Origin of the sequence: Rhodobacter sp. SY28-1, from assembly GCF_005222785.1 — a bacterium.
In the GTDB taxonomy this organism is placed as follows: domain Bacteria; phylum Pseudomonadota; class Alphaproteobacteria; order Rhodobacterales; family Rhodobacteraceae; genus Tabrizicola.
Genome location: NZ_STGH01000001.1, coordinates 834,456 through 890,336, shown reverse-complemented (window position 1 = coordinate 890,336; position 55,881 = coordinate 834,456). Strand labels below are relative to the sequence as shown.

The following is a 55,881-nucleotide window of genomic DNA, read 5'->3' as shown; positions in this document are numbered from 1 at the left end:
TCAGGGTTTCGGCCATCAGGCGGGCGTCGTTCGCAGGGCCTTTCAGGTCGGCGTCGAGAGTGAGGTAGTCGGAGACACCGACGATGACGGCACGGATCTCGGCCTGGGCCGGGGGGGCCAGGAGGGTTGTGCAAAGGACCAGGGCGAAAGGTGCGCGCATGATGCCGGCAGATTACCCTTGGCCAGACATGGGGCAAGTGGGGTGCTGCGGATGACGCAATTTGTCATGCTGCGGCCCCCTCCCCGACCCTCCCGCCAAGGGGTGAGGGGGCGCCCTTGGCGGGCGTAATCCATCCGGGTCCGGGCTTGCGCCTGTGGGCGGTCGTTCACCCTGCGCGACGGCGTCCTTCAGTTGACCGGCGTCACCCGGCGGCCTCCGGCGGCGATGCCGTCCTGGATGCGGGTCTCCACGTCGTTGCCCGACAGGGAGGCGAGGAAGCCGTTGAACTCGGGCGTGGCGCGGGTGGCGAGACGGCCGGCTTCGATCACCATGTCGACCTGATCGGTTGGCAGTTTCAGGCGGGTGGGGACGGCGTCGAGTTTGTCGCGCAGCGCGGTGGGGAGGGAGGCGAAGCTGGCCTCGCCCACGAAAAGCTTGACGTCCTTGCAGTCCCAGCCTTGCGTGCTGCCGCGCAGCTTGCGGACCTCGGCCAGCGGCAGGGCGCAGCGCCATTCGATGAGTTCGGATTCCCACAGGCGGAGTTCCCCCCGCATGGAGTCGTAGCCGGAGCGGGAGGCGGCGGACATGGCGGAGGTGGCGATGGACATGGCGAGGTTGACGCCGCCCGGGCCTTCAACCTTGCGCGTCCAGTCGTAGTCCTTGTCGACGCCTGCGTTGGCGACGAGGAAGAGCATGCGCTTCAGCTTGACGGCTTCCTCGGCGGTCAGGGGAGCATAGGGGACCTGGGCGCGGGCGCGCTCGACCGCAAGGCCGGTGGTGCCGAAGTTGTCAGTGATGCCGCCGTCGAGGAGTTTGACGAATTTCACCTCGTCCGGGTTGGTATAGCTTTCCAGGGCGCGGGCATGGGCGCGCATGGCGGCGGTGGCTTCGGGGTTGTAGCGGGCGGCGGTGAGCCAGTCGGGTTCCTTGTAGGCGCACTGTTTGTGGTGTGCCTCCAGCACGATGGGGGTGAAGACCAGCGGGAAGGCGGCGGAGGCGGCGACGGCCTCGGAGAGTTTGACCTTCGAGAGGTCGGAGCAGAGGGCGTCGAAGGTTTCCGGGCTGAACAGGAATGGCGTGTTGTTCGCCATGTCGGTGGCGTTGATCCAGGTCTTGATGCCCGACCGGCGAAGGTCGGCGAAGGTGGCGCCCTTGTACAGCGTGTCGTCGAGGTAGCGGCCAAAGGTGTCGCGGCCGTTCACGCCCCCGGCGATGCCCTTGGCGATGGTCAGGGGGTTGAAGCCCGAGGTGGTCATGTAGGCTTCGGCGTTGGTGATGAGGAATCTCTCGCGGAAGCCGGTGATCCCTTGTGGGCCGTTGAGGCCAAGCTGCGCGGCCATGACTGACCCGCCGGAGACCCCGGAGACGAGGTGGACGTTGTCCAGAAGGCCGTTCGGGGTGCCGGTCTGGGCGGCCTGGAGTTCCTGCAGCATCCCGTAGGCGAAGGCTGTGGCGCGCATCCCGCCGCCCGAGAAGGCAAGGCCGACGTAAAGCTCGCCGTCGCCTGCAGTCAGGGTATCGGTGAGGGGCGCGTTCTCTCCCGTCAGGGGCTGGTTCTGCGGCTGGTTCCAGGGCGCGCAGCCGAGGAGGAGGAGAAGGGGAAGAAGGGCGCGGCGCATCGGGACTCCGTGGGGTCAGTCCGATTGCTGCAGCCTTGGCCAGCGGATTTCAAGCGCGAAACCCTTTTCGCTGGGCGGAAGCGTGAGGCGTGCCCCGTGCCGGGCGGCGATGGCGCGGACGAGGGCGAGGCCGAGGCCATGGCCGGGGGTGGCGCGGTCGCGCTCGGCGCGGGTGAAACGGTCGAAGGCTTCGGGCTTGAGGTCCTCGGGGAGGCCGGGGCCGGTGTCGGCGATGCGCATCAGGATGCGGTCGTCTTCGGGGGTGAGGGTGAGGGTCAGGTGATCACCGTCGGCGCAGTATTTGATGGCGTTGTCGAGGAGGTTCGACAGGACCTGGGCGATCAGATTGCGGTCGCCAAGGATTTGTTGTCCGGGGGCGATGTGCGCCTCGGTTTGCAGGCCCTTGTCTTCGGCGAGGGGGTCGTAAAGGTCCCAGACTTCGGCCGCGACGGTGGAGAGATCGACGGGGACAAGGCCGCCTCCGGTGCCCTGGTCGGCCTCGGCCCGGCTGATGTCGAGCAGGCTGTCGAACATGCGGATGGCCTGGCGCATCTCGGCCTTGAGGTCGGCGGTGAGGTCGTCCTGGCCTTCGATCTTGGAGAGCTTTTGCAGCATCCGGTTGAGGGGGGTGCGCAATTCGTGCGCGATGGTGTCAGACAGGCGATGGGTGGCGCGGTTGAGGTTTTCGATCCGGTCCAGCATCGCGTGGACATGGGTTTCGAGAAGGCCGAATTCGTCGTCGGAGCGGGGGCCGGGGAGGCGGGCGTCAAGGGCTCCGTCGGCAACGCGGTCGGCCAGGGTGTTGATGCGGTTGATCCTTGCCATCACGCTGCGGGCGGCAAGCCAGCCGACGGCGCTGCCCGCGACTAGGAGGGCGCCGAGGAGGCCGAGCATCCCGCGGCGAAGGGCGCCGAGGGTGTCGTCGACGGGTTGCAGGCTGCGGGCGACGAGAAGGGGGAAGCCGCCCGGCAGGGCGCGGGCCACGGCGAGCCAGCGGGTTTCGTCTTCGGTGAACTCCACCGCGCCGTCGGTGGTGAAACCTTCCCCGGCGGGGGCGAGAGTTGCGGGCCAGTCCTTGCGGGTTCCGGCAAGGGTCTGGCCGTTCCGGTCCATCAGGAGAAGCATCTCGTCGCCGGTGGCGGCGGTGGCGCGGTAGTCGATGGCCTGCCGCAGGGCGATGATGCGGCGCTGGTCGTAGAGGGCGGCGAGGCCGTTCAGGTCGGCGGTCAGCAGGCTTTGCTGGGCGGCCATCAGGCGGGCCTCGACCAGCCGGTATTGCAGGGCCATCGCAGCGAGGGAGAGGACGGTCACCGCCAGCGCCATCAGGGCGGCGAGGCGCAGGGTGGCCCTTGCGGCAAAGGGTCTGGCGGTGGTCACGCGGGGAGGGGGGCGAAGATGTAGCCCTCGCCCCGGGCGGTCTGGATCGCGGTGGCCCCGGCATCCTCCAGCTTGCGGCGGAGGCGGCCGACGTGGACGTCGACGACGTTGGTGCCGGGGTCGAAGTGCAGGTTCCAGACGTTTTCCAGAAGCTGCATGCGGGTGACGACCTGACCGGCGTTGCGGGCGAAGTAGGTTAGGAGTTCGAACTCCTTGGGGCTGGTCGGGACGTGGGTCCGCTTGACGTGGACGGTGCGGGCCTTGAGGCGGATTTCGACGTCACCAAAGGCGAGGAGGTCGTTGTCGAGGACCTGGATCGTGCCGCGGCGCAGGAGGGCGCGCAGGCGGGCGCGAAGCTCTTCGGGCTCGAAGGGTTTCGGGAGGTAGTCGTCGGCGCCCTTCTCAAGCCCCTCGACGCGGTTGGCGGCCCGTCCCAGGGCGGAGAGGATCAGGATCAGCGCGGTAGAGCCCCCGGCGCGGATGCGGGCCATCGCGTCCACCCCGTCGCCGCCTGGTAGCATGCGGTCGAGGACGATGACGTTGTATTGGGCGCTGGTGGCGGCCTCGATGCCGGAGGGGAGGGTGTCGCGGTGGTCGGTGGCGCAACCCAGCGCCTCTGCCTCGGCGCGGATGGCGGCGGCGGTCTCGGGGTCGTCTTCGATGATGAGGATGCGGTCCATTGCGGTCATTCAAAACACCACCACGTCGGGGTCAAGGACATTTGCGCCGCCCACGGGCCGGACGCCTTCGGGAGCGTGCCAGGGGTCGAGGCGGATGTGCCGGGTCTGGCCGCCGGGGGATTGCAGGAGGAGAAGCGCGGGGGCGGTGAGTTGGTATGTGGCAAGGTCCTGCGCGGTGCCGTTGATGGCAAGGATGCGGTCGCCCTTGGCGAGGCCGGCGAGGAGCGCGGGGGAGTTGTCGGTGAGGGCGGTCACGGTACCTTTGTCGTCCAGCGTCACGCCGAGTTCGGCGAAGGTGTAGGAGGTGACTGTCGCTGGCGCACGGGGAGCCTCGCGGGTCCGCAGGCCAGTGGGTTCGGTGTCAGTCAGGGCAAGGGTGACGGTCTGTTCTTGCCCGGAGCGAAGGATGGTCAGGGTCGCTTCACCATCAGCGCTGGCGGCTTCGATGGCGAAGGCGAAGTCGCCCGGAAGGGTGAGGGTTGTGCCGGAGGCCTGGGTGATGATGTCGCCTGCCTTGAGGCCTGCGGTTTCGCCGAGGGAGCCAGGGGCGACGGCGTCAATCAGGAGTCCTTGCGCGGGGAGGTTCAGGGTTTCGGCGATCTGGCGGTCCACCGGGCGGGCGGTGAGACCGAGGGTCGGGAACGGCGGAAGGGTTTCTTCGATGAGGCCCTGGACGATGCGTTGCAGTTCGGCCGTGGGAATGGCGTAGGCGATCCCGACGAACATGCGGCTGCCGTCGGCGATCTGTGAGTTCATGCCGATCAGGTGGCCTTCAGCGTCGACCAAGGGCCCGCCAGAGGAGCCTGGGTTCACGGCGGCGTCGTGCTGCAGCATCAGCATCGGGACAGCGATGTCGGTCTGGCGCGCGAGCGTGGAGATGCGGCCCTCGGTCAGTGTGAACTCGATGCCGAGGGGGGCGCCGAGGGCGAATACTTCGTCGCCGAGTGCGGGGGCGTTTTCTGCGAGTTGGAGGCCTTCGGTCGTGGTGGGGAGGGAGATCACAGCCACATCACGGACGGGATCACGGGCGATGACGAGGGCGGTGAGATCGGTTCCGTGGCGGTCGATCAGGCGGACCTCCTCGGCGGTGCCCACGACATGGGCGTTGGTCACGGCGACGGTGCCATCCGCCCAGACGAAGGCCGAACCGAGGAAACGGTCCTCGCTGTCGTTCGACCGCACGGTGAAGACCTTGTCCATCGCGGCGTCGAGCGGCGAGGCGCTGGCCGGGCTGAGCACGGCGACCAGCGCCAGGACCAGAAGGGCGGCGAGCGCCTCGATGAATTTGAGCGGTCTGTGCCGCTTTGCCGTCTTCTGCATGTCGGAAACCCTTGATCTGCCTCGATGCCGTCTTGCTAGCGGGGCATAGACGACGGGTCCCGTGACAAAACCTGTCATCTGGAATTCCGGCATTTACAGGGGCGGGGCGGGGCCGCATGTTCGGGGCAACAAAAGCCGGAAGAGTGTTCCCATGCGCCACTTGATTGCTGTCTGTGTGATGTCGCTGGCCCTGCCCGCCTGGGCGGAAGGCCCGTCGCCGGTGAAGGTGGCCGAACTGTCCGCGCGGGCCTATGCGGCGGGGATGGCGGCGGGCGATCCGCTGCTGGTGCTGTCGGCAGCGAAGCTGCGCAAGTCACTGGCACTGGTAGCGTCTGACCGGGCGGCGGTGGATGGGTTGGCCGGAGAGGGAGCGCCGCTGGGGTGGGAGGAGATGCTGGCCTCGGCCGCCGAGTTGGCGGACGGGGATGAGGTCGTGCTGGGGCTGATCGAAGACGCGAGGGTCGAGACGACGAAGGGCGTGGCCTCGGGGCCGGTCTACAACATCGGCTCGCTTGGCAACGGCAAGGGCGACACCTACCCACCGATCGAGTTCCGGGGTGGCGAATATGCCGAGGTCTATGTCGAGGCGAAGGCGGCGACGAACCTGAACCTGGGCGTCTATGACGACAAGGGGCGGCTCGTGTGTTCGGACACCGACATCAGCCACATCGCCTATTGCGGCTGGACCCCTGCCAGCGCCGGGACCTTCACGCTGAAGGTGGAAAACAAGGGCCCGACGGGGGCCGACTATGCGTTGATGACAAACTGATGAAAGCACTTTTCACCATTGCCCTTTGCCTTGCCGCCACCCCTGCGCTGGCGCGGGAGAATTATGCGCTGTTGATCGGCGCGAACCAGTATCCGGCGCTGGAGGAGCGGTGGTGGCTGCGGGGCCCCGCGAATGACGTGCAGCTGGTGGCTCAGTATCTGACGACAGAGGCTCCGGTGGCTTTTGCCGAGGATCATGTGACGGTGCTGTCGGATGGGGTTGCAGGGGCAGAGGCGCCGACGCTAGCGGCGATCCGGGCGGCCTTTGCGGAACTGACGGCGGAGGTACAGCCGGGGGATTTCGTCTACTTGCATTTCTCGGGGCATGGCACGCAGGCCCCGGCGCTGGACCCGGCGACGGAACTCGACGGGCTGGATGAGCTGTTCCTGCCGGTGGACATCGGGCCCTGGTCGGATCAGGTGGGCGCGGTCGAGAACGCGCTGGTCGATGACGAGATCGGGGCGCTGATTGACGGGCTGCGCGCGAAGGGCGCGAATGTCTGGGCGGTGTTCGACTCGTGTCATTCGGGGACGGCGACGCGGGCGGTGGAGGCGGGCGAAGAGGTGCGGGTGCGACAGTTGCCGCCCGACGCGCTGGGGATCGACGTCGATGCGGTGGAGGTCTCGCGGTCCGTCGGCGATCCTCGTCAGGTGGAGGCCCCGTTCGACGGCGGCTCCGGCGAGGGCAGCTTTGTCGCCTTCTTCGCGGCGCAGACGAACGAGGTGACGCCAGAAAAGAACCTGCCGAAGGGCAAGCCGGGCCGCAAGCCGCAAGGGGTGTTCACCTGGACGCTGATGGAGGTGCTGGCGGAGTACCCGAACGCGACCTACGGGCAGGTGGGGCAAGAGGTGCTGCGGCGCTATGCGGTGAAGAACCTGGCGAAGTCGACGCCCCTGTTCGAGGGCGATCTGGATCAGGTGGTGTTCGGTGGCGCGGCGGGCACAAGGGTTTCGCAGTGGCAGGCGGAGGTTTCCGAGGCGGGGTTCACGATCCCGGCGGGGAGCTTGCATGGGTTGACCGAAGGCGCGGTGCTGGCAGTTATGGGGTCGGCGGCGGCGGCGGATGACGCGGCACTGGGATATGTGGAACTGACCTCGGTCGAGACGTTTTCGTCGCTAGGTCAGGCTTTGGAGCGGGACGGGAAGGCCCTTCCGGCGGAGTTGCCGAAGGGCGTCACACTGCGCAAGCTGGATGAGGCGCTGGACTTCACCTTGACGGTGGCCTTGCCTGCGGCGGGAACGGGTCCGGCGGATGCCTTGCTGGCGGCGTTGGGCGGCTTGCAGGAGGCGACGGGGCCTCGGCTGGTGTTCGTCGCTGCGGATCAGGAGGCGGATTTGCGGCTGGCGGTGCTGCCGGACAGCCCGCGGTCGGATGCGATCTGGGTGCTGCCCTCGACCGGGCTGGCGGAAGATCTTGAGGCGACGCCCTCGGTGTCTACGGGCGACAAGGACGGCGCAGAGCTGGCGGCGGTGCTGGCGGATACGCTGGTCACTATGGCGCGGGCGCAGAACTTGCTGAAGCTGGCAGGTGCGGTGGGGGCATCAAACCCGGATGTGGAGGTCGAGCTGCTGACCCGCACGCCTGAGGACCGGACGCTGCGGCCCCTGCCCTTCGCCCCGGTCCCGACGCTGCTGCCGGATGACGAAGTGCATGTGCTGGCGAAGAACAATGGTGAGGGGCCGGTGGACGTGAATGTCCTCTATATCGGGGCGGACTGGTCGATCAGCCATTGGTTCTCGGGACGGTTGCAGCCGGGGGATGAGCTGAAGAAGGGGCTGTTCAAGATTTCGGCGGACGTGCTGGGGCAGGAGCGGATGCTGGTCGTGGTGACCCCGGCCCGCCCGCAAAGCCCGGTGGAGGACCTGAGCTATCTGGCGCAGGATGCGCTGGACCGGACTCGGGCAGTGGGCGGGACGGCGTTTGGCGACGCACTGGCAGAGGCGGGGTTCGGCGAGACCACCCGGGGGGCGATGGCCTTGACCGACGAGACCGAGACGGATGGGCCGGGGCCTGCGATCCTGTCGCTGGAGCTGCGGACGATGGCCGCGGAATAGCGCCCTCAAGCCTTTGATTCCGCTTTATTGCTGCGCAGCATGGGCCGCAGCATTTCTGCACCGATGCTGCGCAGAAACTAGCGGCGGTCGGCGAGCCAGAGGGCGGTGGCACCGATCAGCGACGCGGCGACCCCAAGCAACGCGACCGTGCCGTATCCGGCCAGTGCAGTGCCAAGGCCGAAGCAGGTGGCAGCGATCACGTCGCCGGCCAAACGTTGCAGCGCCATGAGCGAGGCCCCTGCCCCGGGCCGGTCGGCCAGAAGGTCCTGCAGGTAGGCGATGGGCACGGTCAGCGTCACGGCGCCGCCGATGGCGGCAGGCAGGACGAGAAGCCAGACGAAGGGTGATCCGGCGAGGACCGGCAGGAGTGCGACGTGGACGCAATAGAGCGCGGTCCCGGCGAAGATCAGGCGGGTGCGCGGGATGCCGCGGGTCAGGCTGGGGATCATCAGCATGAAGGGCACTTCGAGGCCTGCAACAAGACCGACGTAGATCGCCACGTCCTGCGTCCCGCGACCGACCTCGGGCACCATGACCAGGGAGACGATGGCCATGTAGACGGTCGATGCGCTGAAGACCGCGCCCAGCGCGATAACGCGGGCGGCGATGCGGGGATGACCGATCTCGGTCAGGGCAGCGCGGAAGGACAGGCCGGAGGGTCGGTCCTCCCAGAGCGTGGTGCCGTCGGGGGGCCAGAGACGGAGGACGGCAATCAGCATGAGGGCAGAGAGGAGGAGGCCCATCGGGAAGATCAGGGTGATGGGCGCCCCGGCGGCAAAGGCGATGGACCAGAGGGGGAGGACGAGGATGAAGGGCAGCGCGAACAGGGCGCGGATCACGGCCATGATGCCGTCGCGATCCTCGGCCGGGTGGCGAGTGGCGGCGAGGCGGGCAAGCGCGAAGACCTGGGAAAAGGTAATGCTGCTGATCGGGATCAGGACGGCGGCGGTGAGCGCAAAGACCCAAGGGCCGGGGGTCACCGTCATCAGGAAGGTGCCAAGGATCAGCGCCGCGACCGAAGTCAGGGTGACCTTGCGGCGGTTCGCGGTCTGGTCGGCGCGGATGCCGCCGATGACCGAGGCCGAGACGGAGATGATAGAGGCCAAGGCGAGGAGGATGGCATAACCGCGGTCGCCGAAGCCAAAGCTGTTCACGGCGAGGGTGGAGAAGTAGGGGCCGAAGGAACAGGCGACCGCGCCCTGCAGGGCAAGGATCAGCCCGGCGGCGCGCAAGGCCGGGTCGGTGAGGCAGAGGCGGATGGCGGACATTGCGCTTGGGTATCGCGGGGGCGCGGGGGCCGCAAGGTCGAGCGAGGGGCCCAAGAATTTTCGTCGAAAATTCTTGTGTTCAGGAGGGGATGACCTTGCCGGGGTTCATCAGGCCCTGCGGATCGAGCGCCTGTTTCAGCGTGCGCATCACGTCCAGCGCCACCGGGTCCTTGCGCCTTCGCATCGAGGGGAGCTTCGACAGGCCCACCCCATGTTCGGCCGAGAAGCTGCCGCCCAGATCGGCCACCACGTCCTCGATGGCCTCCAGCACCTCGTCCTTCAAGGCCTTGTCGTCGCGGGTCGGGTAGGCGGTGAAGTGAAGGTTGCCGTCCCCAAGATGCGCGACGGTGATGGTGCGCGCGCCGGGGTCGAGGGCCTCAAGGCGCTGGATGGCTGTCGTCAGGAAGCTGTCGACCTTGTCGAGGGGGAGGCAGATGTCGGTGTCGACCTCGGGGTGAAGGCCGACGCCGATTTCCGCGGCAGCCTCACGCCGCGCCCACATCGCGCGGCGCTGCTGTTCGCTGCGGGCGAGGATGGCGTCGGTGATGAGGCCTGCCTCCATCATCTCGGCCAGGATGGTTTCCAGCGTGGTTACGAGCGGGATGTCGCCGCTTGCGTCGGGAGTGGCCTCATACGGGACGGTCGTGGCGGCCTCGATCAGGATGGTGACCTCGGGGATGTGGTCGAAGGGCAGGCCAAGGTCGGGGCGGGCTTCCTTCAGGCGCTCGGAGTATGTGCGGGGCATGAACTCGAAGGCTTCGACCCGTCCGCCGGTAGCCTCTTGCATGCGGTTGAGAAGGGTCAACGCGTCGGGCAACGAGCGCGCGGCGAGGGTCGCGGTGGCGTGGGCCTTGGGGGCCGGAACCAGCTTCATCACGGCGGCGGTGATGATGCCGAGGGTGCCTTCCGAGCCGATGAAAAGGTTTTTCAGATCGTAGCCGGAATTGTCCTTGTGCAATTCCGACATCAGGTTCAGGACGCGGCCATCAGGGAGCACGACCTCCAGCCCAAGACACAGGCCACGGGTGGAGCCGTAGCGGAGGACATTGGAGCCACCGGCGTTGGTTGAAAGGACGCCGCCCAGCATGGCGGACCCCCGTGCGCCGAACCAGAGGGGGAAGTAAAGCCCTTCCTTTTCAGCGGCTTCATGGAGACGGGTGAGGATCACGCCCGCTTCGGCAATGACCAGTTTCGCCTCTCGCTTGACCTGACGGATCCGGTTCATCCGTTCAAGGGTGAGAAGGAGGCCGCCCTTGGTCATGGTCCCGCCGACTAGGCCAGTGTTGCCAGAGATGGGCACGACGGGCACGCCATGCTGCGCAGCAATCTTCACGCAGGCGGCGACCTCGGCGGTCGATCCGGGGCGGGCGACGGCGACCGGCTGTCCGTCGTAACGGCCCATCCAGTCGCGGGCGTAGCGCGTCATGTCGGAGCCGGTCAGAACGTTCGCGGCCCCAATGGCAGCGGCCAGGTCTGCGGTCAGCATGTCAGCCCTGCGGATAAGCGATGACCGAGAGATACCGCGCCGGAAGCTTGACCAGAGTCTCGGGCCCATGGGGCGAGTCGGCGTCGAAGAACAGGCTGTCGCCGGGTTTCAGCGGATAGACCGTGTCGCCGTGGCGATAGTCGACCTCGCCTTCCAGCATGTAGAGGAGTTCGAGGCCCTCGTGCTGGAAGGCCGGGAACGTGTCGGATTCGGTGGTGAGCGTGATGATGTACGGTTCGACCACCACGCCCGAATTGTTCGAGCCGATATGGCCCAGAAGGTTGTACTGGTGCCCGGCGCGGGTGCCGCGGCGTTCGATTTCGACGTGCTCTCCAGCGCGCACATGCTGGGCCTCGCGGCGTTCCTCATAGCTTTTGAAGAACGCGGTGACGGGAACAGAGAAGGCGTGGCTGAGGACCTGAAGCGTGGTCAGCGAGGGCGAGGTGTTGCCGTTCTCGATCTTGGACAGCATCCCGATAGACAGGCCGGTGACGTTGGCGAGGTCGGCGACGGTCATGCCCTGCTGGCGGCGAAAGTTGCGGACCTCACGCCCGATGGCGGCTTCAAGGTTGCGCTCGGTGATCTCGCGGACGCGGTGCGGGTCCTGATCGAAGGCAGGTTTGCCGCGCGGAAGGGCTGAGTTGGCTGAGCCGTCGGACATGTGTGACCCTGCAGTGAAACCAATACACATGATTTCACTACCGGGAAACATGGCTTGTATCAAGCCTGACGCTACCAGACCGAATGAGCAGCCGTCTCGATGGCGTGCAAGAGGCTTTCGGCACTGGAGCGGGGGCCGTATAGGCGGGCTGCGCCGGGGCCGTGCTTGATGAGGTAGACGCCCAGATGCTCCATCACCGTGCGGGTGGCGTAACCTGTTGGGCGTGCAGCGAAATCGACGTTGCAGAGCCGCTCCAGAAGCCGGGTCAGGTCGTGGGCCGAAAGGTCGAAGGCAACCCAGGCGTCGGTCTGTTCGGTGATGCTGGCGGTGTCGGCGAGGGCGGACTTGAGGAGATCAACGATCAGTTCGTGGCTGGCGTAGGGGGCCTCGACGAACCACATCTCGGGAGCGGTCCAGAAGGCGGAGTACGGGGTGCCCTGCTGGTGGCTGGCCGGGCCGGGGAGCGGCACGTCCGCCTTTTGTGCGGCTTTGGCCAGGTCGGCGGCGCGGCCGTTGCGGGCGGCGACCGAGGCGAGGGCGACGTCGGTGCGTTCGCTGATGGTGAGGGGCCCGTGGGTGACGGTGGTCGCCTCGCGGCGGCCGAGGGCGGTGAGGGGCTGCAGGCTAGCCACGGAGACGCTCTCCTTCCGGGTCGAACATGTGGGGCGAGATGATCTCGACCTCGGTATCCAGGCCCGCGAGCAGGTTCACGATCCGCATGCGCTGGCCGATCTTCTTGTCGCCGCCCTTGAGGTAGCCCAGCGCGATGTCGTGGCCCAGATGCGGCGAGTAAACCTTGGAGGTCAGCCAGCCGCCATCGTTCGCCGCCACCGGGGCCGCGCCCTTCTCCAGGAAGTGGCTGCCTGCGGTCAGTTTGGCCTGGGGGTCGACGGGTTTCACGCCGACAAGGCGGTAGCCGTTTTCGTCCGTCAGGCCCTCGCGCTGCGACAGGACCATGCCGATGGAGTCCTTCTTCTTCGACACCATCTTGCCAAGGCCCATGTTCAACGCCGTGGACTGGCCGTTCAGTTCCCCGCCCGCGACATGGCCCTTCTCGATCCGCATGACTCCAAGGGCCTCGGTGCCATAGACGATCGGGTCGAATTCCGCCCCGCGCGCCAGCATCTCGCGCAGAAGCGCGTCGCCGTAGCGGGTGGGGACGGCGATCTCATAGGCCAACTCGCCCGAGAAGCTGATCCGGAACAGCCGCGCGCGCAGGCCGCCGACGGTGATGTTGGCAGCACCCATGTAGGGGAAGGCGGCGTCGGAGATGTCCTGGTCGACGACTTTCTCCAGCAGTTTCCGCGCATTGGGACCCGCGACCGAGAACTGCGCCCAGGCTTCTGTGGTAGAGATGAGCTGGACGTCCATCTCGGGCCAAAGGACCTGGCGGCAGAATTCCAGGTGCCGGAAGACGGCCACGGCGTTGGCCGTCGTGGTGGTCATGACGTATTCGTTTTCGCCCATCCGGGCGGTGGTGCCGTCGTCGAAGACGATCCCGTCCTCGCGCAGCATCAGGCCATAGCGGCACTTGCCGACAGCGAGGGTGGAGAAGGTGTTGGCGTAGACTCTGTCCAGGAATGCGCCCGCGTCGGTGCCCTGGATGTCAATCTTGCCCAGAGTGGTGACGTCGCAGATGCCGACGGATTTGCGGGTCGCCAGAACCTCACGGTCGACGGACTGCCGCCACTCGGTTTCACCGGGCTTGGGGACCCATTGGGTGCGGAGCCAGTTGCCGACCTCGACGAAGATCGCGCCCTGTTCCTTGGCCCAGTGGTGCGAAGGGGTGAGGCGGAAGGGCTTGAATTCCCTGCCCCGCGATCGCCCCGCCAGTGTGCCCATCGCGACGGGCGTGTAGGGCGGGCGGTAGATCGTGGTGCCGGTTTCAGGGATCGAACGGCCGGTGAGTTCGGCCATGATGGCAAGGCCGATCACGTTGCCGGTCTTGCCCTGATCGGTCGCCATGCCGAGGGTGGTGTAGCGCTTCAGGTGCTCGACCGAGGTAAAGTTCTCCTGCTTCGCTAGCTTTACGTCCTTGACGGTGACGTCGTTCTGCAGGTCGATCCAGGCGCGACCCTTGCCGTGAGCGACGTGCCAGAGCGGGGTGATACCGACCGGCGCGTCCTCGGCCTGGGGCAGCTCGGGGGCGGTGGTGAGGTCTAGGGCGGCGATGGCGGCGTCGCGACCAGTTTTCAGAGCGGCGTGCGTGGACATCTGGCCCGCGGCGGCACCCGCGACGAGGAGGCCGGGCGGGCCGTCTTTTCCGGGGACGAATGCTGCAATTGCGGGATCGTAGACAGGGCGAGAACGGTGATGTGAGTGGATGTTCACATTCGGGTTCCAGCCACCGGAAACACCGAGGGCGTCGACTGCGATCGTTTCCGAACGACCGTTCAATTGACGGACGGTGATGGAGGTCAGGCCGAGCTTGCCGGAGGTGTCGATGACCTCGGCACCCCTTAGGTGGCGGATGCCGGGGAGAAGGTCCCCACCTTCCCGGCTGTCGATCACCGCGACGACGTCGACACCCCTGGACTGGAGGTCCTTGGCCGTGCGCAGGCCGTCGTCGTTGTTGGTGAAGACCGCGACCCGCTCACCGACCTTGACGCCCCAGCGGTTGGCGTAGGCACGCAAAGCACCCGCCAGCATGATGCCGGGGCGGTCGTTGTTCTCGAACGCGATGGGTCGTTCGGTTGCACCGCCAGCCAGGATCGCGCGCCCGGTGTAGATGCGCCAGAGGATCTGGCGGGGCTTGCCTTTGGCAGGGGTGAGGAGGTGGTCCGAGACCCTCTCGACGGCGCTATAGATGCCATGGTCGAACGCGCCGACGACCGTGGTGCGGGTCATCAGGCGGACATTGGGCATCGAGGAGAGTTCGGCCACGGTGGCCGCCGCCCAGTCTGCACCTTGAGCGTCACCAACCGCATAGGTCTCGGCGTTCAGGCGGCCGCCCATGCGGAAATCCTCATCGGCGAGGATCACGCGCTTGCCCGCGCGACCGGCAGTCAGGCCGGCCATCAGGCCCGTCGGACCGGCCCCGATTATAAGGAGATCGCAGTGCAGGAATCCCTTGTCGTAACCGTCCGGGTCCTCCTCGCGCGTGACCGACCCAAGGCCCGCTGCGCGGCGGATGATCGGCTCATAAAGCTTTTCCCAGAAGGACTTGGGCCACATGAAGGTCTTGTAGTAGAAGCCCGCCGCGAAGAAGGTGGATAGCTTGTCGTTGACCCCCATCGCGTCGAATCGGAGGCTGGGCCAGCGGTTCTGGCTGTTCGCAGTCAGACCCTCGTACAGCTCGGCCACCGTAGCGCGGGTGTTCGGTTCCTGCCGCCCGCCGGTACGAAGCTCGACCAGCGCGTTCGGCTCTTCGGAGCCCGAGGAGATCGGCCCGCGCGGGCGGTGATACTTGAAGCTGCGGCCCATCAGGCGGACGCCATTGGCGAGAAGCGCGGAGGCCAGCGTGTCTCCCGGGTGGCCCTGGTAGGGGATGCCGTCGAAGGTGAAGCGGAGCGTCTTCGTGCGGTCGATCTGGCCGCCTTCAATGCGATGCGACTGGGTCATTTCGTGCGCCTCCGTGCTCGGGCGACATCGCGGGCGAGTTCGACCCTGGTGATCTCGTGCGTCACGGTGTTGCGGGTGACGACCAGCCAGGAGCGGTCGCCCTGTTCGTGGTACCAAAGCTCTTGATGTTCGCCCGCCGGGTTGGTGCGATTGTAGAGGTAGTCGTGGAAGACTTCGACTCCAGCCACCATTCCATCGGGCCGGTCGATGAGGTTGGCGTCGCCGAGATAGACGAATTCCTGCGCGTCGCGGGGGCCGAGGATCGGATGATGAATGATCATTCGCGAATTTCCGTCAATGTAGGTTCGGCTGGGCGCCCTGGCCCTTTTCGTCGATCATCAGCCCTTTGAGGAACCGGTCGAAGCGATAGGCTTTGGCGGTGATATGTGACTCATCCTTCGCCAACAGATGCGCGAAGGCCCAGCCCGAGGCTGGGGTGGCCTTGAACCCGCCGTAGCACCAGCCGCCGTTGAAATAGAGGCCCTCAATCCCGGTCTTGTCGATGATCGGCGAGCCGTCCATCGACATGTCCATGATCCCGCCCCAGGTGCGCAACAGCCGCACGCGCCCGATGGCGGGCATCAAGGCCATGCCGCCTTCGGCCACGTCCTCGATCACCGGCAGGTTGCCGCGTTGGGCGTAGGAGTTGTAGCCGTCGATGTCGCCGCCGAAGACGAGGCCGCCCTTGTCGGACTGGCTGACGTAGAAGTGGCCCGCGCCGAAGGTCATCACGCCGTCGATCAGGGGTTTCAGACCCTCGGAGACAAAGGCTTGCAACACGTGGGATTCGATGGGCAGGCGCATTCCAGCATGGGCCATCACCTTCGACGATGAGCCCGCCACGGCCACGCCGACCTTCTTGGCACCGATGTAGCCGCGGGTGGTTTCCACCCCCTTGATGCGGCCGTTCTCGATCCGCATCCCGGTGACTTCGCAGTTCTGGATCAGGTCCACGCCGCGCATGTCCGCGCCCCGTGCATAGCCCCAGGCCACCGCGTCGTGCCGGACGGTGCCGCCGCGCGGCTGCATCAGCGCGCCCTTGATCGGGAAGCGGCCGTTGTCGAAGTTGAGCCAGGGGTACATCTGGCGGACCTCGTCCCGGCTCAGCAGTCGGGCATCCGCCCCGTGCATGATCATCGCATTGCCGCGCCGGGTGGCGGCATCACGCTGCGCATCCGTGTGGATCAGATTGATGATCCCGCGTTGGCTGACCATGGCGTTGTAGTTGAAGTCCTGCTCCAGCCCCTCCCAGAGCTTCAGGCTGAACTCATAGAAGGGTTCGTTGCCGTCGAGAAGGTAGTTCGACCGGATGATCGTAGTGTTGCGGCCCACGTTGCCGCCACCGAGGTAGCCCTTTTCCAGCACCGCAATGCGGGCCTGGCCGAATTCCTTGGCAAGGTAGTAGGCCGTCGCCAGCCCGTGGCCACCGCCGCCGATGATGATGTAGTCGTATTCGGCTTGGGGCTCGGGGTCGCGCCAGACAGGCTTCCAGCCCTTGTGGCCGGTCAATGCCTCGGCAATGACCCGAAATCCGGAATAGCGCATGGGCCTTCTCCTGCTTCTGGGCCTGTTCTAGGCCCGAACCGGCGCAGGAAGCCGTCGGTTTTCGCCACGCGCGCCGCCGTTTTCGCCACGGCGCGGGAACGTGAGGTCAGGGCTGAACGGCCTGATCGATGGCGGAGAAGGGCGACCAGGCGGGAGGAAGCTTGGCGACTTCTTCCTGCGCCCAGGCAAAGAGGACGAGGATCGTGGTGGCGGAAAGGAGCATCTGCATGTTCAGGCCCTGGGTACGGTTTGTTCACGTACCGTTCTGACCGATTCTGCTTTCCAACCCGTTAACCAAGCGCCCGATCCAGCCCAGGCTGTCAGGCGACCAGCGCCTCGGCCTTCTTCAGGTCCACCGACACCAGCTGACTGACCCCCTGCTCCTGCATCGTCACGCCGAAGAGGCGGTCCATCCGGGCCATCGTCACGGCGTGGTGGGTGATGATGAGGAAGCGCGTGTCGGTGCGGCGGGTCATCTCGTCAAGCAGGTCGCAGAAGCGGGTGACGTTGGCGTCGTCCAACGGCGCGTCGACCTCGTCCAGGACGCAGATCGGGGCGGGGTTGGCGAGGAAGACGCCGAAGATCAGCGCCAGCGCGGTCAGGGTCTGCTCGCCGCCGGAGAGAAGGCTGAGAGTGGCGAGTTTCTTCCCCGGCGGCTGACAGAGTATTTCGAGGCCGGCCTCCAGCGGGTCGTCGGATTCGACCAGCACAAGGCGCGCTTCGCCGCCGCCGAAGAGGTGGGTGAAGAGGGTGGAGAAATTGGCGTTCACCTGTTCGAAGGCGGTGAGCAGACGCTCACGCCCTTCCTTGTTCAGACCGGAGATCCCGGCGCGGAGTTTCTTGATCGCTTCCTCAAGGTCCGACTTCTCGCCGGCCAGCGCGTCGTATTCGGCCTCGACGGTCTTGGCGTCTTCTTCGGCCCGCAGGTTCACGGCGCCCAAGGCCTCGCGCTGGCGTTTCAGGCGGCCCACATCCTGGTCCAGCGTCTCGGCATCGGGCATCTTGTCGGGATCGGTGCGGAGGCTGGTCAGGAGTTCGTCGGGGGTGCGGTCGTCCTCTTCGGCGATCCGTTCGGCGGCCAAGGCCACGCCTTCGCGGGCGGCATCCAGACGGGCCTCGGCGCGGGCGCGGGTTTCGCGGGCTTCACCTGCCAGGCGCTCGGCTTCGCGTTCGGCCATGGCGGCGTCGCGGAGGGCTCCTTCGGCCTCGGCAAGGGCATCAGCCGCGCGCTTGCGGCGTTCCTCGGCCTCGGCGATGGCCTCCACCAGTTCGTCCCGCTTGGCGACGATTTCCTCGGGGGCGTGCATCGCCTCGGCGAGTTCTTCCTCGGTCTCTGACCGGCGGGTGGTCAGTTCCTCGGTGCGGCGGGAGGCGGTTTCCAGGCGATGCTTCCAGCCGGAGAGTTCCTTCGTTGCCTCTTGCCGACGGCGGACCCGGGCCTCGCCTTCGCGGCGGACTTCGTCCTGGGCGGAGCGGCGGGTCATCATGGTGATGCGGGCGGCTTCGACAGTGATCTTCGCGGCCTCGACCGCGCCGCGGGCGGCGTCGAGGTCGCCAAGGTCGGCCACAGCCGTCTGGGCCTCTTTCAGGCGGGCGCGGGCGGCCATGGCTTCGTCTTCGAACCGGCTGACGGCGAGTTTCGCCGCCTCAAGCTTGCCGCCGGCGATGGAGCGGTCGGCTTCAGCCCGGGCGAGGGAACGGTTGGCTTCGGCAAGGCGCGCATCGGCGGCGCGGCGGGCGTCGCGGGCGCGTTGGTCGGCGGTGGCGAGTTCGGACAGCCGAGCCTGAAGCGCTTCGTGGGCCTGGCGGGCACCGTCGGCGCGGGCGGCGACGTCTTCGAGGTCGCGCTTCAGCTGGACGAGGCGGTTCAGCTGTTGCAGGCGAAGGGCGGCGGCCGAGGGCGCATCCTCGGCCCCGGCGCGGAAGCCGTCCCAGCGCCAGAGGTCGCCTTCCATGGACACAAGCCGCTGGCCGGGGCGGAGGTCGGCCTGCAGCTGAAAACCCTTTTCACGGGTGACGAGGCCGATCTGGGAAAGCCGCCGAGCAAGGACCGCCGGGGCTTTCACGCGGGCCGATAGCGGTTCCGCCCCATCGGGCAAGGACTGTGCTTCGCTGTAGGGCGCAAGGACCGCCCAGCCGGAACGCGTCTGCCCTTCGACTTCGGGCGCGCGCAGGTCGTCGGAGAGAGCAGCACCAAGGGCCTTCTCAAAACCAGGTTCCACCTCAAGCCGGTCGAGCAGCTGATGCCCGGCCTGTGCTTCCCGTTCGACCAGGCGCGCGAGAGCGGCGACTTCGGCGCGGAGCGCGTTGGCCTCGCCTTCGGCGGAGGACCGGGCGGCGCGGGCTTCGGCCTCGCGGCCTTGCGTCTCGGCGCGGGCGGCTTCGGCGGCCTCCAGTGCGGCCTCGGTCGCTTCGCCTTCGGCCAGCGCCGCTTCCTGAGCCTCTTCGGCGGCTTCGAAGGCCTCGCCAGCGGCGTCCAGCGCTTCGGAGGCCGTGTTCACGGCCTCGCGGGCGCTGGAGGCCTGTTCCTCCGCCCGGTCGAGGACCGCCCGCGTGTCCGAAAGCATCCGCTGGGTCGATTGGTGGCGGGCGGCCAGGCGGGCGGCATCCTCGGTCAGTTCGGCCAGCGAGGCCTCGCGCTCGGCCAGTACCGACCCTGCTTCGCGCGCGGCTTCCACCGCCTCGGCCAGCTTCTCCTCGTGCCCGTCATGGGCGCGGGCAAGTTGTTCGATCTCCCACTCCAGCCGCTCGATCACCTCGCCTGCATCGCGGTTGAGGCCCGCCTCGCGTTCGAGGTCCTGCGACAGCTGCCCGATCCGGCCCTTCAGCGCGTCGATCTGGGCGAGCGCCCGGGCCTCCTGGTCGCCCAGCGCGTCGCGTTGCAGGACGAGCCTTTGCAGGATGGCGCTGGCGATGGCCTCTTCCTCGCGCTTCGGCGGCAGGGCGTCTTCGGCGGCTTCGCGAGCCTTTCCGGAGGCGCGGGCGGCAGCTTCTGCCTGGTGCTGAGCGATCAGGCGTTCCCGCAGCGCGCCCTCGGCCTGGTTCCGCGCCTCATCTGCTTCGCGCCAGCGCCGCCAGAGGAGCATGCCTTCGGACTTCCGCAATTCCTCGGAAATCTCGCGGTAGCGGGCGGCCTGCTTGGCCTGGCGGGTCAGGACCGACAGCTGTTGCGCCAGTTGCTCCAGCACGTCATCGACGCGGGTCAGGTTCGTCTCGGCACCTGACAGTTTCAGTTCCGCCTCATGCCGACGGGCGTAGAGGCCCGAGATCCCGGCGGCTTCCTCCAGCACCCGGCGACGGGCCTTGGGCTTGGCGTTGATGAGTTCGGAAATCTGGCCTTGCCGCACCAGCGCGGGGGAGTGGGAGCCGGTTGAGGCGTCGGCGAACAGCATCTGCACGTCGCGGGCGCGGACGTCCTTGGCGTTGCAGCGGTAGGCGGACCCGGCATCGCGGGTGATGCGGCGGACGATCTCGATCTGGTCGGAGTCGTTGAAGCCTGAAGGCGCGAGGCGATCCTGGTTGTCGATGACCAAGGCGACTTCGGCGAAGTGGCGCGCGCCCCGGGTGGCGGCGCCGTTGAAGATCACGTCCTCCATGCCGCCGCCGCGCATGGCGCTGGGGCGGTTTTCGCCCATGACCCAGCGGAGGGCTTCCAGCAGGTTGGACTTGCCGCAGCCATTGGGGCCGACAACGCCGGTCAGCCCCTCATGGATCACCAGATCCGTGGGGTCGACAAAGCTTTTGAAGCCGTTGAGGCGCAGGCGGGTCAGGCGCAAGGGTCACATCCGAGTCGGGTCTGCGATGTTCCCGCCGGGGGGCGCAGGAGTCAACCGGGGACCCCGCATCTGGGCGGTATGTCCCGGCTTATCCCCAAGATGTTGCGGGCCGGGCTCGTCTTGCGGGGGGTGTCGGTCTGGGGCAGTGTGCCAGCATGACCCCACGCCGTATCACCGATCCCGCGCTTTGGCCGCCGATGCTGGCGCTTTTGCGGGAGGCATTCGCCTTCATGGACGGACGGATCGACCCGCCTTCCTCGTTGCGCGACCTGACGCCCGAGGTGCTGAGCGCGCAGGCCGAAGGCGGAGAGATATGGATCATCGACGAAACCGATGTAGGCATCGCGGCCTGCATCGTCCTGACCCCGAAGACCGACGCCCTTTACCTGGGCAAGCTGGCGGTGGCGGCGGCTTTCCGGGGCCGGGGGCTGGCGCGGCGGCTGATCGAGGTCGCCGAGGAGCGGGCGCGGGAGAGGGGCCTGCCCGCGCTGGAACTGCAGACGCGGGTGGAGCTGGTGGAGAACCAGGCGGCGTTTCTTGCGATGGGTTTTCAGGAGGTCGGGCGGACAGCGCATCCGGGGTTTGACCGGGCGACGTCGATCACCTACCGACGGGCGGTTTTCTGAAGCAGGGTCTCGACGCGGAAGTCTGGGGGGATGGTGTCGCGGGCGTCGAGGATCAGGTCGGCCATGACCTCGGCGACCTTGGGTGCCATGCCGAAGCCGATCTTGAAGCCGCCGTTGGCGATGAAATGGCCGGGGCGGTTGGGCCAGCCTCCAAGGACGGGGGCTCGGGTGGCTGCCTTGGGGCGGATGCCGGCCCAGCGGGCGGTGATTTCGGCTTTGGCAAGGGCGGGGACGGCGGCGATGGCCTTGGCGTGGAGGGTGTCGAGTTGCGCGTCGGTTTCGTCGTGGGTCCAAGTGGTCTCGGACGTCGAGCCTATGGCGGCGGTTCCGTCGGCGTGGGGAACAATGTGGAGACCGTCGACAAAAAGCTGCGGCTGGTCGCGGGCGTCGTGGCGGAGGGAGAGGGCCTGGCCCTTCACGCCGGAGCCGAGCGGGGCGGCGAAGGCTTGGGACAGCTCATGCAGTCCGGCGACGCCGGTGGCGTGGATGACTTGGCCGGTCTCCTCGGCTTCTCCCAGGACCAGCTCTGCCCCCTTCGCGGTCAGCGCCCCGATGAGGCAGGCCAAGCCCATGCGGGGGGAGAGCCGGGCGGAGAGGGTGTCGCGGACCAGCCACCCGGTGGGCGTGACGGGCTCCCACGCTGCGCCGGAGGCGGGAATGACCTGCCAGACTGCCCTGCCCTGCCAGAGCGTCGTAGCCTCGATTTCGCGGCGGCGGGCGCCTTCGACCGCGCGGTCGTCTGGGAGCGGCTGCAACCGGCCAAGGCGGGCGTAGCCGGAGGGGAGGCCGGAGGCGGCCTCGACTGTTGCCCACCAGTCGGCGGCCATCAGCAGGCTTTCCAGCTGGAAGGCCTTCTTGGCGTTCCAGGCCTCAGGGACGTGGGGCGAAAGGGCACCGACGAGGCCGCCGGAGGAGCCTGCGCCGGGGTGGGCGTTTTCGATCACCCGGACCTTCGCGCCGCGCTGGAGGCAGGTCCAGGCGATGGACAGGCCAAAGATCCCTGCCCCGCGCACCGTGACGTCGACGCTTGCCATTCCCCTGCCCCGAGACCATGAACGGGGCAAAGGACTATCCCCGATGAGCGCCGCCGAACAGCCCCCCGATCTAGATTGGCGCGACGACCTGATCCCGGTGTCGCGGCGGTTCGACGACCCCTACTTCTCACTGGCCGGGGGGTTGGAGGAGACGCGGCATGTGTTCCTGGCGGGGAACGGTTTGCCGGGGCGGTTCCGGGACGGGTTCCACATCGCGGAGCTGGGCTTTGGGACTGGGCTGAACCTCTTGGCCACGCTGATCGCGCATCAGGGGCCGGGGTGGGTCAGCTATACCAGTTTCGAGGCCTTTCCGATGTCGGCGGCGGATATGGCGCGGGCCTTTGCCGCTTTCCCGGATCTAGCAGAAATCGCAGAGCCGATGCTGGTACAATGGGCGGCAGGGGCGCGAGAACTGCAGTTTCCGAACCTTACGGCGCGGATCATCGTAGGTGACGCGCGGCAGACGCTACCCCGGTGGGGCGGCCACGCGGATGCGTGGTTTCTCGATGGCTTCTCGCCTGCCAAGAACCCGGAGCTGTGGTCGCCCGAGCTGATGGCCGAGGTCGCGCGGCACACTGTTCCGGGCGGGACCTTTGCGACCTATACCGCCGCCGGTCATGTCCGGCGGGCGCTGGCCGAGGCCGGGTTTACGGTTGCCCGCGCCCCGGGATTCGGGCGCAAGCGGCACATGTCGGTGGGTCGGCTTTCAGAGGCCCAGACGGACGAGATGTGCGTCAAGGGCTGACCAGTCCTGGACCTGCAGCCGCACGACCAGAGTCAGGACCTTGCTTCGCCAGGCGGGTGACAGGCGGGCAGCGTCCTTTTCGGTCGTAACGAGCTGCGCGCCGGTGGCCTTGGCCTCGGCCTCCAACCGGCGGAGGAGGGTGTCGGAGAGGATTTCGTGGTCGGCCAGCGCCTCGCCACGGATCACCTCGGCACCTTCGGCGCGCAGGGTGGCAAAGAAGCGCGAGGGGTCGGCGATGCCCGCGAAGGCGAGGACGCGCGTGCCCTGCCAGTCCATGCCCATGGCGAGGGGGCGCAACTCTCCCTTAAGGCGGGGGACCTGGATGGCCCTGCCCCATTGGGCTTCAAAGCGCGTCTGCGCGGCGGTGTCGCCGATGGTCAGAACCAGATCGGCGCGGGCGAGACCTGTGGCGACAGGTTCGCGCAGGGGGCCTGCGGGGATGCAGCGGCCATTGCCGAAGCCGCGGTTGGCATCGACCACCACAAGGCCAAGCGAGGGTTTCACGGCGGGGTTCTGGAAGCCGTCGTCGAGCAAGATCACCCGCGCGCCCGCGGCCTCGGCCGCCTTCACGCCCGCTGCCCGGTCCTTCGCAATCCAGACCGGCGCGAAGGCGGAGAGGAGGAGCGGCTCGTCCCCCACATCGGCGGCACTGTGGCGGGCCTCGTCGACACGGACCGGACCCGCAAGGCTGCCGCCATAGCCGCGGCTGACGACATGGACGGCATGGCCCATTGCCGAGAGCCGGTTGGCCAAGGCAATCGTGGTTGGTGTCTTGCCCGCGCCCCCGGCGGTCAGGTTCCCGACACAGATCACCGGGACCTGCGGCACATAGCCCGGCCGGCGCAACCGGCGCGCGGTGGCAGCGGCATAGAGCCAGCCCAGGGGGGCAAGAAGGCGAGGGATCAGTCCCGGGCGATCCGGGGACGTGAACCAGAAGCCGGGGGCGCGCATCAGTCTTCCCCGTCCATGATGGCGCGGATGCGCTGGAGGACGGTGTCTGTGACCTCGGCCCCTTCGCTGGCCACGGCCCATGCCGCCTGCGCCAGACGGGCCGCGCGGTCCGGGGCCAGAAGGTCACCCAACGCCTCGCCCAGATCATTGGCCGAAGCGACCGCGCGCGTCGCCCGGGCAGCGCCCAGACGTCCGAAGATCGGGCCCGACTGCCCGGTCTTCGGCCCGTGCATGATCGCCGAGCCAAGGACGGCGGCCTCCATCGGGTTGCGGGTCGGGCCCTTGCCAGAGAGTGTCCCGCCCAGGAAAGTCACCGGAGCCAGCCGATACCAGAGCCCGTATTCGGCGGGATTGTCGGCCACCAGAATCTCGATGTCGGACTCGGGGTCCTCGTCCGCGGCGCGTGCGGCGACGACCCAGTCTCCGGATGCGGCGAGGTCCCTGGCCAGAGTCGCTGCGCGCGCGGGCTGGGCCGGCAGCAGGATCAGCAAAAGCCGGTGCGAATGTTGCAACGCCTTGCGGTGGGCCTGCAGTACGGCCGCCTCTTCGCTTTCGGTCAGTCCGGCGGCGAACCAGACCGGGCGCGCGGTCAGAAGCTTCGACAGCGCGGCGCGTTCGGATTCGAGGACCGGAAGGACAGCGCTTTCCTCCTCCATCCGGCCGGTGACCGCGACCAGGGACAACCCGGCACCGCCCTTGCGGAAGGCGCGGGCAGCAGCTTCGTCCACGGCCATGATGCCGCGAAACCGGCCTAGGACCTGACGCATCAGGCCCGGATACCAGGCATCGCGTTCGCGCAGGAAGACGGGGGCCTTGCCGTTCACCACCAGCATGGGGATTTTCCGCTCGGCCGCCTCGTGCATGACCGCGGGGCGCAGCTGGCCGCCTGCGAAGATCGCCACCTCGGGGCGCCAGTGGTCGAGGAACGCCCGGGCGTCGACGACGGTGTCCGGCGGCGGGGACTGCATCACCACGCCGTCCAGCGACGAACCCGCGTCAGGCGCGGTCAGGAGGACCGGGAGCCCGTCCTCCTCTACCAGCCTGCGGGCCAGCGCGCGCATTGGGCTGAGGAGCGCCTCACCCGGCGCGTGCAGCCAGACAAGCCGCCCGACCGGACGGGCCGGTCGCGCAGACGCCTCGGCCTGATCGCGCCGCTGACCAAGGTTGTACAGCGTCAGGCCAAGCGAGGCGGCCATGGATCAGTTGCCCAGTTCCTCGGTCGCCGAAGCGGCGGCGGATTCGTCGCGCAGCCGGTGGATATGGGCGATGAAATAGCGCATGTGGGCATTGTCCACAGTGCGCTGCGCCTCGCCCTTCCAGGCCCGATACGCGCTTTCGTAGTTCGGGAACATGCCGACGATATGGATCTGGCTTACGTCGCGGAAGACGTTGGTCTGGGGGTCCACCAGCTCGCCACCAAAGACGAGATGCAGGCGCTGGGTCATGATCGGCTCCGTTCAGGTCAGGCGCGGCGACACTATCCGCTAAGCGCGGCAGGGGGAAGTGACGGACAGGGTCTTGCGCAGGGCGTGATCCGGGGTCACATTCCCGTCAACGCCTGCAGGGCGGAGTTGGACCGGAGGATTTGACGTGGATCTTGACTTTCTCATTGGCTGGCCGGGCGTTTATCTGGCAATCGCGCTTTTCATCATCCTTTGCATTTTCCTTGGCGTGCGGATCGTGCCGCAGTCGGAAAAGCATGTGGTCGAGCGTTTCGGACGCCTTCGGGCCGTGCTGGGGCCCGGGATCAACTTCGTGGTGCCCTTCCTAGACCGGATCGCGCACAAGGTATCCGTGCTGGAACGTCAGCTGCCGAATGCCTCGCAGGATGCCATCACCGCCGACAACGTGCTGGTGAAGGTCGAAACCAGCGTCTTCTACCGGGTGACCGAGCCGGAAAAGACCGTCTACCGGATCCGGGACGTGGATGGCGCGATTGCCACGACGGTGGCGGGGATCGTCCGCAGCGAGATCGGCAAGCTGGAGCTGGACCAGGTGCAGTCGAACCGCGCGCAGCTGATTGAACGCGTGCGCGAGCAGGTCACGGCGATGGTCGACGACTGGGGGGTCGAGGTGACCCGTGCGGAAATCCTGGACGTGAACCTGGACGAGGCGACGCGGGCCGCGATGCTGCAGCAGCTGAACGCCGAACGCGCGCGGCGGGCGCAGGTGATGGAGGCCGAGGGCAAGAAGCGGTCGGTCGAGCTTGCGGCTGACGCCGACCTTTACGCCGCCGAACAGGCCGCCAAGGCGCGCCGCGTGACGGCGGATGCCGAGGCCTATGCGACGGGTGTCATCGCCGGGGCGATCAAGGAAAACGGCCTTGAGGCCGCTCAGTTCCAGGTCGCGCTGAAGCAGGTCGAGGCGCTGCAGGCCGTGGCCGTCGGTCAGGGCAAGCAGACGATCCTGGTGCCCGCGAACGCGCTGGAAGCCTTTGGCGACGCGTTCAAGATGCTGAAGGGACGGGGCTAAGATGTTTGCAACCCTGATGGGAACCTGGTGGGCCTGGGTGATCCTGGGCTTTGCCCTGGGCGTGCTGGAGGTGCTGGCACCCGGCTTCATCTTCCTGGGCTTTGCCATCGGCGCGGTGGTGACCGGGGTCCTGGTGGGGATCGGTGTCTCCGCGGGTCCGGCGGCGCTGATCCTGATCTTCGCGGTCGTCTCGGTCCTGGCCTGGCTGGTCCTGCGCCGGGTTGTCGGGGTCCGCGAGGGGCAGGTGAAGGTCTGGGACCGCGACATCAACGACCAGCCCTGAGGTGGAGGTCTCGGCTTCCATCGATTTCACGGGAGCCAAGGCCGCGCTGTTCTGCGACGGATTCGTCCTGACCTACCTGCGGGATGAAAAGCCCGGGCTGCGCTGGCCGGGGCTTTGGGACTTGCCGGGTGGCGGGCGTGAGGGGGCCGAGGGCCCCGAGGACTGTCTTCTGAGGGAGCTTTGGGAGGAGTTCGGGCTGCGGCTTTCGGCCGACCGGCTGGTCTGGCGGCGAGTGTTTCCGTCGATGGTCGAGGCAGAGCGGACGTCGGTCTTCTTCGGGGGCTGGCTGACCCGGCAGGAGGTTGCGGCGATCCGGTTCGGGGATGAGGGTCAGGGCTGGGAGCTGATGCCGGTGGTCGGGTTCCTCGGGCATCCGAATGCAGTGCCGGAGATGCAGCGGCGGGCGGGGATTGTCTGGAGGGAGGTCTCGGGTGCCCAAGCGGGACAGGCCGAGCTGCGCGTTTGATTTCAAGGGGTTGGTCGCGGGCGTTTACCAGTCGCCAACCATCTTCACGGGCGGTGGGCAGGACTGCCCACCCTACGATGTCGGTTGAAGAGCCTGCAAAAGGCGATGCTGCAAAGGCCCGGGCAGCGCGCCTTTGTCAACCAGAAGGCCGGCCAGCCGCAGGGTCGCGCTGATCGCGGGATAGCAGAGCGCCAGGATGAAGAAGAGCCGCTTCAGGTCCTCGACCGGCAGTGTCTCCCACCCGGTGAAGTCGCGCAGATAGATCGCGTCGGCGTCAATCCATTGGCCGATGTCCCGACGCTTGGCCTCGAAATACAGATCGTTCGGCGTGCCGGTGCACGGGAAGCGGTGGGCCGAGGCAAAGCCGAAGAACCGCAGTCCAAGACTGCGCAGCATCGCGTCCTGATCGGCAAACAGCGGCTGGCCCTGGTAGATCGGGACGAAGGCGACCTCGGTCTGGATGCAGAGCGCGCGGGCCAGTTTGCGGCTGCCGCCCCGGAACGCTGCCAGCTCTCCACCCTGTATGTCGATCTTCAGCCAGTCGATCTGTGGAAGGTCGGCGATATCATCCAGCGGAACGGTCTGGACCGGCTGCCGCGCGGTGACCTCGGTCAGGGCGGCGAAGGAATGGATATGCGCGGTGATCGCGGGATCGGGCGCAAGCGTCGAGACAAAGCCCGGATGCCGCGTCAGGTGCAGGGTCGCAGGGCCGCCGTCGCCGATGGCATGGGGCAGATAGCGCCGGGTGTCGGAGGCGGGGAGTTTCGCCAGTTCGTCGGGGTTCGGCTCGAACCCGGTCAGCCGGGCGAGGCCAAGGGACAGAAGCGGCTCGTATGGCGGTGTCTCGCTGGTCGGCAGGCCGGAGGCGCCGATGTCGACGACCTGTATCGGCGTGTCCAGCGGCAGGGCGCGGATCAGGTCGGCGACAAGATCGGCGGGAAGCTTCATGCCGTCACGATCCGCAGGCCGGGCGCTGGCATCGGTCAGCGGCGGATCGTGTCGCCGGGCTGCAGCGTCGGGAACAACTCCACCTTTTCGCCGGGGGTGGCCTTGCCGGCGATGATCTCGGCGGCCTTGCGGCCGATCTCCAGACGGCAGGCGTCCATCGTCGCCAGTTTGCGCGGCAGACCGTCGAGCAGTTCGACCCCGTTGAACCCGGCAAGGCCGATGCGGCCAGGGACATCAAGGCCTTTGTCGAGGCAGTAGAGAAGGCCCCCTGCCCCGATCATGTCGTTGGAATAATACAGGAAATCGACGTCAGGGGTCCGGTCCAGGACTGCCGCCGTCATCTCGCGCCCCTTCAGAAGCGCCGAACCGCCCGAATAGTATTCGCGGTCGACGAGCGTGAGGCCTGCCTTGCCCAAGGCCTCCTCAAATCCTTCCAGCCGCTTCTTGGCGCGGAAGTCGTTCGGCATCTGGGTGCCGAGGAAGGCGATCTTGCGGTAGCCGGCGGCGATGATCGCCTCGGCCATCTGACGCCCGGCGCGGCGGTGGGAAATGCCGACGGCATGGTCGATCGGCGTACCGTCGATGTCCATGATCTCGACGATGGGGATACCTGCGCGGGCCAGCATGGCTTGCGACGCCTGGGAATGCTCCAGCCCCGCGATGATCATCCCCGAGGGCCGCCAGGACAGCATTTCGTAGATGACCGATTCCTCACGGTCGGACAGGTAGTTGGTGACGCCGACAACGGGTTGCAGGCCGGTACCTTCCAGAACTTCGGAAATGCCGGTCATCACTTCCGGGAAGACCATGTTCGACAGGCTTGGAATTACCACGCCGACAAGGTTCACCCGCTGCGAGGCGAGCGCGCCTGCGATCTTGTTGGGGACGTAGCCTAGGGCGCGGGCGGCCTCCAGCACCTTTTCGCGGGTCGGTGCCGAGACGTCGCCCCGGTTGCGAAGGACCCGGCTGACCGTCATTTCCGAGACGCCCGAGGCCTCGGACACATCGCGAAGGGTCAAGGTGTGGCGCGGGTCGGGCGTAGGCTTGGTCAAGGCGCTGATCCGGTAACTGCGGTATCCCTTGTTAGCGCCAAAGAGAAGGCTTGTCCAAGCTGGTTTCGTCTGCTAATGTTACCGCTAACAGCCGTTCGTGCTGGCCATATCTGCCGTGTCCTTGCAAGCTCTCAAACTGGATGCGACGGACCAAAGGGGGGGTAGTGGGCCAAAACTTGCCTCCCCTTTTCATTTCCGGCAGTTGAATTGTGGTGCGTTTCGTCGCATGAGGGTTCGCGTGGCCCCGTAGCTCAGGGGATAGAGCGGCCGCCTCCTAAGCGGCAGGTCGATGGTTCGAATCCATCCGGGGTCACCATCGTGACGCTTCCTTCCTAAAAATCAATCGGATAGGCTGGTTCCCGGGACTTCCCGGGGGGCGAGTTTGATGCGGCGGATCGCGGTTCTGGACATCGGCAAGACCAATGCCAAGGTGCTGGTCGTTGACCTTGCCACGGGCGCCGAGGAGGTGCTGGCGCGGACTCCGAATGCGGTGGTGCGGGAGGGGCTGTATCCGCACCACGATCTGGAGATGCTTTGGTCCTTTGCGCTGTCAGGTCTGAAGCTCGCGGCGGCGCGGGGGGTTGATGCGGTGTCTATCACCGCGCATGGGGCGGCTTGCGTTCTGGTGGATGATGTCGGTGGGCTGGCGTTGCCGATGCTGGATTATGAGCATGTCGGGCCGGACGGGATGGCGGCGGAGTATGACGCGGTCCGACCGGCGTTTGCCGAGACGGGGTCTCCGCGTCTTCCGGTGGGGCTGAACGTCGGCGCGCAGGTGTTCTGGCTGTCCCGGGCGTTCCCGGCAGAGTTCGCGCGGGTCCGCCATGTGCTGATGTTGGCGCAATACTGGTCGTACCGGCTGTCGGGCGTGGCGGCGAGTGAGGCGACTTCGCTTGGGTGCCACACAGACCTGTGGAACCCTTGGGAGGGGCGGTTTTCGTCGCTGGTCGGCCGGATGGGCTGGGAGGGATTGTTCCCCCCGGTGCGGAAGGCGGCGGATGTGCTGGGGCCGGTTTTGCCCTCGGTTGCCGAGGCGACGGGGTTGCCGGCGGGAACGCCGATCCTGTGCGGGATCCACGATTCCAATGCCTCGCTGGTGCCGCATCTGGGGGAGGCCCCGTGCGGGGTTCTGTCGACGGGAACCTGGATGATCGTGATGGCTTTGGGCGGTCGGAAGGTGGAGCTGAATGCAAGCCGCGATGTGCTGGTGAACGTGAATGCGCTGGGTCAGCCGGTGCCGACGGCGCGGTTCATGGGCGGACGCGAGATGGAAGAGATCATGGGGGGGCGGATCGTGGAGCCGTCTGCGGAGGATCTGCGTGCGGTGCTGGAGGGGCGGGTGATGGCGATGCCGTCCCTGCACCCGGAGACCGGGCCGTTTCCGGGCAAGCGGTTCGGCTGGATTGGGGGCGAGCCGCAGGGTGGCGCGAGGATGGCGGCGGCGTCGTTCTATGCGGCGCTGATGGGGGCGGAGTGTCTTGATCTGGCGGGGGCCGAGGGGCCGGTGATCGTGGAGGGGGCCTTCGGGGGGAACCTCGCCTTCCTGCGGATGCTGGCGACGGCGACGGGGCGGGTTGTCCGTGGATCGGGTCAGGGGGCTGGGACCGGATTGGGCGCGGCGCTGCTGGCGGGGCCATTGGCGGTAAAGGCGGCTCCGGCAGTTGAGGTCTTGCCGGAGAACGATGCGTTGTGGACTGGGTATGTCGGGGCTTGGCGGGAGGCTGTCGCTCTGCGGTAAGCTCCTCGTGCGCTTCGCTTCTCGTCGCAAGCGAGGAGGAGACGACGTCGAACGAGGAGCGTCTCAGGCCATGTAGAAGGTTTCCGTCAGCGGGATCGCCACGGGGGAGCCGTCGGGGTTCGTGGCCATGATGTCGCCCATGTAGGCCCACCAGCGCGTCATCACCGGGTGGTTGGGCAGGTCGTCCATGGTGTGATCCGAGCGGCGTTCGAGGTAGCCGAAGAGGGTCATGGTCTCGCGGTCGAGATGGATCGAGTAGTTCGAAATTCCCGCTTCGTGGAGCAGGTCAACCAGCTCTGGCCAGATCTCGTCATGGCGGCGGGTGTATTCGGCCTCCATGCCTTTGTTCAGGCGCATCTTGAAGGCGTGGCGCTGCATCAGGCGTCCTTTCTTTGGCGGGCTTTGACGTCGGCCAGAAGGTTCGGCAACAGGACCGAGCCGATCAAGAGGACGCCGATCACGCCGGTCTGCATGTGGCCGGTGATGCTCATCAGGCCCATGCCGTTCCTCAGGTTCAGGACGATCAGGATCGACAGGAGCACGCCCACCATGCTGCCCTTGCCGCCAAAGATGCTGACGCCGCCGAGGAGGACCATGGTGATGATGTCAAGCTCGAACCCCAGCGCGGTGTCGCCGCGGACGGAGCCGAGGCGGGCGGCATAGAGGAGGCCGCAGAGGGCGGAGACGAGAGCGGAGAGAAGGAAGAGCACGGTCTTCACCCGGGCGACGTTCAGGCCGGAGAAGCGGGCGACCTCGGCGTTGGTGCCGATGACGATGACCTGACGGCCAAAAGAGGAGCGATGGAGGGTCATGCCGAGGAGGATCAGCAGGAGGACGAACAGGACCATGGCAAGGGGGATCGGGCCGATCAGGCCCTTTTGCCCGAGGTCGGTGAACCATTGCGGGAAGTCGCCAAGCGAATTGTCCTGGACCAGCACGCGGGCGAGACCGCGGAAGCCGATCAGCATGGCAAGCGTCACGACAAGCGAGGGGATGCCGACGCGGGCGATGAGGACGGCGTTCACGGCCCCGGCGACAAGACCGGCGGCGAGGCAGATGAGGCAGGCGAGGCCGCCCGGGGTCCCCGCGTTTACGAGGTAGCCGAAAAGCGCGGCGGAGAGGCCCATGATCGAGGCGACGGAGAGGTCGATCTCGGCGTTGATGATGACGAGGGTCATGATCAGGGCGACGATGATCTTCTCGATCGACAGCTGGAAGAGGTTGATCTGGTTTTGCACCGTCAGGAATTCGGGCGCGAAGCTGGCATTGAGCGCGAGGGTCGCAAGGAAGACGGCAAGGAGGCCGGTTTCCCAGGGGGTGAGGAACTTGGTCATTCGCTGCCCCCTTTCCGCAGTCGGGCAAGCTGGCGGCTGGCGAGCGTGTCGACGGTGACGGCGGCCATGATGAGGCCCCCCAGAAGCGCATCACGCCAGAATTCGGAGACGACAGCCCAGCGGGTGAGCGAGTTGTCGATGGTGTCGACGAGAAGCGCGCCCATCAGGACGCCGATCATCGAGCCGGAGCCGCCCATGATGGAGACCCCACCGACGACGACGGCGGCGATGGATTTCAGCTCGTAACCCAGGCCCGCGACGACGGTGATGTTGCCGAACTTGGCGAGGAAGAGGAAGCCGGAGAGGCCGGCGAAGGCTCCCGCCAGGACGAAGGCGGTCAGGACGACGCGGTTCGCGTTGATCCCGGCCATGAGAGCGGCGTCCGGGTTGGAACCGACGGCGTAGAAGCGGCGGGCGGGGCGGTAGAAGGTGAGGGCGAGGCCGGTGACGAGGACCGCCGCGAGAGCAAGGACCACGGTGACGCGGATATCGAGGCCGCCGATGGAGAAGGCGTTGGCAGAGGGGAGGTCAACGAGCCATTGCGGCAGGCTGGCGGTGGTGATGGTCTTGGCATCGGACCATTCGACGAGGAAGCTGCGGAAAAGCGCGAGCGTGCCGAGGGTCACGATGATCGATGGCACGCGGCCCCAGGCGATGATGAGCCCGTTGATGGCTCCAAGCGCGGCGCCGAGGGCCATGCAGAAGAGGACGGCGAGGATGGGGTGGAGGTCGGGCATGGAGGAGAGCGTCTGGCCCGCCATGTAGGCGACGACGCCGAGGATCGAGCCTGCAGAGAGGTCGATGTTGCGGGTCATGATGACGATGGCTTGCCCGACCGCGATGGGCAGCACCACGGCGGCGGAGGTGCTGATCCGGTTGAACATGCGGGGGGAGAGGTAGCCCTCGATCTGGGTGGCGAAGAACAGAATCGTGGCGAGGAGGGCGAGGGCCAGGGCCAAAAGGCGCAGGGTCTGCGGCGAGGCGCGGGTGAGGAGGGTCATGGCTGGCCCCCGCTGGTGCGGACGGTTTTCAAATTGAGCGCTGACGCGCAAGCCTTTTCTCTCGCCTCTGCGCGCGAAGGGCGCGCAACCGGCTCGGAGGGCCTCCGGCGGGGATACTTGGAGACAGAAAATGTGGGGGTCATGCGGCGGGTCTTTCAGCGGAGGCTTGTCCAGCGGCCAGCGCGATGACGCGTTCCTGGGTGGCCTCTTCTATGGGGAGGATGCCGGCCTGGCGGCCTTCGCGCATGACAAGGACGCGGTCGGCAAGGGCCAGGACCTCGGGCAGGTCGGAGGAGATGACGAGGATGGCGACGCCCTCACTGGCCAGTTGGCGGATGATGGCGTGGACTTCGGCCTTCGCGCCGACGTCGATGCCGCGGGTGGGTTCGTCGAAGATCAGGACGCGGGGTTTGGTTTCCAGCCACTTCGCCAGCATGACCTTCTGCTGGTTGCCCCCCGACAGTTTGCCGACTTCGATCAGAGTGTCAGGCGAGCGGATGGCGAGGCGCTTGCGGTAGGTTTCGGCCATTTCCGCCTCGGCGGCGCGGTCGATGAGGCCGAAGGGCTTGAGGAGTTTTCCGAGACTTGCCAGCGAAATGTTGGCGAAGATGGAGAGCGGCATCGCAAGGCCAAGCTTGCGGCGGTCTTCGGAGACGTAGGCGATGCCGAGGTCCATCGCCTGCTGCGGGGTGGTGATGCTGACCTGTTGGCCTGCCAGCGTGATGGTGCCCTCGGTCGCGGGGGCGATGCCGAAGAGGGAGAGGGCGACATCGGTGCGGCGGGCACCGACAAGGCCTGCGAGGCAGAGGACCTCGCCCTTGTGGAGGTCGAAAGTGATGCCTTTGAAGGTGCCTTGCAGGCCGAGGTCTTTCACCGAGAGGAGGGTTTCGCCATGCGGGTTGGCGGCGGTCTTGACCGCGAAGCTTTCCAGCGCGCGGCCGACCATGTCCTTGACGAGGCCGTCTTCGGTGACCTCGGCGATGGGTTTGGTGCTGATGTGCTGGCCGTCGCGGATCACGGTGACGCGGTCGGCGATGCGGAAGATCTCATCCAGGCGGTGAGAGATGTAGATGACGGCGACGCCCTGGGCCTTCAGGGCGCGGGCGATGTCGAGGAGGCGGGCGACTTCGTGGGCTGACAGGCTTGCGGTCGGTTCGTCCATGATCAGGACCTTGACCTTCAAGGACAGCGCGCGGGCGATCTCGACCGTCTGCTGTTCGGCCAGCGTCAGCCCCGAGGCGGCGCGGCGGACGTCGAGTTTGACGCCCAGGGGGGAGATAAGGGCGTCGGCTTCCGCATGGATCTCGGACCAGCGCATGATGCGGCCCTTGGCGCGGTTCGAGATGAAGATGTTTTCCGCGACATTGAGGTCGGGGAAGACCATCGGTTCCTGGTAAATCGCGGCGATGCCTGCGTCTTGCGCGGCTTGAGTGGATTTCAGCGTGACGGGCTGGCCGTCGACACGGATGGTGCCGGTGTCGGGCTGGTGGACGCCGGTCATGATCTTGATGAGGGTCGACTTGCCCGCGCCGTTCTCGCCGACGATGGCGTGCACCTCGCCGGGCATTACCGAGAGCGACATGTCCTTCAGCGCCTGGGTGGCGGCGAAGGATTTGGACAGGCCAAGGAGTTCCAGGACCGGCTGGGTCATGGGGCGTTCCGATGCAAGAAGAGGAAGGGGGCTGCGCATTGGCAGCCCCCAGGGAGCAAAGGCTGCCTCAGTTGGCGGCGGCTTCGACGTTGTCCTTGGTGTAGACCGTGAACGGCCCCATCAGGATGCGCTTGGCGCCCGGGCGGCCCGGGTCTTCCTCGATCTTGAACGTACCCATGCGGCCTGCGGTGAACTCTTCGCCGACATCCCCTTTGATGGCTCCGGTCGCAAGGGCGTAGGAGGCCTGGTAGGTCAGGTAGCCGAGGTCAACGAAGCTCCACAGCGCAAACTGCGGGGCGCAGCCGTTGAGGCTGTAGCTGACCATTTCCGCAGGCAGGCCAAGGCCGGAGACCTTGACCTTTTCGCACAGGCCCTCGTCCTGCATGGCCTTGGCGGCGGCGACGATGCCGACAGTGGTCGGGGCCATGATGACCTTGAGGTCCGGGTACTTGTCCACGAGGCCGAGGGCCTTGTTGTAGGATTCTTCCGACTGGTCGTTGCCGTAGACGACGTCGACCAGTTTCAGGTCCTTGTACTTGGCGTCCGAGGCCATCGTTCCCTTCATCGCTTCGATCCAGGCGTTCTGGTTCGAGGCGTCAGGGGATGCCGACAGTATCGCGACTTCGCCCGCGCCACCGGCGAGGTCGAAGGCCATGTCAGCCATCACGACACCGATGGAGCCGAAGTCGACCTGGGCCACGAAGAACGATTCACCCGCGCCGTTCGGGATCGGGCTGTCCCAGGTCACGACCTTGGTGCCAGCGGCGGCAGCGGCTTCGGCGGCAGGCGCAATCTGGTCGCCCGCGTTGTTCGACAGCATGACCACGTTCTGCTTTTGCGTCGTGGCGTTGGTCAGCATCTCGATCTGGCCAGCGGCGGAGTTTTCCGGGGTCGGGCCGATGAATTCCAGCGTGCCGGTCGAGCCAAGCTCGGCCGCGGCTTCCTGGGCGCCGCGGTTGGCCTGGTCGAAGGGCAGGATGCCGAGGAACTTGGGCAGCAGGACCGCGTTCACGGCCTGGCCGGGGGTGGCGGTCACGGGTTCGGCCATCGCGGTCGAGCCCATCAGGGTCGCAAGGCCCGCCGCAAAGGCAAGGCCGGTGAGTTTCATCATCATTGGTAGTCTCCTCCCGTTTATGTTTTCCTGCCGTGCCCTCCTCAGGCCGCGGTCAGGACCTTCGCTTCCTTGGGGTCGATCAGGATCACCTCGACACCCAGTTGTCGAAGATGGTCCAGCATGTGGGGTGGCGCGCCCGTGTCAGTGACCAGTGTCGAGACACGGGTCAGCGGGCAGACCACCATGTTGCCGCGCGCCTCGAACTTGGTCGAGTCGGCGACGACAATCAGGTTTTCGGTGCGGGAGAGGAGCTTTGCCTCGGCCCGGGCCACCAGCGGGTCGCTTTCGATGATGCCAAGCGGCGTGATCGAATAGCAGGACATGAACATCTTCGACGCAGCGAAATGCTGGATCGCGTCCTCGTCGAAGGGGGAAAGGATGATCCCGGCCTCGCGATACAGCTCTCCGCCCGGCAGGACGACGCGGTTCATCGAGTGGGCGATCAGTTCCTGCGCGATGGGGAAGGAGTTGGTCAGGACCTGCATCCGGTGCTGGCGCAGGTATTGCGCCATGAACCAGGTGGTGGAACCCGCGTTGAGGATGATGGAATCGCCGTCCTGGCAGAGGTTCGCCGCACCCTGGGCCACGGCCTGCTTGAGGTCGGCGTTCAGGGTCTGGCTGGAATCGAAAGATTGCGCGGTGAGCGGCGTTTGGCCGGAGGCCACGGATTCCGCCCCGCCGTGGACCCGCCGCAGCTGGCCGGAGTCTTCCAGTTTCGCGAGGTCACGGCGCAGGGTGGCGACCGAGGCGCCGGTCACGCCCACCAGGTCGGCCACGCGGACGATGCCACGGTCCCGCAGGCGGGTCAGGATCAGCTGCCATCTTTCGCGTTCGTGCATCATGGTTGGGAAGGCTGTCAGAATCGCTCATATCCGTCAACAAACAATCGCAATGCTGCATTGCGGAAGATTCTCTGCGGTGCAGTATGGCGTTTCGTGATTGACTGTGAGCGTTTCGTCCCTATCCTGACGGGCAACCACTTCAGCCAAAGTCCGGACCAATGACCCAGGAAATCACGCTCAAGTCCCTGTGGGACGACGCTTATGCCGCCACCTTGGATGAGCCTGGGAAGCTTCTCTACCGGTCGAACCTGCTGGGATCGGACCTGAGAATCACCAACTTCGGCGGGGGGAACACGTCCGCGAAGGTCACCCATAAGGACCCGCTGTCGGGTGAGGATGTGCAGGTGCTTTGGGTGAAGGGATCCGGCGGGGACATCGGGTCGATGAAGCTGGACGGCTTCGCGACCCTCTACATGTCGAAGCTGATGCAGCTGCGCGCGCAGTACCGGGGGCTGGACCAGGAAGACGCGATGGTCGAGGCGCTGGGGCACACGATCTTCAACCTGAACCCCCGCGCGCCGTCGATTGATACCTGGCTGCATGGGTTCGTGCCTTACGCGCATGTGGACCACGTCCATTCCGACGCCGTGATCGCGATTGCTGCCAGTGCCGATCAGGTGCGGCTGACCGAGGAGATCTTTGGCGGTGAACTGGGCTATCTGCCCTGGCAGCGGCCGGGGATTGATCTGGGGATCAAGCTGGGCCGGATGGCGGAGGAGAACCCGAGGCTGAAGGGTGTGGTGCTGGGGCAGCATGGGCTCTTCACCTGGGCGGAGACGGCGAAGGACTGCTATCTGCTGACCTTGGAGATGATCAATCGCGCGGCGGTCTGGCTGGACACGAACGTCAAGCGGCCGGTGTTTGGCGGGGAGAAGGTTGCCTCGCTGGAGGCTACGGAGCGCAAGGCGACGGCCCGCCGCCTGATGCCCTTGATCCGGGGGCGCATCTCGGGCGGGGCGCATATGGTCGGCCACTTCACCGACGCGCCAGAGGTGCTGGAGTTTGTGAACTCTCATTCACTTTCCGATCTGGCGCCGATGGGGACGTCCTGCCCGGACCACTTCCTGCGGACGAAGATCAAGCCTTTGGTCGTCCCCGCGGATGCCGATGCAGTCGCGCTGGACGGTCTGATTGCGGGCTACCGAGCGGACTATGCGGCCTACTACGACCGCTGCAAGCGCCCGAACTCCCCCGCGATGCGCGACCCGAATGCGGTGATCTATCTGGTGCCGGGCGTGGGGATGATCTCTTTCGCCAAGGACAAGGCGACGGCAAGGGTCTCGGCAGAGTTCTACGTCAACGCGATCAACGTGATGCGTGGGGCCTCGGGGGTCTCCAAATATCAGGGCCTGCCGGAGCAGGAGGCCTTCGACATCGAATACTGGCTGCTGGAGGAGGCGAAGCTGCAGCGTATGCCGAAGCCAAAGCCGATGGCGGGCCGGGTGGCCTTCATCACCGGCGGGGCGGGGGGGATCGGGTCGGCCAGCGCGGAGCGGCTGCTGCGGGAAGGGTGCAACGTTGTGCTGGCGGATATCGACCAGACCGCGATGGATGAGGTCGTGGCAGGCTTCGCCAAGCGCTATGGCCGCGACATTGTGCGGGGCGTGGTTATGGACGTGACCAGTGAGGCGGCGGTGATCTCGGCGGTGGAGTACACCGTGGGCGAATACGGCGGGCTGGATGTGCTGGTGAACAATGCGGGGATTACATCAGCGGCGGCGGTCGAGGATACGACGCTGGCGATGTGGAACAAGACGATGGACATCCTGTCCACCGGCTATTTCCTGGTGGGGCGCGAGGGCTATCGTGTTCTGAAAGCTCAGGGAATCGGCGGGTCGATGGTGTTCATCTCGTCGAAGAACGGGGTGGCGGCCAGCCCTGGTGCTAGTGCCTATTGCACCGCGAAGGCGGCGGAGATCCACCTTGCGCGCTGCATGGCGCTGGAGGGCGCGCCGATGGGGATCAGGGTCAATGTGGTGAACCCCGATGCCGTATTGCGGGGCTCGAAAATCTGGAAGGGCGAATGGTCGGAACAGCGCGCCGCATCGAACAAGATCGCCGTGTCGGACTTGGAGGAGCATTACCGCAAGCGCAGCCTGTTGCAGCGGTCGGTCTTTCCCGAGGACATCGCGGAGGGGGTCTACTTCTTCGCCAGTGACCTGTCGGCGAAGTCGACGGGCAATTTCCTGAACGTGGACGCGGGCAATGCCGTGTCCTTCACGCGCTAGGGGGTGGCGATGCTGATTTCCGAAGATCTGGTCGGGTCGCTGAATGAAGAGGCGAAGGCGGCGCATGAGGATGAGTTTGGCGCGCTGGGACGGAAGCTTGCCCGCCGTGGAGTCGATATCGAGGCGATGGTCAAGCGGGCGATGGACTGGTCGGTGGCCGTGCCATCCTGGGGCGTGGGGACCGGTGGTACGCGGTTCGCGCGGTTCCCGGGGCGCGGAGAACCGCGGAACATCCACGACAAGCTGGCCGATTGCGGCGTGATCCAGCAGTTGACGCGGGGCACGCGGACAGTTTCCCCGCATATCCCCTGGGACAAGGTTTCGGACTACAATGCGCTCCGGCAAGAGGCGGCGCAGTATGGGCTGGGGTTCGATGCGGTGAACTCCAACACCTTCCAGGACCAGGTGGATCAATCACTATCCTACCGCTACGGCTCATTGGCGAACAGCCGTTCGGATATCCGCGCGCAGGCGGTAGCGCATAACATCGAATGCATCGAAATCGGGAAGGCTTTAGGAGCCCCCGCGCTGACGGTCTGGATCGGCGACGGGACGAATTTCGCAGGGCAGCAGAGCCTGAGCGGCATGTTCGAGAACTACCTGTCGGCGATGGAAGAGGTCTATGCGGCCTTGCCCCCGAACATGGCGATGTTCATCGAGCACAAGATGTATGAGCCGGCTTTCTATTCGACGGTGATCAGCGATTGGGGGTCGTCGCTGATGGCGGCACAACATCTGGGGCCGCAGGCGAAATGCCTGGTGGACCTGGGCCACCACGCGCCGAACGTGAACATCGAACAGATCGTGGCGCGGCTGGTGCATGCGGGCCGCTTGGCAGGGTTCCACTTCAACGATTCGAAGTATGGCGACGATGATCTGGATTCGGCTTCGGTAGACCCGTTCCGCCTGTTCCTGGTCTTCAACGAACTGGTCGAAGCCGAGCTGCGCGGGGCCAAGGGCTTTGCACCGTCCTACATGATCGACCAGAGCCACAACGTGACCGACCCGATCGAAAGCCTGATGGGCTCATCGGTGGAGATCGCCCGGGCCTATGTCCAGGCATTGCTGGTGGACCGGAAGGTGCTGGCCGAGGCGCAGGAGGCCAATGACGTGATGGCCGCCCACCGCACACTGAAGGCCGGATTCCTGACCGACGTCTCGCCGATCCTGGCCGAAGCGCGGATGCGGCAAGGCGGGGCTTTTGACCCGATCGCGGCTTACCGGGCCTCTGGGTATCGCGACCGGGTGGCGAAGGAGCGGCCAGAGGTAAAGGGGTCCTCGTCCGGCATCGTGTAAATCCGCACCGGAGGGGAGGCCGGGCAGATGACAAATCACTCGATCATCGACGAAAGCCATGCCTTCTGGGGCGAGGTGGTGCATCCGTTCCTTGCGGCGCGTTTCCCGGCCGAGACGGCACAGATGGCGGCTGGTGTCTTCGGCTATGGCTCCGAAGTGCTGCGGCTGGATGATGAGTATTCGACCGACCACCACTTCGGGTTGCGGGTGAATGTGCTGCTGCCCGGGGCGGTGATGGCTGCACGCGGGGCGGCAATCGAAGATGCGCTGGCCGAGGGCCTGCCGCAGGTCTGGCGGGGTCGGGAGCTGCGCGAGGGGTACACTCGGTCGAAGGGCGTTTCGCTCGGATCGCTGGAGCATCACCTGCGATCGACCATCGGGCTGGATGCCCCGCCGAACAGTCATTCACAATGGCTGGCGATCCCGGAAGAGGACATGATGCACGTCATCGCCGGGGAGGTCTGGCACGACCCCTCGGGTCGGTTCTCGGCGGTGCGGGAGGCCTTGAACGGCTATTACCCCGAGGAGGTCCGGCTTCGTCGTCTGGCGCATTGGTGCCGGTATTTCAGCGGCATGGGGGTCTATGCGCTGAAGCGGGCGCTTCTTCGGAACAACGAGCTTTACGCCAACACGACCTTTGCCCGCAGCTTGCGTTGGGGGGTACAGATGGCGTTTCTGCTCGACCGACAATACTATCCCTATGACAAATGGCTCACGGTGATGTTTCATCGCCTGCCCAGGATGGGTGCGCGGCTTTCGGCCATTGTCGAGGAAGCGCCCAAGTTGTCGACGTCATGGGAGCGCAAGCTCGACCTGCTGCACCAGATGTCGGACGTGCTGGATCAGGCGATGGTCGAGGACGGGCTGATCGCACCGCATCCGCGTTACAAGGTTTCGGCAACATCGGGCTACCGGCTGCTGGAATCAGCCTATGCCGAGCTGATCCGCAAATGCCCGGCCGAGATCCGGGGCATCGTTCCGCAGTGGGAGCAGGTGCATTGGGAGGGGTTCCACTCTGAATTCGTCGCGGGGGTGGGGCTGGAGGATTGGCGGCGGATGCTGGTTCTGGAGGAATACGAATGAACGGTTATGAACGCGTGATGGCGACGATCAACCACCAGCCGGTGGACCGCACGCCGATCGACTGCTGGCTCTACCAGAAGCAGTTCCTTGAACGGCTGGAGGCTGACTATGGCCCGCGCGAGAAGTTCATCGAGGAGTTCGGCATCGACGTCTTCGTCGGGCTGATGCCGTTCCCGAACCAGCACGGCCGCAAGTTCGACATCCATGAGTTGGCGGATGTGCCGCTGGAGGACCCGAGGCACCCGAAATGGCTGAACTTCACCGACTGGAACTATGACTTCGGGGGTACGAACATCGCCACCGCGATCCGCGACCACAAGGGTAAGCGCTGCGTGCTGGCGCATTGCTGGGGGATGGTGGAGGGGACGTCGAGCTTCCTGGGGATCGAGAACTGCTGGATGAACCTAGGCGGCCAGCCGCAGCTGATGGCCAACTTCTTTGACCGCTATGCCGACTGGATGTGCGTCCAGGTCGACCAGATGATCGAGGCGGGCGTGGACATGATGACCCTCTCGGACGACTGGGGATCGAACGGAACGATGCTGTTTTCGCCGAAGTCCTGGCGGGCGCTGATCAAGCCCTATGCGACGCGGGTGGTGCAGCACGCAAAATCCAGGGGGATGCCGGTCAACCTGCATTCAGACGGCTACATCCTGCAGGTCGTCGATGATATCATCGAGATGGGCTACACCTCCTGGCATCCGGTGCAGGAAAGCGCCGGGATCAACCCTCGCGAGGTCAAGGAGAAGTGGGGCGACAAGATCACCATCTATGGCTCGCTTGACGTGATCGACGGTCTGTTGAAGTACGACGGTGAGGAGCTGGACGAGTACATCACCGAACGTTTCGGCATCTATGCCCCGGGTGGCGGGTTCATCTTCAACGGCGGGCATTTCATCCAGCCGGACATTCCTCCGCTGCGGCTGGTGCGGGCCTACCGGCTGGTGAACAGGCTGGCGGCGCAGTACGGGACGCTGCATTGACCGACGGCCTCTCGGTCCCCGAGGGCGCCGTCTGGATCGGTGGCGCCCATCCATTCGACCTTTTCGAAACGTACCTGAACTTTCGTTCCGATATCACACTGCCCGTTGTGCCTGTCCATGCAGTCCTCCGACTCGCGGCAGACAGCCGTTATCGGCTTTGGATCAACGGTGTCTTTGTGGGGCGTGGGGCGGAAAGAAGTTGGCCGTCTTCGATGGCTGTAGACGAGCGAGCGGTCACAGATCATCTTCGCCCCGGGCTGAACCGGATCGCAGTTCAGGTCTATTCCCCTGGCTATTCCCATTTCTCCTATGTCCACCGGGGCGCCTGCGGGCTGATTGGCTGGCTGGAAGTGGATGGCAAGGTGGCGCTGACCACCGGCCCGCAGTGGAAGGTTCGGCGTGACACGTCCTGGTCGGACCGGGTCGAAAGGGTGTCGATCTACGGCACCGGGGTCGAGGATCGCGACCTGCGGATGGGCGGGGATTGGGTGGAGGCGGACGCCTCGGACTGGGAGGCGGCGCGCGTGGTTCAGGAGGCTGCCGGGCCGATCTGGGAAAGCCTGCGGCCCCGGGCGACAGCATTGCCCGAGGAAAGAGTGAGCAGCCTGAAGAGCCCATGGCAGCTGCGGACCGGACCTGCGGTCGCGGCTTCTGGCGATCCGCATGCCGACTTGCGCGAGATCTTCGCGACCTCGCTCTCTGGTGCGGTCCCTGTCCTTCTGCCGCGCGGCACATCGTCCATCTGGATTTTCGACCTTGGCGAAAGCCGCGCCTGTCTGGGCGGCGTCGAACTGACGGCAGCGGGGGGTGAGCGGCTGCTGATCTCCTACGCCGAGAAGCTGCGGGACGGGGAGTTGCTGCTGCCGGACCCGTCGACCTATTGCCGGATGCGGCCCACGGACCGGTTCACCCTGCGGCCCGGGCGGCAGGTGGTGGAGGGGTTCACGCCGCGCGGCGCGCGGTATCTGGTCTTTGCGCTGGAGGGGGGAGGCGTCGCGCCCGCGCCGATGTTCTACGCTCGGTTGCCAGATACACCGGTGGTGGAACGGCCGCTGCCCCGGCATCCAGGCGTGCTGCAAGGTGTGGCTGACATGTGCCGCCGGACTACGCTGAACTGTCTGCAGGACGGGTTCGTGGACGGGGTCTGGCGCGAGTCGAGCCTCTGGCTTGGCGATGTTGTGGCACAGGACTGGGCCTTGCGGGGGATTTCGGACGACCCGCGGCCGCTGCTGTTCGCCATCGACATGGCGGCGTCAGGGGCGGACGCTGAAGGGCTGTTGCCCAGCGTGCTGCCGGGCGAGGTTCCGGCCTATGCAGTGACGGATTACAACTTCAGTTGGGTCGAACTGCTGGCGGGCTGCGCGACGCATCCGGGGATTGAGGACGCCCAGGCGGTCTGGCAGCGGCATTGGGGCGTGCTGACCCGCATGCTGGAGCGGATGGCGTCGTTGAGGGGGGCGGACGGGCTGCTACAAAATCCGCCGGGGCGGCGGCTGTTCCTGGACTGGTCGCCGATGAGCCGGGCGGAGCCGAACCTGACGTTGAACCTGCGCTATCTGAATGCATTGCGGTTGGCGGCATTGATGGCTGATCAGGTCGGGCGAACGGCGGACTGGGCAGAACAGGCGGGGGACCTGACGCGCGCGCTGCAAGGCCACAAGGCACCGGATGGCTGGCGCGAAAGCCCGGGCGGAGAGGCGGCGAGCCAGCTGGGACTGGCGTTGCTGATCCTCACCGGGGTGGTCGAGGGTCAGGAAGCGACGGCACTTGCCGACCGGATCGTCGCCCGGTCTTTGGACCTGCGGGACGGGCCGGTGGACGGCCAGCCCGCGCTCGCCAGTCCCTTCATGCATCACTATCTTTTCCTTGCTCTGCAAAGGCTTGACCGCCGCAAGGAGATCCACGCAATCATTGCCGCGCGCTGGGGCCGCTGGGTGCGCGAAGGGCGGCCGACCACGCCAGAAAACTGGTCGATCGACTTCCCCGACGGATCCGCCTGCCACGGCTTTGCGGCGCACCCGCTCGGCTGGCTTTAGAAGTCCAGGTGCTCGACCGACAGGGCGTTCTGCTGGATGAACTCGCGCCGGGGTTCGACGACGTCGCCCATCAGCTTGGAGAAGATGTCGTCCGCCTCGGCCAGGTCGTCGACCTTGACCTGCAACAGCGTCCGCGCCTCGGGGTCCAGCGTGGTCTCCCAAAGCTGGTCGGGGTTCATCTCGCCCAGACCCTTGTAGCGCTGCAGGGTCAGGCCCTTTTCGCCCTCGGCCAGGATGGATTTCAACAGGTCGATCGGCCCGTGGATCGCCTGTTCGCGGTCCTTGCGGACAAGGCGGGCCGGGTCGCGGTAGATGTCGCGGTAGGTGCCCGCGATCTGGGACAGCCTGCGTGCTTCGCCTGACCGCAGCACCGCGCCGTCCAGCGTCCGCAGCTCCTCCACTCCGCGCAGGATGCGGGACAGGCGGATGCCGTGGTCCTGGGTGATGCGACCGGACCAGCCGCGCTCGAACTCGGGCGCGATGAGGTTCAGGCGCTTGGCGACGGTGTCGGCGACTAGTTGCAAGTCGGCGTCGGCGCGGCCCGGGTCGAAGGCCCCGGCAAGGGCGGCCTGTTCCAGGATCGGGCGCGGGTAGTGGGTCGGGAAGGCATCCAGCACGCGGCGGAACTGGCGAGCGCCCTCGATGACGCGGGCGAGGTCGTTGCCCGCAATCTCCTGCCCGTCCTGCAAGCGCAGGACAGCGCCTTCGGTGCCCATTTCGACCAGATAGTCGTCGAGTGCGGCCTGGTCCTTGAGGTAGACCTCGGACTTGCCGCGGGCGACTTTGTAAAGCGGCGGCTGGGCGATGTAGAGATAGCCACCCTCGATCAGCGCAGGCATCTGGCGGAAGAAGAAGGTGAGGAGCAGCGTCCGGATATGCGCGCCGTCCACGTCGGCGTCGGTCATGATGACGACCTTGTGGTAGCGCAGCTTGCCGATGTCGAACTCATCGCGGCCGATCCCGGTACCCAGCGCGGTGATGAGCGTCCCGATCTCTTGGCTGGAGAGCATCCGGTCGAAGCGGGCGCGTTCGACGTTCAGGATCTTGCCGCGCAGGGGCAGAACGGCCTGGTTGGAGCGGCTGCGGCCCTGCTTGGCGGAGCCGCCAGCGGAGTCACCCTCGACGAGGAACAGTTCCGACTTGGCGGGATCGCGTTCCTGGCAATCGGCCAGTTTCCCGGGCAATGAGGCCACGTCCAGCGCGGTCTTGCGCCGGGTCAGTTCGCGGGCCTTGCGCGCGGCTTCACGAGCAAGCGCCGCTTCGATGATCTTGCCGACGATGATCCTTGCCGGGCCCGGGTTCTCTTCGAACCACTCTGACAGCTTTTCGTTGACCAGGTTTTCGACGGCCGGACGGACCTCGGACGAGACAAGCTTGTCCTTGGTCTGAGAGGAAAACTTTGGGTCCGGCACCTTGACCGACAACACACAGGTCAGCCCCTCGCGCGCGTCATCGCCGGTGAAATCCACCTTCTCGCGCTTGGCGATGCCTGAAGATTGGGCGTAGCCGGTGATCGTGCGGGTCAGCGCGCCGCGGAAACCGGCAAGGTGCGTGCCGCCGTCGCGCTGCGGGATGTTGTTTGTGAACGGCAGTACGGTTTCGTGATAGCTGTCGTTCCACCACATCGCGACTTCGACGCCGATGCCGTTCTTTTCGCCCACCATGTAGATGGGTTCCGGCATGACCGAGGTCTTGGAGCGGTCGATGTACTTGACGAATTCCCGCACGCCGCCTTCGTAGAAAAGCTCCACCTTCTCCGGCTCGGCGTGGCGTTCGTCCTCCAGCACGATCCGCACGCCGGAATTCAGGAAGGCCAGTTCGCGCAGGCGGTGTTCCAGGGTCTTGAAGCTGTAGTCGAGATTGCTGAAGGTCCCCTCCGGAATGTTGGTCTTTGCCGAGGCGAGGAAGCGGACCTCGGTCCCGCGCCGCCCGGGGGCGGGACCGACCTCGTGCACATGGACCGTGCAATCGCCGTGCTCGAACCGGGCGCGGTACTCCATATCATTGCGCCAGACGGTCAGCTCCAGCCATTCCGACAGGGCGTTCACCACGGACACGCCCACGCCGTGCAGACCGCCCGAGACCTTGTACGCGTTCCCGCCTTCATCCGTGTTGTTGAATTTCCCGCCCGCGTGCAGCTGGGTCATGATGACCTCGGCCGCCGAGACGCCTTCCTCGGCATGCATGTCGACCGGGATGCCGCGGCCATTGTCACGCACGGAAACGCTGTCGTCGGCGTGGATTTTCACCACGACTTCGGTCGCGTGACCGGCCAGCGCCTCGTCGATCCCGTTGTCCACGACCTCGTACACCATGTGGTGCAGGCCCGAGCCGTCGTCGGTGTCGCCGATATACATGCCGGGGCGCTTGCGAACCGCCTCCAACCCTTTGAGAACCTTGATGGAATCGGCGCCGTATGCGGCGGTGTTCTTGGGCTGGTCAGCCATGCGTGGGAAACCCTTGTCGTTGCCCGCGATTTATAGCGTTTCGGGCCGGGAATGTCACCCCTTGGCCACAAGATTTGGTGGTCAGAGGAAGGGGATGACCAGCCCGACACCGATCAGCAGGATGCCCGAGGTGACGTTCAGCCGACGCACGCTTTCCGGGCTGGACAGAAGCTGCCGCGCGCGGTCGAGGAAGAGGGCGAGGCCAAGGTTCCCGGCCATCGGGATCAGGGCAGAAATCGCGATGATGGCGGCCACATCGAAGGCGGTCAGGCTTTCCAACGTGAAGAAGCCGGGCAGCGCGCCCATGTAGAACAGGATCGCCTTGGGGTTGCCGATCACCGCGGCGACGCCGACCGAGAAACCCGCCCACATGCCGGGACGGGTCAGGCGGCTGTCGGCGTTCATCGTGGCGGCGGGCTTGCGGATCAGCAGCACTCCCATCACCAGGAAGATCACCGCCGCGACCCAGCGCAGGACCTGCAGGAAATCACCATAGGCGCTTTCGATCCAGGACAGGCCGAGGATTGCGGCAAGGGGCCAGATCAGATCGCCCAGGGCCACGCCCACGGCCAGGGGCCAGGCGGCGGCGAAGCCACCCGACAGCGCACGGGCGGTCAGGGCGACCCAAACCGGGCCGGGCACGGCCCAGAGGCCTGCCATGCCAAGGGCGTAGAGAAGAAGTTCGTGGAGAGAGACGGTCATGGGCAAGCCTTAGAACAGACCGCCGAGGAGGTCGAGAGGCAGTCCTTCGTCCCAGTCGTCCCGGGTCAGGGCAAGGACCTGCAGGTGCGGGTTGACCTCATCCCGGTGGAGAGCCCCGGTCCGCGCGCCGGTCAGGTCGAAGTAGGTAAGCGGATTTGCAACGGGGCGGAAGCCGGCCGCCGGGTAAAGCTTTGCAGTGCCGAACAGCAGGACGAACTCGGCGGGCGACTGTCGGGCCATGGCAATTGCCGCCTGCAGCAGACCTGCGGCATGCCCCTGACCCCGATGATCAGGGTCGGTTGCCACATCGGCAATTCCCGCGATGGTCAGCAGGCGGTCCCCCAGCCGGACAGCGCGCAGTTGCACGGCCAGATGGGCGACGATCTGCCCGTTCAGCCGCGCGACATGACGCCAGGACTGGCGGGTCTGAAAGAAGCTGCGGCCGCCGAAATCCGTAGTGAAACATCGCGCCAGAAGGCGCGCGATCGCCTCACTATCGGTTTTTATGAGCAGATGTTCGGGAATGAATTCGATGGTCATTGCTCCACCCGCGAGGTTCCGCTCTGGTCGGTGATCTTCACTGCGCGGCCCCGGGTTCCAAGGGCTGCAAACAGGTCGGGTTCGGTGCCTGTCATCAACGCTTGCACGTCCAGCGCACAGATTTCGTCATAAAGCGCGGCGCGGCGCTGTTCGTCGAGGTGGGCAGCGACCTCGTCAAGAAGAAGGATCGGCGCGCGACCAAGATCCTGCGCAAGGGCGCGGGCATTGGCGAGGATCAGGCTGATCAGAAGCGCCTTCTGCTCACCTGTGGAGCACTGGTCGGCGGGAATGTCCTTGGCCGCGAAGCGGGCGAGGAGGTCAGCGCGATGCGGGCCGACCAACGTGCGCCCGGCGGCGATGTCGCGGCGGCGGCCTTCGGCCAGGGCAACGGCCAGGTCAGACGGTTCGTCGGTGCCGTCCGGTCCAGACAGCGTCAGGTCGGCAGAGGGGAAGGCGCTTGCCGGATCTGCGGCGGCGGAAACGCGGGCGATGGCGGCGCGGCGGTGGTGGGTGATCTGCTCGCCCGCTTCTGCCATTTGCGCTTCCAGCGCCGCATACCAATGTGCATCGGTCACCTGATCCTTGATCAGCCGGTTCCGGTCGCGCATCGCCTTTTCGTATGTGAGCGAATGTTCGGCATGCTCCGGAAAGAAGCTTAGCGTCATCCGGTCAAGGAACCGGCGGCGACCCTCGGCGGCCTCGATCCAGAGCCGGTCCATCGCGGGGACCAGCCAGAGGATGCGCAAGGTGCGGCCAAGGCTGGCCTGCGTCGCGGCCTTGCCGTCGATGCGGACCTGCCGCGCCTCGCCGGGTTCGGCCCAGGTTTCCAGCTCATGCGCGGCGGAAAGGCCTTGCACGGTGGCAGTGATCTTCCAGCCGATGGCCTCGGGTTTGCGGGCCAGATCCTCGGCAGCCGCCCGTCTCAGACCGCGGCCGGGGGAGAGGAGCGATACCGCTTCCAGGATGTTGGTCTTGCCCGCGCCGTTCGGGCCGACAATGGCCACGGGGCGGCCGTCAAAGGTCAGCCGCGTGGCGCGGTGGCTGCGGAAATGCGTGAGCGCAAGGGTTTCGATCGCCAGACCGCCCACCGGATTTCCCTTTCAGTGCAAGCGGTTGTCAGACCCGCATCGGCATGACGACATAGACGGCAGAGGTGTCATTGCCCTCGCGCATCAGGGTCGGGTCGGCGGCGGAGTTGAAGAGGAACACCGCATTCTCGCGGTCAACCTGGCTGGCGATTTCCAGAAGATACTTGGCGTTGAAGCCGATCTCCAGCCGATCGTCGCCATAGGCCACGGCCAGTTCTTCCTCGGCGGCTCCTGAGTCGGGCGAGTTGACCGAGAGGATCAGCCGGTCCTCCTCCAGCGACAGCTTCACGGCGCGGGAGCGTTCCGAGGAGACGGTCGCCACGCGGTCCACCGCCTTGGCGAATTCGGACGCATCGACTTCCAGTTTGCGGGTGTTCCCGGTTGGGATGACGCGGGTGTAGTCCGGGAAAGTGCCGTCGATGACCTTGGAGGTCAGGGTGATGGCGGGCGTGGCGAAGCGCACCTTGGTCTCGGACACCGAGACGGCGATCATCGCGTCGTCATCGTCCAGAAGCTTGCGCAGCTCGCCCACCGTCTTGCGCGGGACGATGACGCCTGGCATCCCGTCGGCCCCTTCGGGCAGGGGGGCGTCGATGCGGGCCAGCCGGTGGCCGTCGGTCGCGACGCAGCGCAGGACCTTGCCACTTTCGCCCGTGGACACATGCATGTAGACGCCGTTCAGGTAATAGCGGGTTTCCTCAGTGGAAATCGCGAACTTTGCCTTGTCGAACAGCCGCCGTAGGACAGGCGCGGGGGCAGAGAAATTCGAGGAATATTCGCTGGTCGCCATGACCGGAAAGTCTTCCTTGGGCAGGGTCGCAAGGCTGAAGGTCGAGCGGCCCGCGGCAATGGTCAGGCGGCCCGCAGCGGCATCTTCGGTCAGGCTGACCAGCGATCCATCGGGCAGCTTGCGCGTGATCTCGTGCAGCATGACAGCGGAGACCGTGGTTGCCCCGGCGCGTTCGACCATGGCGGGGGCCCGGTCCACGACCTCGATGTCCAGATCGGTGGCGCGGAAGGAGACTTGGTTGCCCTCTGCCTCGATCAACACGTTCGCCAGGATCGGGATCGTGTTGCGGCGTTCGACCACCGACTGCGCCTGCGCCAGCGCCTTCAGAAGCGTCGCGCGTTCGATCGAGAGTTTCATCCTGGCTTCCCCCTGCCGACCCGTTGAAGGGACGACGAATTTATCCGGTTTTCACCGGTTCACAAGTGTTGCTTGGGACTGTGCGGAGGTTTCCGGGGGCCGTCAAGGCCGCCCGGCGTTCAACCCTGAAGCAAGCGGCGCAGAAGCTGCAGATCGTCGGCCAGCTGGCTGTCCGTGGTCATCAGTTCTTCGATCTTGCGCACGCCGTGCATGATCGTGGTGTGGTCGCGCCCCCCGAAGCGACGGCCGATTTCCGGCAGGCTGCGCGGGGTCAGTTGCTTGGCCAGATACATCGCAACCTGCCGGGGCCGGGCGATGGTGCGCAGGCGCTTCGGCCCGATCAGGTCGGACAGGCGCACGTTGTAATGCTCGGCCACCTTGCGCTGGATTTCCTCGATCGACAGCTTGCGGTCGGACGAACGCAGGATGTCGGCAAGGCAGTCCTGGGCAAGGTCCAGCGTGATCTCGCGGCCCACCAGCGAGGCGAAGGCGAAAAGACGGGTCAGCGCGCCTTCCAGCACGCGGACGTTGGTGGTGATGCGGTGCGCCAGGAACTCCAGCACGCCGTCCGCCAGCACGAGGCCACGATACTGGCTTCGGTAGAAGTCGACCTTCTGCTGCAGGATACCGAGCCGCAGTTCGTAATCCGTCGGATGCAGGTCGACGACCAGACCGCATTGCAGGCGCGACTTGATGCGATCCTCAAGATCCTTGATCTCGCCCGGCGCGCGGTCGGCGGAAATCACGATCTGCTTGTTGGCATCCACCAGGGCGTTGAAGGTGTGGAAGAATTCTTCCTGCGTCGAATCCTTGCCGGCGATGAACTGGACGTCATCGACCATCAGCACGTCGACGGACCGGAACAACTCCTTGAAGTCCATCACTTGCCGGTCGCGCAGCGCCTGGACAAAGCGGTACATGAACTGTTCCGCCGAGAGGTACAGAACGCGCAGTTCCGGATGGCGGGCCTGCAGGTCATGCGCGATGGCATGCATAAGGTGCGTCTTGCCAAGGCCGACCCCGCCATAAAGAAACAACGGGTTGAAGGTCACCGGCCCGCCTTCGGCCACCCGGCGGGCGGCAGCGTGGGCCAGTTCGTTCGGCTTGCCAACCACGAAACTTTCGAAGGTGAAGCGGGCGTCCAGCGGCGCGCCGGGAAGCTCTTCCTCGGAGACCCGGGCGCGGACAGGGCGGGCAGCCGGTTTCGCGGCGACGGGCCGCGCGGCAGTTGCCGCGGTGCCCACCGAGAATTCCAGGCGGTCAACCGGGGTTCCCGCGCTGGACAGCTGCGTGCGGATATGGTCGCCATAATTGCGTTGCACCCAATCGCCAAAGAAGGTGGTCGGCACTTCGAACCGCGCCACGCCGTTCTTCAGGTGCGAAAGCTTCAGGGGTTCAATCCAGGTGGTGTAATTATGCTTGCCGACCCGCTTGATCAGCTCTTCCCGAACCTGCCCCCAGGTTTCATTCGTCATTCGTCAACCTGCCAATTCCCTGAACCCAGGGCAAAAGCCCCGATCCTGCCCCGTTTCTTTCTTGAGCGAGCCAGTTCGACCAAACCACCGGCCTGTCCCGAAGGGACCGGTCAGGCGGCGGTTTGTCAGAGGGACGGAACAACGCATGCTTTACCGTCGGGCGAACGACAGCTTGCCATGCGCGCAGGGACGGCTTGAATGCCATCTCCAACCTATTGATCGCAAACGGAAAACTCAGATCAAACAGCGCAAGGCGCGCCTGGTCCGTGCAGCAGCTTTCCCTTTGCGACCCGTTCTTGTCCCCCAAGACGAAGTGAATCGCAGGGTCACGCTAGCAAGCCCGCCGCGGGCTCTGCAACCGAACAACGCGCTTGACAGGGTTTCGCCAAAACCGAATCCGGAGGCTCTGGCAAATCGGCAACGGAGCGGCGGAAAGACGGTTTCGGGTGGACCGGATAGCAGAAAGGGCGCACCCGTCCAGGCACGCCCCTTGCAGTTCGGAGTGTTCCGGATTCGGTCCCGCCCTGGCGGAACCGTGGCCGATCAGGCCTTGGTAGTGGCGACGGCCTTCACGCGCGAGGCGAGGCGCGACATCTTGCGCGCGACGGTGTTCTTGTGCAGCACGCCCTTGGTCACGCCACGGGCCAGTTCCGGCTGGGCGGCCTTCAGCGCGGCCTGTGCGGCCTCGCCATTGCCGGACGCAATCGCCTCTTCGACCTTGCGCAGGAAGGTGCGGATACGCGAGCGGCGCGCCTTGTTGATGGCGTAACGGGCCTCGGACTGGCGGGCGCGTTTCTTGGACTGTTCAGTATTTGCCATGCTTGGCTTCCTTGCGGTCTATCGGTTTCAATTCTGTCGCACGATAGACCAGAAGGCCCCATCCCGAAGGATGGATCTGATTCTTGCCTAAGCGGGCCCACGCGCATGTGGGGCGGCGTATAGGGGAAGTATTGCGGAAAGGAAAGCCCCCTGCTCGTCGAAGCCTTCGGCACTCCTCGCCAATCTGCCGACGAGGAGACGAAGTCGAACGAGGAGGCGAGCCTAGCGGTCGCGGAACTGCGGCTGGCGCTTTTCCAGGAAGGCGGCCATGCCCTCCTTCTGGTCCTCGGTCGCGAACATCGCGTGGAACATGCGGCGCTCGAACAGCAGCCCCTCGGCCAGCGGCGTTTCCTGCGCGCGGTTCACGCATTCCTTGACCACCATCGCGGTGACCGCCGACTTCTCGACGATCTTCTGCGCGGCCTTCATCGCCTCTTCGACCAAAGCCTTGGCCGGGACCACGCGACTGACAAGGCCGCAGCGTTCGGCTTCGGCGGCATCCATGAAGCGCCCAGTCAGGTGCATGTCCATCGACTTGGACTTGCCCACCGCCCGAGTCAACCGCTGCGTTCCGCCCATGCCGGCGACGATGCCAAGGTTGATCTCGGGTTGGCCGAACTTGGCGCTGTCCGCTGCGATGATGAAATCTGCCAGCATGGCAAGCTCGCAACCGCCACCCAGGCAATAGCCGCCGACAGCCGCGATGATCGGCTTGCGTGCCTTGGTGATGGTCGCGGCCTCGGGGCCGAAAAGGTCATCGAAATACACGTCGATGAACGACTTCTCTGCCATCTCCTTCACGTCGGCCCCGGCGGCGAAGGCCTTTTCCGAGCCGGTAATGACGATGCACCGCACCTTGTCGTTGGCTTCAGCCGCCGTCACCGCCGCCGCAAGTTCCCGCATCAGCTGCAGATTCAGTGCGTTCATGGCGTCGGGGCGGTTCAGCCGGATCAGCGAGACATAGTCCTCGGTCTCGACGATCAGCGTTTCATAGGCCATCGCGGCCTCCTTGATATCCGGTCTGGGGGACTCCTAGCACCAAACCGCCGCTTGGCAAGTCAACTCTGGCAGGAGGGGCACCAGAAGGACGACCGGCCGGACTGCACGGTCCGCGTCACGGTGCCGGCGCAGCCGGGGGTTTCGCAGGGGTCGCCTTCGCGGTCATAGACCTGAAAATGCTTGGAAAAATAGCCAAGCTCACCATTGGCCTGCCGAAAGTCGCGCAGAGATGATCCGCCCGCCTCGATCGCTTCGGCCAGCACCTCGCGGATCACCGGGACAAGACCGTGCACCTGGCCTTCCGCAAGGTCACCCGCCAGCCGCAAGGGGCTGATCCGCGCGCGGTGCAGCGTTTCGGCGACATAGATGTTCCCCAACCCCGCGACGATCCGCTGATCCAGAAGTGCTGCCTTGATCGGGGTCTTCCGGCCCTTCAGCCGCCCCGCCAGATAGGGTTCGTTGAAGTCGTTCCCGAACGGCTCCGGCCCCAGACCCGCCAGCAGCATGTGCTCCCCGGCGCGCTCCGTCAGCATCAGGTCCATCGCCCCGAACCGGCGGGCGTCGTTAAAGGTGACCCGCGCGCCGCCGTCCATGTGCAGCACCACATGGTCATGCTTCTGCGGTGCCGGATGGTCGTGGTAGAAAGTCCCAAGCTGCGCGCCAGAGATCAGCATCCGCCCCGACATCCCCAGATGCACCAGAAGCGTTTCACCGGAATCGAGATCAGCCAGAATGTACTTGGACCGCCGCCGCAGCGCAGTCACCGTCCGCCCGGTCAGCCGGTCAGCCATCCGCTCTGGCAAGGGCCAGCGCAGGTCGGGCCGGTTCACCTCGGCCCGGGCGATGACGGCGCCTTCCAGCACGGGCAGCAGGCCCCGGCGGACGGTTTCGACCTCGGGCAGTTCAGGCATTGGCCATCCGGTTGCGGCGAATCTGCGCCAGCGCGAAGTCCTTGAATTCTTCGATCCCGACGCTGTGCTTCAACACTTTCGCCTTGCCACCCGGTTCAAAGAAAAGCTGCAACTCATAGGCCCCATCATCCGCGATCCGCCACAGGTTCTTCCAGCGATACTCACGCCGGTGGAACATCATCCGCGTCACGACCAGCATGTCGCGATCATAGCGCGTTTCGAAGGTGAAGATATAGAAGACCCCGTTCACGGCAGCCAGCAAACAGATCACGATCATGACGGTGCCATAGGCCCCGGGTTCGGCCACCTGAAACCCGTTCATCTCGCCCGCCGACATCTGGTTCACAAAGTAGACCATCGCCGCACAGAGGCCGAGCACAATCAACCGCACACCGATCGAGGGCTTCAACACGCGCTGGTCAAGCGTCATCGGGGCCTGTCCGCCGGTGCCAAGCTGCGCCAATTTGTCGTAATGCCAAGGCAGCGTCGCGCCCTGCAGCATCCCGGTCGGACCGATAGTCCCTGCGTCCTTGTGTCGTTCGATCTCTTGCCGACGCCGGATTATCCTGCGCCAGAACAGAAAGGCGCGCAGCCCGATGAACGCCACGACAAACAGGAACCCCAGCAGAATCTGCGAAACGAGACCGTCGATGCCAGACAGGATTTCCGAAGGCATGGGGTACACACTCACAATAGGGTGGTTTTCCTTTTGCCCGCTTCGGTATAACTCGAACCCGGCAACAATTGGGCGGCATGCTCCATGACCAAGGCTTCGGACAAGACCACCCATTTCGGCTTTCAGGATGTGCCCGAGGCCGAAAAGGCCGGGATGGTGCATGGCGTCTTCAGCCGTGTGGCCTCGAAATACGACGTGATGAACGACGCGATGTCGATGGGCATCCACCGGCTGTGGAAAGACGCGATGATGGACTGGCTGGCCCCTCGGCCCGGCCAGCGGCTTCTGGACGTGGCGGGCGGGACCGGCGACGTGGCCTTCCGGTTCCTGAAACGCGCCCCCGGCGCGACGGCCGTGGTCTGCGACATGACCGAACCGATGCTGATCGAAGGCCGCAAGCGGGCCGAGGCCGAGCAGATGGCGCAGTCGCTGGACTGGGTGGTCGGCGACGCGATGGCCCTGCCGTTCCCGGACAACTCCTTCGACACCTACACGATCTCTTTCGGCATCCGGAACGTCACCCGCATCCCCGACGCTTTGTCCGAGGCCTACCGCGTCTTGAATCCCGGCGGGCGGCTCATGGTGCTGGAGTTCAGCCAGATCCCGAACGACCTGATGCAGAAGGTCTATGACCTTTATTCCTTCAACGTCATCCCGGTGATGGGCCAAGTGATCGCGGGCGACCGGGCCAGCTATCAGTATCTCGTTGAATCCATTCGCAAGTTCCCCGATCAGGAGACTTTCGCGTCGATGATCCGCACCGCGGGCTTCGGTCAGGTGAAGTACCGCAACCTCACGATGGGCATCGCGGCCCTGCATTCCGGCTGGAAACTGTGAAGGGTCCGCACAACATCATTCGCCTGATCCGCACCGGCGCCACGCTGGAACGCACCGGGGCGATGGACGTGGTGCTGGAGG

Annotated in this window: 51 protein-coding genes and 1 tRNA gene (2 of these 52 running past the window's edge); 16 read left to right on the top strand and 36 right to left on the bottom strand. The window is 66.0% G+C overall.

Annotation, left to right across the window (positions count from 1 at the left end; all coding sequences use genetic code 11):
• The 5 genes from E8M84_RS04345 to E8M84_RS04325 form a co-directional block, all read right to left on the bottom strand.
• Nucleotides 1-160, bottom strand: partial view of a caspase family protein gene (locus tag E8M84_RS04345; protein ID WP_137109936.1) — the 5' portion only. Its footprint begins 1,790 nt before the window's first position; the window shows 160 of its 1,950 coding nt (coding positions 1-160); its start codon is at nt 158-160; its stop codon lies beyond the left edge, outside the window.
• A gap of 188 nt (nt 161-348) precedes the next feature.
• Entirely contained in the window at nt 349-1,779 is a 1,431-nt protein-coding gene (locus E8M84_RS04340) for a patatin-like phospholipase family protein (RefSeq protein WP_137109935.1), read from the bottom strand.
• 15 nt (nt 1,780-1,794) lie between these two features.
• Complete coding sequence (locus E8M84_RS04335; RefSeq protein WP_137109934.1) at nt 1,795-3,156, bottom strand: HAMP domain-containing sensor histidine kinase; 1,362 nt, start codon at nt 3,154-3,156, stop codon at nt 1,795-1,797.
• On the bottom strand, nt 3,153-3,836 hold the full coding sequence (locus E8M84_RS04330) for a response regulator transcription factor (protein ID WP_240790280.1): 684 nt from the start codon (nt 3,834-3,836) through the stop codon (nt 3,153-3,155). Before E8M84_RS04330 ends, E8M84_RS04335 begins: the two co-directional genes overlap by 4 nt.
• Nucleotides 3,837-3,845: 9 nt before the next feature.
• Nucleotides 3,846-5,156: a trypsin-like peptidase domain-containing protein gene (locus tag E8M84_RS04325; protein ID WP_170971850.1), complete on the bottom strand. Its 1,311-nt coding sequence runs from the start codon at nt 5,154-5,156 to the stop codon at nt 3,846-3,848.
• Nucleotides 5,157-5,307: 151 nt separating this feature from the next.
• On the opposite strand from E8M84_RS04325, the gene E8M84_RS04320 reads away from it, so the two are divergent.
• Both E8M84_RS04320 and E8M84_RS04315 read left to right on the top strand, forming a co-directional pair.
• The gene (locus E8M84_RS04320) at nt 5,308-5,925 is read left to right on the top strand and encodes a hypothetical protein (RefSeq protein ID WP_137109931.1); all 618 of its coding nucleotides are present in this window, start codon (nt 5,308-5,310) and stop codon (nt 5,923-5,925) included.
• Entirely contained in the window at nt 5,925-7,979 is a 2,055-nt protein-coding gene (locus E8M84_RS04315) for a caspase family protein (RefSeq protein WP_137109930.1), read from the top strand. Before E8M84_RS04320 ends, E8M84_RS04315 begins: the two co-directional genes overlap by 1 nt.
• A 77-nt stretch (nt 7,980-8,056) precedes the next feature.
• Here the strand turns inward: E8M84_RS04315 and E8M84_RS04310 are convergent, their stop codons facing one another.
• The 9 genes from E8M84_RS04310 to smc form a co-directional block, all read right to left on the bottom strand.
• Nucleotides 8,057-9,247: an MFS transporter gene (locus tag E8M84_RS04310; protein ID WP_137109929.1), complete on the bottom strand. Its 1,191-nt coding sequence runs from the start codon at nt 9,245-9,247 to the stop codon at nt 8,057-8,059.
• Nucleotides 9,248-9,326: 79 nt separating this feature from the next.
• Complete coding sequence (locus tag E8M84_RS04305; RefSeq protein WP_137109928.1) at nt 9,327-10,733, bottom strand: FAD-binding oxidoreductase; 1,407 nt, start codon at nt 10,731-10,733, stop codon at nt 9,327-9,329.
• A 1-nt stretch (nt 10,734) separates the two neighbouring features.
• Nucleotides 10,735-11,394 (bottom strand): cupin domain-containing protein, encoded by a 660-nt coding sequence (locus E8M84_RS04300; protein ID WP_137109927.1) that lies wholly within the window; start codon nt 11,392-11,394, stop codon nt 10,735-10,737.
• Nucleotides 11,395-11,465: 71 nt separating this feature from the next.
• Entirely contained in the window at nt 11,466-12,026 is a 561-nt protein-coding gene (locus tag E8M84_RS04295; RefSeq protein WP_170971849.1) for a sarcosine oxidase subunit gamma, read from the bottom strand.
• The gene (locus E8M84_RS04290; RefSeq protein ID WP_137109925.1) at nt 12,019-14,955 is read right to left on the bottom strand and encodes a sarcosine oxidase subunit alpha family protein; all 2,937 of its coding nucleotides are present in this window, start codon (nt 14,953-14,955) and stop codon (nt 12,019-12,021) included. The genes E8M84_RS04295 and E8M84_RS04290 overlap by 8 nt, the downstream gene beginning before the upstream one ends.
• Complete coding sequence (locus tag E8M84_RS04285) at nt 14,952-15,236, bottom strand: sarcosine oxidase subunit delta (RefSeq protein WP_137109924.1); 285 nt, start codon at nt 15,234-15,236, stop codon at nt 14,952-14,954. The genes E8M84_RS04290 and E8M84_RS04285 overlap by 4 nt, the downstream gene beginning before the upstream one ends.
• A 13-nt stretch (nt 15,237-15,249) precedes the next feature.
• Nucleotides 15,250-16,500, bottom strand: a complete 1,251-nt coding sequence (locus tag E8M84_RS04280) for a sarcosine oxidase subunit beta family protein (protein ID WP_137109923.1) — start codon at nt 16,498-16,500, stop codon at nt 15,250-15,252.
• A gap of 106 nt (nt 16,501-16,606) precedes the next feature.
• Entirely contained in the window at nt 16,607-16,729 is a 123-nt protein-coding gene (locus E8M84_RS21780; protein ID WP_276607102.1) for a hypothetical protein, read from the bottom strand.
• A 91-nt stretch (nt 16,730-16,820) separates the two neighbouring features.
• Nucleotides 16,821-20,276, bottom strand: a complete 3,456-nt coding sequence (smc, locus tag E8M84_RS04275) for a chromosome segregation protein SMC (protein ID WP_137109922.1) — start codon at nt 20,274-20,276, stop codon at nt 16,821-16,823.
• A 155-nt stretch (nt 20,277-20,431) separates the two neighbouring features.
• Here smc and E8M84_RS04270 point away from each other — a divergent pair, with 155 nt between their 5' ends.
• Nucleotides 20,432-20,902 (top strand): GNAT family N-acetyltransferase, encoded by a 471-nt coding sequence (locus E8M84_RS04270; protein ID WP_137109921.1) that lies wholly within the window; start codon nt 20,432-20,434, stop codon nt 20,900-20,902.
• Here E8M84_RS04270 and E8M84_RS04265 read toward each other — a convergent pair.
• Nucleotides 20,881-21,936 carry an FAD-binding oxidoreductase gene (locus E8M84_RS04265; protein ID WP_137109920.1) on the bottom strand — a complete coding sequence of 352 codons (1,056 nt, stop codon included), beginning with the start codon at nt 21,934-21,936 and terminating at the stop codon, nt 20,881-20,883. The two genes, E8M84_RS04270 and E8M84_RS04265, sit on opposite strands and share 22 nt — an antisense overlap.
• A gap of 43 nt (nt 21,937-21,979) precedes the next feature.
• Between E8M84_RS04265 and mnmD the strand changes: the two genes are divergently transcribed.
• Complete coding sequence (gene mnmD / locus E8M84_RS04260; RefSeq protein ID WP_137109919.1) at nt 21,980-22,681, top strand: tRNA (5-methylaminomethyl-2-thiouridine)(34)-methyltransferase MnmD; 702 nt, start codon at nt 21,980-21,982, stop codon at nt 22,679-22,681.
• Here mnmD and lpxK read toward each other — a convergent pair.
• Genes lpxK through E8M84_RS04245 form a run of 3 tightly spaced genes read right to left on the bottom strand, consistent with a single transcriptional unit; the run spans nt 22,643 to nt 25,077 of the window.
• Complete coding sequence (lpxK, locus tag E8M84_RS04255; protein ID WP_137109918.1) at nt 22,643-23,632, bottom strand: tetraacyldisaccharide 4'-kinase; 990 nt, start codon at nt 23,630-23,632, stop codon at nt 22,643-22,645. The genes mnmD and lpxK overlap by 39 nt on opposite strands.
• Complete coding sequence (locus E8M84_RS04250) at nt 23,632-24,828, bottom strand: 3-deoxy-D-manno-octulosonic acid transferase (RefSeq protein ID WP_137109917.1); 1,197 nt, start codon at nt 24,826-24,828, stop codon at nt 23,632-23,634. Before E8M84_RS04250 ends, lpxK begins: the two co-directional genes overlap by 1 nt.
• A 3-nt stretch (nt 24,829-24,831) precedes the next feature.
• Nucleotides 24,832-25,077, bottom strand: coding sequence for a DUF4170 domain-containing protein (locus E8M84_RS04245; protein WP_137109916.1), 246 nt, complete (start codon nt 25,075-25,077; stop codon nt 24,832-24,834).
• 145 nt (nt 25,078-25,222) lie between these two features.
• On the opposite strand from E8M84_RS04245, the gene E8M84_RS04240 reads away from it, so the two are divergent.
• The 3 genes from E8M84_RS04240 to E8M84_RS04230 are packed head-to-tail and all read left to right on the top strand — an operon-like array spanning nt 25,223 to nt 26,853.
• Nucleotides 25,223-26,104, top strand: a complete 882-nt coding sequence (locus tag E8M84_RS04240; RefSeq protein ID WP_137109915.1) for an SPFH domain-containing protein — start codon at nt 25,223-25,225, stop codon at nt 26,102-26,104.
• A gap of 1 nt (nt 26,105) precedes the next feature.
• The gene (locus tag E8M84_RS04235) at nt 26,106-26,387 is read left to right on the top strand and encodes a hypothetical protein (protein WP_240790279.1); all 282 of its coding nucleotides are present in this window, start codon (nt 26,106-26,108) and stop codon (nt 26,385-26,387) included.
• 1 nt (nt 26,388) lies between these two features.
• Nucleotides 26,389-26,853: an NUDIX hydrolase gene (locus E8M84_RS04230; protein ID WP_240790278.1), complete on the top strand. Its 465-nt coding sequence runs from the start codon at nt 26,389-26,391 to the stop codon at nt 26,851-26,853.
• Nucleotides 26,854-26,925: 72 nt separating this feature from the next.
• Here the strand turns inward: E8M84_RS04230 and E8M84_RS04225 are convergent, their stop codons facing one another.
• Nucleotides 26,926-27,801, bottom strand: coding sequence for an FkbM family methyltransferase (locus E8M84_RS04225; RefSeq protein WP_137109914.1), 876 nt, complete (start codon nt 27,799-27,801; stop codon nt 26,926-26,928).
• A 35-nt stretch (nt 27,802-27,836) separates the two neighbouring features.
• On the bottom strand, nt 27,837-28,853 hold the full coding sequence (locus E8M84_RS04220) for a LacI family DNA-binding transcriptional regulator (protein ID WP_137109913.1): 1,017 nt from the start codon (nt 28,851-28,853) through the stop codon (nt 27,837-27,839).
• A 240-nt stretch (nt 28,854-29,093) separates the two neighbouring features.
• Between E8M84_RS04220 and E8M84_RS04215 the strand changes: the two genes are divergently transcribed.
• Both E8M84_RS04215 and E8M84_RS04210 read left to right on the top strand, forming a co-directional pair.
• Nucleotides 29,094-29,169, top strand: a tRNA-Arg gene (locus E8M84_RS04215).
• A gap of 69 nt (nt 29,170-29,238) precedes the next feature.
• Nucleotides 29,239-30,591: an FGGY-family carbohydrate kinase gene (locus E8M84_RS04210; RefSeq protein WP_137109912.1), complete on the top strand. Its 1,353-nt coding sequence runs from the start codon at nt 29,239-29,241 to the stop codon at nt 30,589-30,591.
• Nucleotides 30,592-30,654: 63 nt separating this feature from the next.
• On the opposite strand, the gene rhaM is transcribed toward E8M84_RS04210, so the two are convergent.
• The 6 genes from rhaM to E8M84_RS04180 form a co-directional block, all read right to left on the bottom strand.
• Entirely contained in the window at nt 30,655-30,969 is a 315-nt protein-coding gene (rhaM, locus tag E8M84_RS04205) for an L-rhamnose mutarotase (protein ID WP_137109911.1), read from the bottom strand.
• The gene (locus E8M84_RS04200; RefSeq protein WP_137109910.1) at nt 30,969-31,925 is read right to left on the bottom strand and encodes an ABC transporter permease; all 957 of its coding nucleotides are present in this window, start codon (nt 31,923-31,925) and stop codon (nt 30,969-30,971) included. Before E8M84_RS04200 ends, rhaM begins: the two co-directional genes overlap by 1 nt.
• Complete coding sequence (locus E8M84_RS04195; protein WP_137109909.1) at nt 31,922-32,926, bottom strand: ABC transporter permease; 1,005 nt, start codon at nt 32,924-32,926, stop codon at nt 31,922-31,924. Before E8M84_RS04195 ends, E8M84_RS04200 begins: the two co-directional genes overlap by 4 nt.
• 139 nt (nt 32,927-33,065) lie before the next feature.
• Nucleotides 33,066-34,577, bottom strand: coding sequence for a sugar ABC transporter ATP-binding protein (locus tag E8M84_RS04190; RefSeq protein WP_137109908.1), 1,512 nt, complete (start codon nt 34,575-34,577; stop codon nt 33,066-33,068).
• Between the two features lie 67 nt (nt 34,578-34,644).
• Entirely contained in the window at nt 34,645-35,691 is a 1,047-nt protein-coding gene (locus E8M84_RS04185) for a substrate-binding domain-containing protein (RefSeq protein ID WP_137109907.1), read from the bottom strand.
• 41 nt (nt 35,692-35,732) lie between these two features.
• Nucleotides 35,733-36,533, bottom strand: a complete 801-nt coding sequence (locus tag E8M84_RS04180) for a DeoR/GlpR family DNA-binding transcription regulator (RefSeq protein ID WP_205914561.1) — start codon at nt 36,531-36,533, stop codon at nt 35,733-35,735.
• 158 nt (nt 36,534-36,691) lie between these two features.
• Here E8M84_RS04180 and E8M84_RS04175 point away from each other — a divergent pair, with 158 nt between their 5' ends.
• The 5 genes from E8M84_RS04175 to E8M84_RS04155 all read left to right on the top strand — a co-directional run bounded on the left by E8M84_RS04175 (nt 36,692) and on the right by E8M84_RS04155 (nt 44,159).
• The gene (locus E8M84_RS04175; RefSeq protein ID WP_137109906.1) at nt 36,692-38,761 is read left to right on the top strand and encodes a bifunctional rhamnulose-1-phosphate aldolase/short-chain dehydrogenase; all 2,070 of its coding nucleotides are present in this window, start codon (nt 36,692-36,694) and stop codon (nt 38,759-38,761) included.
• Nucleotides 38,762-38,770: 9 nt separating this feature from the next.
• Nucleotides 38,771-40,057 carry an L-rhamnose catabolism isomerase gene (gene rhaI / locus E8M84_RS04170; protein WP_137109905.1) on the top strand — a complete coding sequence of 429 codons (1,287 nt, stop codon included), beginning with the start codon at nt 38,771-38,773 and terminating at the stop codon, nt 40,055-40,057.
• Nucleotides 40,058-40,084: 27 nt separating this feature from the next.
• Nucleotides 40,085-41,140, top strand: a complete 1,056-nt coding sequence (locus E8M84_RS04165; RefSeq protein WP_137109904.1) for a DUF4037 domain-containing protein — start codon at nt 40,085-40,087, stop codon at nt 41,138-41,140.
• Nucleotides 41,137-42,123: a uroporphyrinogen decarboxylase family protein gene (locus E8M84_RS04160; protein ID WP_137109903.1), complete on the top strand. Its 987-nt coding sequence runs from the start codon at nt 41,137-41,139 to the stop codon at nt 42,121-42,123. The genes E8M84_RS04165 and E8M84_RS04160 overlap by 4 nt, the downstream gene beginning before the upstream one ends.
• A 212-nt stretch (nt 42,124-42,335) precedes the next feature.
• Complete coding sequence (locus tag E8M84_RS04155; RefSeq protein ID WP_137109902.1) at nt 42,336-44,159, top strand: family 78 glycoside hydrolase catalytic domain; 1,824 nt, start codon at nt 42,336-42,338, stop codon at nt 44,157-44,159.
• Here E8M84_RS04155 and gyrB read toward each other — a convergent pair.
• From gyrB to E8M84_RS04105, 10 genes are all read right to left on the bottom strand, one after another.
• The gene (gene gyrB / locus E8M84_RS04150) at nt 44,156-46,606 is read right to left on the bottom strand and encodes a DNA topoisomerase (ATP-hydrolyzing) subunit B (protein ID WP_137109901.1); all 2,451 of its coding nucleotides are present in this window, start codon (nt 46,604-46,606) and stop codon (nt 44,156-44,158) included. The genes E8M84_RS04155 and gyrB overlap by 4 nt on opposite strands.
• 81 nt (nt 46,607-46,687) lie before the next feature.
• Complete coding sequence (locus E8M84_RS04145) at nt 46,688-47,308, bottom strand: LysE family translocator (protein WP_137109900.1); 621 nt, start codon at nt 47,306-47,308, stop codon at nt 46,688-46,690.
• A 9-nt stretch (nt 47,309-47,317) separates the two neighbouring features.
• Nucleotides 47,318-47,848: a GNAT family N-acetyltransferase gene (locus E8M84_RS04140; protein WP_137109899.1), complete on the bottom strand. Its 531-nt coding sequence runs from the start codon at nt 47,846-47,848 to the stop codon at nt 47,318-47,320.
• Complete coding sequence (recF, locus tag E8M84_RS04135) at nt 47,845-48,936, bottom strand: DNA replication/repair protein RecF (RefSeq protein ID WP_137109898.1); 1,092 nt, start codon at nt 48,934-48,936, stop codon at nt 47,845-47,847. The genes E8M84_RS04140 and recF overlap by 4 nt, the downstream gene beginning before the upstream one ends.
• 28 nt (nt 48,937-48,964) lie before the next feature.
• The gene (dnaN, locus tag E8M84_RS04130) at nt 48,965-50,083 is read right to left on the bottom strand and encodes a DNA polymerase III subunit beta (protein ID WP_137109897.1); all 1,119 of its coding nucleotides are present in this window, start codon (nt 50,081-50,083) and stop codon (nt 48,965-48,967) included.
• Nucleotides 50,084-50,202: 119 nt separating this feature from the next.
• Nucleotides 50,203-51,558 (bottom strand): chromosomal replication initiator protein DnaA, encoded by a 1,356-nt coding sequence (gene dnaA, locus E8M84_RS04125; RefSeq protein WP_137109896.1) that lies wholly within the window; start codon nt 51,556-51,558, stop codon nt 50,203-50,205.
• Nucleotides 51,559-52,101: 543 nt separating this feature from the next.
• A complete protein-coding gene (gene rpsT / locus E8M84_RS04120; protein ID WP_137109895.1) occupies nt 52,102-52,377 on the bottom strand; it encodes a 30S ribosomal protein S20 in 276 nt (91 codons plus the stop codon).
• Nucleotides 52,378-52,599: 222 nt separating this feature from the next.
• On the bottom strand, nt 52,600-53,376 hold the full coding sequence (locus E8M84_RS04115) for an enoyl-CoA hydratase (RefSeq protein WP_137109894.1): 777 nt from the start codon (nt 53,374-53,376) through the stop codon (nt 52,600-52,602).
• Nucleotides 53,377-53,435: 59 nt separating this feature from the next.
• Nucleotides 53,436-54,287 (bottom strand): bifunctional DNA-formamidopyrimidine glycosylase/DNA-(apurinic or apyrimidinic site) lyase, encoded by an 852-nt coding sequence (gene mutM / locus E8M84_RS04110; protein ID WP_137109893.1) that lies wholly within the window; start codon nt 54,285-54,287, stop codon nt 53,436-53,438.
• Entirely contained in the window at nt 54,280-54,963 is a 684-nt protein-coding gene (locus E8M84_RS04105; protein ID WP_137109892.1) for a hypothetical protein, read from the bottom strand. The genes mutM and E8M84_RS04105 overlap by 8 nt, the downstream gene beginning before the upstream one ends.
• Nucleotides 54,964-55,047: 84 nt before the next feature.
• Between E8M84_RS04105 and ubiE the strand changes: the two genes are divergently transcribed.
• Complete coding sequence (gene ubiE, locus E8M84_RS04100) at nt 55,048-55,800, top strand: bifunctional demethylmenaquinone methyltransferase/2-methoxy-6-polyprenyl-1,4-benzoquinol methylase UbiE (RefSeq protein WP_137109891.1); 753 nt, start codon at nt 55,048-55,050, stop codon at nt 55,798-55,800.
• Nucleotides 55,797-55,881 carry the 5' end (the start) of a 2-polyprenylphenol 6-hydroxylase gene (gene ubiB, locus E8M84_RS04095; RefSeq protein ID WP_137109890.1) on the top strand. The gene runs 1,448 nt beyond the window's last position, so the window shows 85 of its 1,533 coding nt (coding positions 1-85); it begins with the start codon at nt 55,797-55,799; its stop codon lies beyond the right edge, outside the window. The genes ubiE and ubiB overlap by 4 nt, the downstream gene beginning before the upstream one ends.

What these genes read in the sequence shown, in the direction of transcription:
- E8M84_RS04340 (WP_137109935.1), bottom strand. Translation starts at nt 1,779, where the DNA reads ATGCGCCGCGCCCTTCTTCCCCTTCTCCTCCTCCTCGGCTGCGCGCCC.
- E8M84_RS04330 (WP_240790280.1), bottom strand. Translation starts at nt 3,836, where the DNA reads ATGGACCGCATCCTCATCATCGAAGACGACCCCGAGACCGCCGCCGCC.
- E8M84_RS04325 (WP_170971850.1), bottom strand. Translation starts at nt 5,156, where the DNA reads ATGCAGAAGACGGCAAAGCGGCACAGACCGCTCAAATTCATCGAGGCG.
- E8M84_RS04320 (WP_137109931.1), top strand. Translation starts at nt 5,308, where the DNA reads ATGCGCCACTTGATTGCTGTCTGTGTGATGTCGCTGGCCCTGCCCGCC.
- E8M84_RS04315 (WP_137109930.1), top strand. Translation starts at nt 5,925, where the DNA reads ATGAAAGCACTTTTCACCATTGCCCTTTGCCTTGCCGCCACCCCTGCG.
- E8M84_RS04310 (WP_137109929.1), bottom strand. Translation starts at nt 9,247, where the DNA reads ATGTCCGCCATCCGCCTCTGCCTCACCGACCCGGCCTTGCGCGCCGCC.
- E8M84_RS04305 (WP_137109928.1), bottom strand. Translation starts at nt 10,733, where the DNA reads ATGCTGACCGCAGACCTGGCCGCTGCCATTGGGGCCGCGAACGTTCTG.
- E8M84_RS04300 (WP_137109927.1), bottom strand. Translation starts at nt 11,394, where the DNA reads ATGTCCGACGGCTCAGCCAACTCAGCCCTTCCGCGCGGCAAACCTGCC.
- E8M84_RS04290 (WP_137109925.1), bottom strand. Translation starts at nt 14,955, where the DNA reads ATGACCCAGTCGCATCGCATTGAAGGCGGCCAGATCGACCGCACGAAG.
- E8M84_RS04285 (WP_137109924.1), bottom strand. Translation starts at nt 15,236, where the DNA reads ATGATCATTCATCATCCGATCCTCGGCCCCCGCGACGCGCAGGAATTC.
- E8M84_RS04280 (WP_137109923.1), bottom strand. Translation starts at nt 16,500, where the DNA reads ATGCGCTATTCCGGATTTCGGGTCATTGCCGAGGCATTGACCGGCCAC.
- E8M84_RS21780 (WP_276607102.1), bottom strand. Translation starts at nt 16,729, where the DNA reads ATGCAGATGCTCCTTTCCGCCACCACGATCCTCGTCCTCTTTGCCTGG.
- E8M84_RS04270 (WP_137109921.1), top strand. Translation starts at nt 20,432, where the DNA reads ATGACCCCACGCCGTATCACCGATCCCGCGCTTTGGCCGCCGATGCTG.
- E8M84_RS04265 (WP_137109920.1), bottom strand. Translation starts at nt 21,936, where the DNA reads ATGGCAAGCGTCGACGTCACGGTGCGCGGGGCAGGGATCTTTGGCCTG.
- mnmD (WP_137109919.1), top strand. Translation starts at nt 21,980, where the DNA reads ATGAGCGCCGCCGAACAGCCCCCCGATCTAGATTGGCGCGACGACCTG.
- lpxK (WP_137109918.1), bottom strand. Translation starts at nt 23,632, where the DNA reads ATGCGCGCCCCCGGCTTCTGGTTCACGTCCCCGGATCGCCCGGGACTG.
- E8M84_RS04250 (WP_137109917.1), bottom strand. Translation starts at nt 24,828, where the DNA reads ATGGCCGCCTCGCTTGGCCTGACGCTGTACAACCTTGGTCAGCGGCGC.
- E8M84_RS04245 (WP_137109916.1), bottom strand. Translation starts at nt 25,077, where the DNA reads ATGACCCAGCGCCTGCATCTCGTCTTTGGTGGCGAGCTGGTGGACCCC.
- E8M84_RS04235 (WP_240790279.1), top strand. Translation starts at nt 26,106, where the DNA reads ATGTTTGCAACCCTGATGGGAACCTGGTGGGCCTGGGTGATCCTGGGC.
- E8M84_RS04225 (WP_137109914.1), bottom strand. Translation starts at nt 27,801, where the DNA reads ATGAAGCTTCCCGCCGATCTTGTCGCCGACCTGATCCGCGCCCTGCCG.
- E8M84_RS04210 (WP_137109912.1), top strand. Translation starts at nt 29,239, where the DNA reads ATGCGGCGGATCGCGGTTCTGGACATCGGCAAGACCAATGCCAAGGTG.
- rhaM (WP_137109911.1), bottom strand. Translation starts at nt 30,969, where the DNA reads ATGCAGCGCCACGCCTTCAAGATGCGCCTGAACAAAGGCATGGAGGCC.
- E8M84_RS04200 (WP_137109910.1), bottom strand. Translation starts at nt 31,925, where the DNA reads ATGACCAAGTTCCTCACCCCCTGGGAAACCGGCCTCCTTGCCGTCTTC.
- E8M84_RS04195 (WP_137109909.1), bottom strand. Translation starts at nt 32,926, where the DNA reads ATGACCCTCCTCACCCGCGCCTCGCCGCAGACCCTGCGCCTTTTGGCC.
- E8M84_RS04190 (WP_137109908.1), bottom strand. Translation starts at nt 34,577, where the DNA reads ATGACCCAGCCGGTCCTGGAACTCCTTGGCCTGTCCAAATCCTTCGCC.
- E8M84_RS04185 (WP_137109907.1), bottom strand. Translation starts at nt 35,691, where the DNA reads ATGATGATGAAACTCACCGGCCTTGCCTTTGCGGCGGGCCTTGCGACC.
- E8M84_RS04180 (WP_205914561.1), bottom strand. Translation starts at nt 36,533, where the DNA reads ATGATGCACGAACGCGAAAGATGGCAGCTGATCCTGACCCGCCTGCGG.
- E8M84_RS04175 (WP_137109906.1), top strand. Translation starts at nt 36,692, where the DNA reads ATGACCCAGGAAATCACGCTCAAGTCCCTGTGGGACGACGCTTATGCC.
- rhaI (WP_137109905.1), top strand. Translation starts at nt 38,771, where the DNA reads ATGCTGATTTCCGAAGATCTGGTCGGGTCGCTGAATGAAGAGGCGAAG.
- E8M84_RS04165 (WP_137109904.1), top strand. Translation starts at nt 40,085, where the DNA reads ATGACAAATCACTCGATCATCGACGAAAGCCATGCCTTCTGGGGCGAG.
- E8M84_RS04160 (WP_137109903.1), top strand. Translation starts at nt 41,137, where the DNA reads ATGAACGGTTATGAACGCGTGATGGCGACGATCAACCACCAGCCGGTG.
- E8M84_RS04155 (WP_137109902.1), top strand. Translation starts at nt 42,336, where the DNA reads ATGGCTGTAGACGAGCGAGCGGTCACAGATCATCTTCGCCCCGGGCTG.
- gyrB (WP_137109901.1), bottom strand. Translation starts at nt 46,606, where the DNA reads ATGGCTGACCAGCCCAAGAACACCGCCGCATACGGCGCCGATTCCATC.
- E8M84_RS04145 (WP_137109900.1), bottom strand. Translation starts at nt 47,308, where the DNA reads ATGACCGTCTCTCTCCACGAACTTCTTCTCTACGCCCTTGGCATGGCA.
- E8M84_RS04140 (WP_137109899.1), bottom strand. Translation starts at nt 47,848, where the DNA reads ATGACCATCGAATTCATTCCCGAACATCTGCTCATAAAAACCGATAGT.
- dnaN (WP_137109897.1), bottom strand. Translation starts at nt 50,083, where the DNA reads ATGAAACTCTCGATCGAACGCGCGACGCTTCTGAAGGCGCTGGCGCAG.
- dnaA (WP_137109896.1), bottom strand. Translation starts at nt 51,558, where the DNA reads ATGACGAATGAAACCTGGGGGCAGGTTCGGGAAGAGCTGATCAAGCGG.
- rpsT (WP_137109895.1), bottom strand. Translation starts at nt 52,377, where the DNA reads ATGGCAAATACTGAACAGTCCAAGAAACGCGCCCGCCAGTCCGAGGCC.
- E8M84_RS04115 (WP_137109894.1), bottom strand. Translation starts at nt 53,376, where the DNA reads ATGGCCTATGAAACGCTGATCGTCGAGACCGAGGACTATGTCTCGCTG.
- mutM (WP_137109893.1), bottom strand. Translation starts at nt 54,287, where the DNA reads ATGCCTGAACTGCCCGAGGTCGAAACCGTCCGCCGGGGCCTGCTGCCC.
- E8M84_RS04105 (WP_137109892.1), bottom strand. Translation starts at nt 54,963, where the DNA reads ATGCCTTCGGAAATCCTGTCTGGCATCGACGGTCTCGTTTCGCAGATT.
- ubiE (WP_137109891.1), top strand. Translation starts at nt 55,048, where the DNA reads ATGACCAAGGCTTCGGACAAGACCACCCATTTCGGCTTTCAGGATGTG.